General features: G+C 73.5%; 52 protein-coding genes and 3 pseudogenes (2 of these 55 running past the window's edge). 29 read left to right on the top strand and 26 right to left on the bottom strand.

All coding sequences use genetic code 11. The features are described from left to right. Positions 1-1140, bottom strand: the 5' portion of a protein-coding gene (locus F3L20_RS12975) for a protein phosphatase 2C domain-containing protein (protein WP_276615862.1). The gene continues 123 nt to the left of window position 1, outside the view; the window shows 1140 of its 1263 coding nt (coding positions 1-1140); it begins with the start codon at positions 1138-1140; its stop codon lies beyond the left edge, outside the window. Between the two features lie 433 nt (positions 1141-1573). Between F3L20_RS12975 and F3L20_RS12970 the strand changes: the two genes are divergently transcribed. Then, a complete protein-coding gene (locus F3L20_RS12970) occupies positions 1574-2056 on the top strand; it encodes a DUF456 domain-containing protein (RefSeq protein WP_150154512.1) in 483 nt (160 codons plus the stop codon). A gap of 18 nt (positions 2057-2074) precedes the next feature. On the opposite strand, the gene F3L20_RS12965 is transcribed toward F3L20_RS12970, so the two are convergent. Together F3L20_RS12965 and F3L20_RS12960 are read right to left on the bottom strand one after the other, a co-directional pair. After that, on the bottom strand, positions 2075-2572 hold the full coding sequence (locus F3L20_RS12965) for a methylated-DNA--[protein]-cysteine S-methyltransferase (protein WP_150154511.1): 498 nt from the start codon (positions 2570-2572) through the stop codon (positions 2075-2077). 2 nt (positions 2573-2574) lie between these two features. Continuing rightward, a complete protein-coding gene (locus F3L20_RS12960; RefSeq protein WP_150154510.1) occupies positions 2575-3960 on the bottom strand; it encodes a DNA-3-methyladenine glycosylase 2 family protein in 1386 nt (461 codons plus the stop codon). A 145-nt stretch (positions 3961-4105) separates the two neighbouring features. Between F3L20_RS12960 and F3L20_RS12955 the strand changes: the two genes are divergently transcribed. Both F3L20_RS12955 and F3L20_RS12950 read left to right on the top strand, forming a co-directional pair. Next, complete coding sequence (locus tag F3L20_RS12955) at positions 4106-4957, top strand: HEAT repeat domain-containing protein (RefSeq protein WP_150154509.1); 852 nt, start codon at positions 4106-4108, stop codon at positions 4955-4957. Between the two features lie 6 nt (positions 4958-4963). After that, positions 4964-5968, top strand: coding sequence for a HEAT repeat domain-containing protein (locus F3L20_RS12950; protein WP_150154508.1), 1005 nt, complete (start codon positions 4964-4966; stop codon positions 5966-5968). 115 nt (positions 5969-6083) lie between these two features. Here the strand turns inward: F3L20_RS12950 and rsgA are convergent. Both rsgA and F3L20_RS12940 read right to left on the bottom strand, forming a co-directional pair. Next, positions 6084-7181: pseudogene (gene rsgA / locus F3L20_RS12945) on the bottom strand (ribosome small subunit-dependent GTPase A). A 371-nt stretch (positions 7182-7552) separates the two neighbouring features. Beyond that, complete coding sequence (locus tag F3L20_RS12940) at positions 7553-7999, bottom strand: DUF1772 domain-containing protein (protein ID WP_150154506.1); 447 nt, start codon at positions 7997-7999, stop codon at positions 7553-7555. A gap of 90 nt (positions 8000-8089) precedes the next feature. On the opposite strand from F3L20_RS12940, the gene F3L20_RS12935 reads away from it, so the two are divergent. Further along, complete coding sequence (locus tag F3L20_RS12935) at positions 8090-8668, top strand: TetR/AcrR family transcriptional regulator (RefSeq protein WP_150154505.1); 579 nt, start codon at positions 8090-8092, stop codon at positions 8666-8668. Between the two features lie 71 nt (positions 8669-8739). Here the strand turns inward: F3L20_RS12935 and F3L20_RS12930 are convergent, their stop codons facing one another. Beyond that, positions 8740-10257: a cellulose-binding domain-containing protein gene (locus F3L20_RS12930; protein ID WP_150154504.1), complete on the bottom strand. Its 1518-nt coding sequence runs from the start codon at positions 10255-10257 to the stop codon at positions 8740-8742. A gap of 238 nt (positions 10258-10495) precedes the next feature. Continuing rightward, positions 10496-11817: pseudogene (locus F3L20_RS12925) on the bottom strand (radical SAM protein). Positions 11818-11970: 153 nt separating this feature from the next. Here F3L20_RS12925 and F3L20_RS12920 point away from each other — a divergent pair. Further along, the gene (locus tag F3L20_RS12920) at positions 11971-13224 is read left to right on the top strand and encodes an FAD-binding protein (RefSeq protein WP_150154503.1); all 1254 of its coding nucleotides are present in this window, start codon (positions 11971-11973) and stop codon (positions 13222-13224) included. Positions 13225-13237: 13 nt separating this feature from the next. Here the strand turns inward: F3L20_RS12920 and F3L20_RS12915 are convergent, their stop codons facing one another. Beyond that, entirely contained in the window at positions 13238-13750 is a 513-nt protein-coding gene (locus F3L20_RS12915) for a hypothetical protein (RefSeq protein ID WP_150154502.1), read from the bottom strand. After that, a complete protein-coding gene (locus F3L20_RS12910; RefSeq protein WP_150154501.1) occupies positions 13747-15450 on the bottom strand; it encodes a PHP domain-containing protein in 1704 nt (567 codons plus the stop codon). The genes F3L20_RS12915 and F3L20_RS12910 overlap by 4 nt, the downstream gene beginning before the upstream one ends. 254 nt (positions 15451-15704) lie before the next feature. Between F3L20_RS12910 and F3L20_RS12905 the strand changes: the two genes are divergently transcribed. After that, complete coding sequence (locus F3L20_RS12905; protein ID WP_150157316.1) at positions 15705-16283, top strand: TetR/AcrR family transcriptional regulator; 579 nt, start codon at positions 15705-15707, stop codon at positions 16281-16283. Between the two features lie 19 nt (positions 16284-16302). Here F3L20_RS12905 and F3L20_RS12900 read toward each other — a convergent pair whose 3' ends face one another. The 4 genes from F3L20_RS12900 to F3L20_RS12885 form a co-directional block, all read right to left on the bottom strand. Then, complete coding sequence (locus F3L20_RS12900; protein ID WP_150154500.1) at positions 16303-17082, bottom strand: isocitrate lyase/PEP mutase family protein; 780 nt, start codon at positions 17080-17082, stop codon at positions 16303-16305. 140 nt (positions 17083-17222) lie between these two features. Further along, positions 17223-18056 carry a class II glutamine amidotransferase gene (locus F3L20_RS12895; RefSeq protein WP_150154499.1) on the bottom strand — a complete coding sequence of 278 codons (834 nt, stop codon included), beginning with the start codon at positions 18054-18056 and terminating at the stop codon, positions 17223-17225. Positions 18057-18203: 147 nt separating this feature from the next. Beyond that, positions 18204-18626 carry a DUF7144 family membrane protein gene (locus tag F3L20_RS12890; RefSeq protein ID WP_150154498.1) on the bottom strand — a complete coding sequence of 141 codons (423 nt, stop codon included), beginning with the start codon at positions 18624-18626 and terminating at the stop codon, positions 18204-18206. A 79-nt stretch (positions 18627-18705) separates the two neighbouring features. Next, a complete protein-coding gene (locus F3L20_RS12885; RefSeq protein ID WP_150154497.1) occupies positions 18706-19140 on the bottom strand; it encodes an SHOCT domain-containing protein in 435 nt (144 codons plus the stop codon). 182 nt (positions 19141-19322) lie between these two features. On the opposite strand from F3L20_RS12885, the gene F3L20_RS12880 reads away from it, so the two are divergent. Continuing rightward, positions 19323-20729: a DUF2252 domain-containing protein gene (locus F3L20_RS12880; protein WP_150154496.1), complete on the top strand. Its 1407-nt coding sequence runs from the start codon at positions 19323-19325 to the stop codon at positions 20727-20729. Positions 20730-20870: 141 nt separating this feature from the next. Here the strand turns inward: F3L20_RS12880 and F3L20_RS12875 are convergent, their stop codons facing one another. The 3 genes from F3L20_RS12875 to F3L20_RS12865 form a co-directional block, all read right to left on the bottom strand. After that, positions 20871-21068 (bottom strand): hypothetical protein, encoded by a 198-nt coding sequence (locus F3L20_RS12875; RefSeq protein WP_145826556.1) that lies wholly within the window; start codon positions 21066-21068, stop codon positions 20871-20873. Positions 21069-21186: 118 nt separating this feature from the next. Then, positions 21187-21663 (bottom strand): hypothetical protein, encoded by a 477-nt coding sequence (locus tag F3L20_RS12870; RefSeq protein WP_150157315.1) that lies wholly within the window; start codon positions 21661-21663, stop codon positions 21187-21189. Positions 21664-21808: 145 nt separating this feature from the next. Continuing rightward, the gene (locus F3L20_RS12865; RefSeq protein ID WP_240810938.1) at positions 21809-24451 is read right to left on the bottom strand and encodes a LuxR C-terminal-related transcriptional regulator; all 2643 of its coding nucleotides are present in this window, start codon (positions 24449-24451) and stop codon (positions 21809-21811) included. Positions 24452-24619: 168 nt separating this feature from the next. On the opposite strand from F3L20_RS12865, the gene mmuM reads away from it, so the two are divergent. Both mmuM and rho read left to right on the top strand, forming a co-directional pair. Further along, positions 24620-25534 (top strand): homocysteine S-methyltransferase, encoded by a 915-nt coding sequence (mmuM, locus tag F3L20_RS12860; protein WP_150154494.1) that lies wholly within the window; start codon positions 24620-24622, stop codon positions 25532-25534. Positions 25535-25895: 361 nt separating this feature from the next. Beyond that, complete coding sequence (gene rho, locus F3L20_RS12855; RefSeq protein WP_150154493.1) at positions 25896-27050, top strand: transcription termination factor Rho; 1155 nt, start codon at positions 25896-25898, stop codon at positions 27048-27050. A gap of 40 nt (positions 27051-27090) precedes the next feature. Here the strand turns inward: rho and F3L20_RS12850 are convergent, their stop codons facing one another. The 3 genes from F3L20_RS12850 to F3L20_RS12840 form a co-directional block, all read right to left on the bottom strand. Further along, complete coding sequence (locus F3L20_RS12850; protein WP_206338891.1) at positions 27091-27618, bottom strand: hypothetical protein; 528 nt, start codon at positions 27616-27618, stop codon at positions 27091-27093. A gap of 105 nt (positions 27619-27723) precedes the next feature. After that, on the bottom strand, positions 27724-28134 hold the full coding sequence (gene arr / locus F3L20_RS12845; protein WP_150154492.1) for an NAD(+)--rifampin ADP-ribosyltransferase: 411 nt from the start codon (positions 28132-28134) through the stop codon (positions 27724-27726). 281 nt (positions 28135-28415) lie between these two features. Then, positions 28416-28949 (bottom strand): 2'-5' RNA ligase family protein, encoded by a 534-nt coding sequence (locus F3L20_RS12840; protein ID WP_150154491.1) that lies wholly within the window; start codon positions 28947-28949, stop codon positions 28416-28418. A 715-nt stretch (positions 28950-29664) separates the two neighbouring features. Here F3L20_RS12840 and F3L20_RS12830 point away from each other — a divergent pair. Beyond that, a complete protein-coding gene (locus F3L20_RS12830) occupies positions 29665-31059 on the top strand; it encodes a PP2C family protein-serine/threonine phosphatase (protein WP_240810890.1) in 1395 nt (464 codons plus the stop codon). Between the two features lie 16 nt (positions 31060-31075). On the opposite strand, the gene F3L20_RS12825 is transcribed toward F3L20_RS12830, so the two are convergent. Together F3L20_RS12825 and F3L20_RS12820 are read right to left on the bottom strand one after the other, a co-directional pair. Then, positions 31076-32626: a carboxylesterase/lipase family protein gene (locus F3L20_RS12825; RefSeq protein WP_150154489.1), complete on the bottom strand. Its 1551-nt coding sequence runs from the start codon at positions 32624-32626 to the stop codon at positions 31076-31078. Between the two features lie 373 nt (positions 32627-32999). Beyond that, positions 33000-33647: a ThuA domain-containing protein gene (locus F3L20_RS12820; RefSeq protein ID WP_150154488.1), complete on the bottom strand. Its 648-nt coding sequence runs from the start codon at positions 33645-33647 to the stop codon at positions 33000-33002. Positions 33648-33884: 237 nt separating this feature from the next. Here F3L20_RS12820 and F3L20_RS12815 point away from each other — a divergent pair, with 237 nt between their 5' ends. Continuing rightward, complete coding sequence (locus F3L20_RS12815; RefSeq protein ID WP_150154487.1) at positions 33885-34793, top strand: LysR family transcriptional regulator; 909 nt, start codon at positions 33885-33887, stop codon at positions 34791-34793. A gap of 62 nt (positions 34794-34855) precedes the next feature. On the opposite strand, the gene F3L20_RS12810 is transcribed toward F3L20_RS12815, so the two are convergent. Next, positions 34856-35623, bottom strand: a complete 768-nt coding sequence (locus F3L20_RS12810; protein WP_150154486.1) for an SDR family oxidoreductase — start codon at positions 35621-35623, stop codon at positions 34856-34858. A 201-nt stretch (positions 35624-35824) separates the two neighbouring features. Here F3L20_RS12810 and F3L20_RS12805 point away from each other — a divergent pair, with 201 nt between their 5' ends. After that, the gene (locus F3L20_RS12805) at positions 35825-36226 is read left to right on the top strand and encodes a VOC family protein (RefSeq protein WP_150154485.1); all 402 of its coding nucleotides are present in this window, start codon (positions 35825-35827) and stop codon (positions 36224-36226) included. Between the two features lie 177 nt (positions 36227-36403). Next, a complete protein-coding gene (locus tag F3L20_RS12800) occupies positions 36404-36907 on the top strand; it encodes a DUF3885 domain-containing protein (protein WP_150154484.1) in 504 nt (167 codons plus the stop codon). Positions 36908-36969: 62 nt separating this feature from the next. Here the strand turns inward: F3L20_RS12800 and F3L20_RS12795 are convergent, their stop codons facing one another. The 3 genes from F3L20_RS12795 to F3L20_RS12785 all read right to left on the bottom strand — a co-directional run bounded on the left by F3L20_RS12795 (position 36970) and on the right by F3L20_RS12785 (position 39078). After that, positions 36970-37269, bottom strand: a complete 300-nt coding sequence (locus F3L20_RS12795) for a hypothetical protein (protein ID WP_240810889.1) — start codon at positions 37267-37269, stop codon at positions 36970-36972. A 164-nt stretch (positions 37270-37433) separates the two neighbouring features. Continuing rightward, the gene (locus F3L20_RS12790; protein ID WP_150154483.1) at positions 37434-38129 is read right to left on the bottom strand and encodes a helix-turn-helix domain-containing protein; all 696 of its coding nucleotides are present in this window, start codon (positions 38127-38129) and stop codon (positions 37434-37436) included. Between the two features lie 10 nt (positions 38130-38139). Then, the gene (locus F3L20_RS12785) at positions 38140-39078 is read right to left on the bottom strand and encodes an AraC family transcriptional regulator (protein ID WP_150154482.1); all 939 of its coding nucleotides are present in this window, start codon (positions 39076-39078) and stop codon (positions 38140-38142) included. Between the two features lie 81 nt (positions 39079-39159). On the opposite strand from F3L20_RS12785, the gene F3L20_RS12780 reads away from it, so the two are divergent. Beyond that, positions 39160-39999 (top strand): NAD(P)H-binding protein, encoded by an 840-nt coding sequence (locus tag F3L20_RS12780; protein ID WP_150154481.1) that lies wholly within the window; start codon positions 39160-39162, stop codon positions 39997-39999. 60 nt (positions 40000-40059) lie between these two features. On the opposite strand, the gene F3L20_RS12775 is transcribed toward F3L20_RS12780, so the two are convergent. Then, positions 40060-41208: a YihY/virulence factor BrkB family protein gene (locus F3L20_RS12775; protein WP_150154480.1), complete on the bottom strand. Its 1149-nt coding sequence runs from the start codon at positions 41206-41208 to the stop codon at positions 40060-40062. 111 nt (positions 41209-41319) lie between these two features. Between F3L20_RS12775 and F3L20_RS12770 the strand changes: the two genes are divergently transcribed. The 15 genes and pseudogenes from F3L20_RS12770 to F3L20_RS12705 all read left to right on the top strand — a co-directional run. Next, positions 41320-42954: an acyl-CoA dehydrogenase family protein gene (locus F3L20_RS12770; protein WP_150154479.1), complete on the top strand. Its 1635-nt coding sequence runs from the start codon at positions 41320-41322 to the stop codon at positions 42952-42954. A 349-nt stretch (positions 42955-43303) separates the two neighbouring features. After that, on the top strand, positions 43304-44590 hold the full coding sequence (locus F3L20_RS12765) for a GAF domain-containing protein (RefSeq protein WP_150154478.1): 1287 nt from the start codon (positions 43304-43306) through the stop codon (positions 44588-44590). A gap of 211 nt (positions 44591-44801) precedes the next feature. Further along, complete coding sequence (locus F3L20_RS12760) at positions 44802-46076, top strand: hypothetical protein (RefSeq protein WP_150154477.1); 1275 nt, start codon at positions 44802-44804, stop codon at positions 46074-46076. A gap of 125 nt (positions 46077-46201) precedes the next feature. Then, positions 46202-46774 (top strand): GNAT family N-acetyltransferase, encoded by a 573-nt coding sequence (locus F3L20_RS12755; RefSeq protein ID WP_150154476.1) that lies wholly within the window; start codon positions 46202-46204, stop codon positions 46772-46774. A gap of 58 nt (positions 46775-46832) precedes the next feature. Next, positions 46833-46985 (top strand): putative leader peptide, encoded by a 153-nt coding sequence (locus F3L20_RS35595; RefSeq protein ID WP_400043093.1) that lies wholly within the window; start codon positions 46833-46835, stop codon positions 46983-46985. 158 nt (positions 46986-47143) lie between these two features. Further along, positions 47144-48859 carry a nitrite/sulfite reductase gene (locus F3L20_RS12750; RefSeq protein WP_024884633.1) on the top strand — a complete coding sequence of 572 codons (1716 nt, stop codon included), beginning with the start codon at positions 47144-47146 and terminating at the stop codon, positions 48857-48859. Further along, positions 48856-49035, top strand: coding sequence for a hypothetical protein (locus tag F3L20_RS12745; protein ID WP_024884634.1), 180 nt, complete (start codon positions 48856-48858; stop codon positions 49033-49035). The genes F3L20_RS12750 and F3L20_RS12745 overlap by 4 nt, the downstream gene beginning before the upstream one ends. Beyond that, entirely contained in the window at positions 49032-49742 is a 711-nt protein-coding gene (locus F3L20_RS12740) for a phosphoadenylyl-sulfate reductase (protein WP_150154475.1), read from the top strand. The genes F3L20_RS12745 and F3L20_RS12740 overlap by 4 nt, the downstream gene beginning before the upstream one ends. A 38-nt stretch (positions 49743-49780) precedes the next feature. Further along, the gene (gene cysC, locus F3L20_RS12735; RefSeq protein ID WP_150154474.1) at positions 49781-50317 is read left to right on the top strand and encodes an adenylyl-sulfate kinase; all 537 of its coding nucleotides are present in this window, start codon (positions 49781-49783) and stop codon (positions 50315-50317) included. After that, positions 50314-51254 (top strand): annotated as a pseudogene (gene cysD, locus F3L20_RS12730) (sulfate adenylyltransferase subunit CysD). Before cysC ends, cysD begins: the two are co-directional and overlap by 4 nt. A 2-nt stretch (positions 51255-51256) precedes the next feature. Further along, a complete protein-coding gene (locus F3L20_RS12725) occupies positions 51257-52588 on the top strand; it encodes a sulfate adenylyltransferase subunit 1 (protein WP_150154473.1) in 1332 nt (443 codons plus the stop codon). 116 nt (positions 52589-52704) lie between these two features. Beyond that, positions 52705-53838: an aliphatic sulfonate ABC transporter substrate-binding protein gene (locus F3L20_RS12720; RefSeq protein WP_150154472.1), complete on the top strand. Its 1134-nt coding sequence runs from the start codon at positions 52705-52707 to the stop codon at positions 53836-53838. A 5-nt stretch (positions 53839-53843) separates the two neighbouring features. Further along, entirely contained in the window at positions 53844-54632 is a 789-nt protein-coding gene (locus tag F3L20_RS12715; RefSeq protein ID WP_150154469.1) for an ABC transporter ATP-binding protein, read from the top strand. After that, positions 54619-55521: an ABC transporter permease gene (locus tag F3L20_RS12710; RefSeq protein WP_150154467.1), complete on the top strand. Its 903-nt coding sequence runs from the start codon at positions 54619-54621 to the stop codon at positions 55519-55521. The genes F3L20_RS12715 and F3L20_RS12710 overlap by 14 nt, the downstream gene beginning before the upstream one ends. Before the next feature lie 10 nt (positions 55522-55531). Beyond that, positions 55532-55639: the 5' portion of a sirohydrochlorin chelatase gene (locus F3L20_RS12705; RefSeq protein WP_167534517.1), read on the top strand. It continues 630 nt past the right edge of the window; the window shows 108 of its 738 coding nt (coding positions 1-108); its start codon is at positions 55532-55534; its stop codon lies beyond the right edge, outside the window.

Genomic DNA, 55639 nt, shown 5'->3' with positions numbered 1-55639 from the left:
GTCGCGGAGTCCCGGTTCGCCGCGCAGCGGTTCGGCGAACCCGGTGCCGCACATCAGCAGCACGTCACCCGGGCGGGCTACGGAGGTGCGGAAGCGGAAGGGTTCGCGGGGCGGTGCGGGGGCCGGCTCGTACGGGCTCGGGGGCGTGGGGATGTTGAGGTCCATGGTGAGGCGGTCGCCGTCCGGTGTCTCGTGCGGCGGCGAGCCGAAACCGAGCACCGGTTCGCCCTTGATCTCGGCGACCTCGGGTTCGATGTCCTGCCACTCGCCGTCGCGCAGCCGGAACAGTCCGCCGGGGCCGACCCCGAAGAAGACCCGGGTCCGGCACTCGGGGTCGGCGGACAGCAGCAGGCAGCGCAGGGTGGCCGCGTAGTCGTCGGGGGCGAGTCCCTGTTCGGCCGCGTCGGCGCGGAGCCTGCCGAGGCTGCGGTCGGTGAGACGGTGCAGGCCGGACTTGAGGTCGCCGCGCCGGGCGGCCCTGATGTCGTCGGCGAGACGCTCGTGGCTGCGCCCCACCGCCGCGCCGATCCAGCGGCACGCGTCGGCGGCGGCCCGGTGCGCCCCGGGGGCGGTCCGCACGCCGGTGGCCAGCGCCACCAGGACCAGGGCCCGCTCCCCCGTCCCGAACCGCGCGGTCAGCAGCGCGTCGCGGCGCGGTTCGCCCCGGTAGCGGGCGGAGTCCCCGCGTACGGAGGCGGCGCGCAGGGTGCAGGCGCCGTAGCGGGCGCCGTCCAGCACGGTGTCGGGGACGAGGGCGTCCAGTGCGTCGGGGTCGGCGGCCGGGAGGGCGGTGGGCTCCGGGTCGTAGGTGGGCGGGCGGGAGCCGACGTAGGCGCGGGAGGCGGGTGGGGGCGGGAGCGGTTCGAGGCGGGACTCCCCGGCTCCGGTTCCGCCCGGCGACTCGTCGGCGGGCGGGTCGGCGGGAGCGGGCGCGGCGGGGGTCCAGGAGCCGTAGGCGGGGGCGGCGGTGGGGGCGGAGGGGGCGGAGGGCGGCTCGTTCGGGAGTGTCGGGGCGTGACCCGGGGTGTGGGGGCGGAGGGCGGGGGCTCCCAGGGGGCGCGCGGCGGCGTGACGGTGGCGTGGGTGGTGCGGCCGGGTGCAGGGGGTCGTGGGGGCGCTCGGCGGGGTGTCCTCCGGCATGCGCGCCGGGGTCGGCCGGGGGCCGGGACCGCAGGGGTGCCGGGGACGTCCCGGGGCGGAGGAGCCGCCGGGGGACGCGTGCCGTCGGGCGGCGCGTCCGGGTGCACTGTGCCGGACGCCGACGCGAAACGGTCGTCCAGGGAATCGGGCGCCGGCGCCGGGCCCGTGTCGTCGGAGGCGTCGTCGTAGAGCTGCCCCCACCAGTCGTCCTCGGGACCAGGACCGGTGGGTCTTCCCCCCTGCTGACTCATGCCCTCAATTGTCCACCGCACGGGCCGGTTGAAAACGGGGCATCGGGAAAATCCCCACCCCGCACGGCCAACCGGCACAAGCTCCCGCGTTCGCTCATCGGACAGGTGTGCGACCGGGGACGACGGGATGCGGGCTCCGTCCTCGTTCTGCGCGGTCCCGCGCCCTCCTGCACCCTGGACAGATGGGAGCGTGGGACCTCCTGCTGGCCGGTTTGGTGCTCCTGCTCGGTCTGTGCGGAGTGCTGGTGCCAGGGGTGCCCGGGTCCTGGCTGGTGTGGGCCGCGGTCCTGTGGTGGGCGCTGAAGGACCCGCAGCCCGTCGCGTGGTGGGTGCTGGTGGGCGCGACCGTGGTGCTGTTCCTGTCCCAGGTGGTGCGCTGGGCGCTGCCGCCGCGCAAGCTGCGGGCGGGCGGCGCCGACGCCCGGGTGCTGGCCTACGCGGGCTGCGGCTCGTTCGCCGGGTTCTTCCTGCTGCCGGTGATCGGCGCGGTCCCGGGCTTCCTCGCCGGTGTCTACGTCCACGAGCGGCGCCGGCTGGGCCGCCGTGCCGAGGCGGTGGCGGCGGTGCGCACGGTGATGCGGTCGGGCGGCTGGAGCCTGCTGACGGAGCTGTTCACCTGCCAGCTGATCGCCGCCGCGTGGCTCGGCGCGGTCTTCTGGGGCTGAGCGGGGCCGACGACGGGGTCACGGGCGCGGCAGCACGCCCTCGTGGGTGAGCAGCCGTACCTTGCGCTCCAGGCCTCCCGCGTACCCGGTGAGGGAGCCGTCGGCGCCGATCACCCGGTGGCAGGGGCGCAGGATCAGCAACGGGTTCGCGCCGATCGCCCCGCCGACGGCCCGTACCGCGGCCCTGGGCGCGCCGACCCGCGCGGCGATCTCGCCGTACGACACCGTGCCGCCGTAGGGCACGTCGTCCAGGGCGGCCCACACCTTCTCCCGGAACGGGCTGCCGGCCGCGCGCAGCGGCAGGGAGAACTCCTTGAGGTCCCCGGCGAAGTACGCGGCGAGCTGCCGCTCCGCCTCCCGGAACGGCCCGGGGTCCCGCGCCCAGTCGTCCCGCGGCACGGGCGCCTTCTTCTGGCCGGGCACGGTGAGCGAGGTCAGCTCGCCGGCCGGGGAGGCGGTGAGCAGCAGCGGCCCGACCGGGCTGTCCACCCGCGTCCAGTACGTGGTCGTGGTCATGGTTACTCCAACTCCCCTGCGACGCGCAGGTGGTTCAGGGCGTACGAGCGCCAGGGGCGCCAGCTGTCGGGGGCGTCCGTGCCGGGCGGCGCCACGTCGGGGTCGCCGAGCGCACGGGTGCGGATCGCCGCGATCGTACGGGCGTCGAGGCCGGGGACGGCGGCGAGGGCGTCCCGGGCCTCCTCCCGGTCGGCGCCGGGTCCGAGCCGTACGGTGCCGTCGGCCAGGGCGGCGGTGAGCGCGCCCAGGGGGCCGTCGGGTTCGGCGCCGGCGAGGGCGGCGGCCTCCGGGAACAGGTGGGTGAGGCCGCCGCAGGGCGCGTCGAGCCGCTTGCCGTAGCGGCGGACCAGCTCGGCGGCCGTGTCCCGTCCCGCCAGCGCCCGCACCGCCACCTCGTCCGGATCGGCGGCGCCCGGCGAGCGCAGCCCGGGGCGGGCCGCGACCAGCGGGGCGAGCCGGGGGTCGGCGCCGAGGCGTTCGTCGACGGCGTACGGGTCGGCGTCCAGGTCGAACAGCCGACGCAGCCGCTGCACGGCGGTGGTCAGATCGCGGAGGTCGGTGAGGTGGACGCGGGCGTCGAGCCAGCCGCCGGGGCGGGCGCCGGTGCCGGTGTGGGTGCGCTCGTCGACGGCGGCGATGCCGGTGCCGTAGGGCAGGCGCAGGGTGCGCCGGTAGGTGCGGGCGCCCGGCGTGCCGGTCACCTCCTCGACGCCGGGGACGGCTTCCCGCTCCAGCAGGTCGAAGACGGGGCGCGCCTGGTAGGGGCCCCGGTGGGCGAGCCGCAGGGGGACGCCGGCGGTGGGGGTGCCGGGCCGGGGCCGGCCCCTGCGGGGCGCGGCGGCGCGCAGTCCGGTGGGCGTGGTGGCGTACACGGCCCGGACGGTGTCGTTGAACTGCCGCACGCTGGCGAACCCGGCGGCGAAGGCGATCTCGGTGACCGGGAGGGCGGTGGTCTGCAGCAGGACGCGGGCGGCGTGGGCCCGCTGGGCCCGGGCCAGGGCGACCGGTCCGGCGCCCAGTTCCGCGGTGAGCTGCCGCTGCACCTGGCGGGCGCTGTAGCCGAGGCGCGCGGCGAGCCCGGCGACGCCCTCACGGTCGACGACGCCGTCGGCGATCAGCCGCATCGCCCGGCCCACGGCGTCGGCCCGTACGTTCCACTCGGCGGAGCCGGGAACGGCGTCGGGGCGGCAGCGCCGGCAGGCCCGGAAGCCCGCGCCCTGCGCGGCGGCCGCCGTCGGGAAGAACCGTACGTGGGACCGTTTGGGGGTGACCGCGGGGCAGCTGGGGCGGCAGTAGATGCCGGTGGTCTCGACGGCGAAGAAGAACGCGCCGTCGAACCGGGCGTCCCGGCTGCGCACCGCCTCGTACCTGCTGTCCTCGACCTTCATAGGATCCAGTGTCCTCCGGCGGGGGCGGCGCGGCTGGCGGGAATCGGACATGGAGACCGGGGCGGGTGAGGAGGGGCGGCCTCGTGCGGCGCTTGACCCTGACACGGTGAGAAGGTCTTCACTTGCGGCCCAGGAGGTGCTCTTGATGACCATGCCGAAGGTGGAGACGACGTCGTCACGCGTGCGCGCGGGGCTGCGGCACGACAGCGCCTCGGTGCGGCTGCGGTCGGCGCTGGCGGCCGGCTCGGACCCGGACCCGGAGTTCGTGGAGACGCTGGTGGAACGGTGCGCGGTGGAACCGGTGTTCCATGTGCGCGACATGCTGACCTGGGCGCTCACCCGGCATCCGGCGGCACTGACGGTGCCCCGGGTGGTCGCCGAGCTGCGCTCGCCGTCCGCCCGGGCGCGGAGTCAGGCGCTGCACACGCTGTCCAAGATCGGGGACCGTGGCGTGTGGCCGGCGATCACCCGGCCGCTGCTGACCGACGCCGACGACGAGGTGGCTCGGACCGCCTGGCGCACCGCGGCGCTGCTGGTACCGGAGGGTGAGGCGCGGGAGCTGGCGGAGGTGCTGGTGTCGCAGCTCGGACGGGGCGGGAGGGAGACGCACCTCAGTCTCAGCCGGGCGCTGATCGCCCTCGGTGAGCCGGTCGCTCCGCTGCTGCGGGAGGCCGCGTCCGACCCGGACCCCGGAGTGCGCGGGCACGCGCTCGCCACCCAGCAGCTGTGGCGCGATCCCGACGCGGGGTTCGCGTACGCGGTGGAGGAGGCGAAACGGATGGTGTCGCTGGGCCCGGAGCGGCAGGAGGCGCTGGACGCGGACGCTCAGGAGGCTCCGGGAACGGACGGGCGGGGGACGCCGGGCGCGGGCGAGCGAGAGGCCGTGGGCGCGGACGGGCGGGGGACCCCGGGGGCAGAGGCTCCGGGCGCGGACGGGCAAGGGACGCCGGGCGCGGGTGGGCCGGAGGGCTCGGGCGCGGGTCGGCGGGAGGAGTGAGCACGGGTGTTGATCGGTGAGGTGGCGCGGCGGTCCGGGGTCAGTCCCCGGATGCTGCGGCACTACGAGTCGCTGGGCCTGGTGCGGCCGACGGGCCGCACGACGGCCGGGTACCGCGCGTACACGGAGGAGGACATCCGCCGGATCTTCCACGTGGAGAGCCTGCGGTCGTTGGGCCTGTCGCTGCGGGACGTGGGCCGCGCCCTGGACGACCCCGGCTTCACCCCGTCCGGTCTCGTCGCGGACCTGGCCCGGCGGACACGTGAGCGCATCGCGCGGGAGACGGAGCTGCTGACCCGGCTGCGGCGGATCGACGCGGCGGAGCCCGCCGACTGGCAGGACGTCCTCCAGGTGGTCGCCCTGCTGCGGAACCTGCGGTCGGGGGACGCCGGCATGCGGCAACGGGCGGCGCTGTCGTCGGTGGACGCGGCACAGGTGCCGGTGGAGGCACTGGTGGAGGCGGTGCTGAGCGAGGCGGACCCGCATGTCGCCGGGGCGCTGCGGTGGGCGCTGGCGCAGACGGGCGAGCGAGGGCCCGAGCTGCTGGCGGCCGGTCTGGAGTCGGCGGCGCCGGAGGTGCGCGGGCGGGCTGTACGGTGCCTGGCGGAGATCCCGGGCGACCGGGCGACGGCGCTGCTGCGGGACGCCCTCGGGGACGCGGACACGGCCGTACGCCGGACCGCCGCTCTGGAACTCGGGGCGCGCGGCGTGGCCGACGCGGTGCCGGAACTCCTCGGCATGGTGGTCGAGGAGGCGAACGACGTCGACGCGGCCGACGCGCTGAGCACCCTGGCGGGCGACGCGGCCGTGGCGGACCGTGTCGTCACGGCCCTGGCCGGCCGCCTGGCCGACGGCGCGCTGGACTCCTCCGCGCGCCGCCGGCTGACGCAGGCGCTCGCCGAGATCCCGGGCCGGGCGGCCTCGGAGACGCTGACGTCCCTGACCGGGGACCCGGACCGGACGGTGGCACTGACGGCGACGTACATCCTGGAGCTGCGGAGCTCGGGCTGACCGTTCCGCCGGGGCCCTCCCGGGCTTCCGGCGGAACGGCTACGACCAGTACGCAGTCGCAGCCCTGCCTACGGCCACGCCCTGCTCACGGCCGCGGCATTCCCCCACCGGCCGCTCACCGGAACCGGCCCCGCTTGGCCTCCATCGCCGCCTTGCCGATGGCACCCTTGCGCTTCCAGTCCTTGCGGATCTCCGCGCGGAGCCGGGCGTCGGTCTTGGCGACGATGTACTGGTTCTCCCGGAGCAGCTTGCGGTAGCTGTCCAGGCGGCGCTGCGGCAGCTCGCCGGTCTCGACGGCGTCGAGGACGGCGCAGCCGGGCTCACTCTCGTGGGCGCAGTCGTGGAACCGGCAGTTCTTCGCGAGGTCCTGGATCTCGGAGAACACCTGCCCGACGCCGGTGCCGGCGTCCCACAGGCCGACGCCGCGCAGGCCGGGGTGTCGATGAGGACTCCCCGCCGGCAGTGTCAGCAGGTTGCGGGTCGTGGTGGTGTGGCGGCCCTTGCCGTCGACGTCCCGGGTGGCCTGGACGTCCATGACGTCCTCGCCGAGAAGGGCGTTGGCCAGGGTGGACTTGCCCGCGCCGGACTGCCCGAGCAGGACCGAGGTCCCGCCGGCCACGACCGCGGCGAGCACGTCGAGCCCTTCCCCGTCCTGGGCGCTGACGGTGAGGACGGGCACGCCCGGCGCGCTGGTCTCCACGTCCCGCACGAGGTGGGAGCGGGTCACCGCGTCCGGCACGAAGTCGGCCTTGGTGAGCACCACGACCGGCTGCGCCCCGGACTCCCACGCCAGCGCGAGGAACCGCTCGATGCGGGCGAGGTCGAGTTCCACGGCGAGGGAGACGGCGACGACCGCGTGGTCGACGTTGGCGGCGAGGATCTGTCCCTCGGACCGCTTGGACGAGGTGGACCGCACGAACGCCGTGCGGCGCGGCAGCAGCGTGCGTACGTAGCGGGGGCGGGCGCCCTCGGGGTCGACGGCGGCCCAGTCGCCCGTGCAGACGACCTTCATCGGGTCGCGGGGGACGACGTACTCGGTGTCGGCGCGGATCACGCCGTCCGGGTGGCCATGTCGCACAGCCCCGGTCGACCCGGAGCACCCGGCCGGCACCAGCCCCTGCGCGGCGTACGGAGCGAACGCGGCCTCCCACTTCTCGTCCCAGCCGTAGGGAGCGAGCGGGTGCGACGCAGCGGAAAGAGAGGAGAGATTCAAGGGGAACCCTTCGAAGGGCGGCCCCGGCAGCGCGCGTTCACGGACGCGCGGGAAGAGGTGAGGTCAGCCGGAGGCCACGGAGGTGAACGAATCGAACGACTGAATGCGGGCAGCGCCCATCACGGAGACAGCCATCGGTCACACCTCCCACGAACCTCGTCACGAACAGCGCCCACGGGGCGCCTTGCCGACACGGCACACACTAAGCGCCCGGACGACGCCCCGCCATCGTTTTATCCGGCCCACCACCGCGCCCGCTGCGGCGGTTTGGTGTGACGGCGGCGCCGAATGATCCGTCCCCCATGGCCGGATCACGACCCGGCCCCACTCCAAGCCCCCATTCCGTGTCAGTACCCGCTGCTGCACGCGCCTCAGCCGCGGGCTACGGCCAGCAGGGTGAAGGCGGTGGTGATGACGGCCAGGCGGCCGTAGTGGTAGCGGCCCCAGCGGTTCTGCTGCTGCTTCCAGTCGGCCGGCCGGTTCTCGGGGGTCCACGTCTTGACGCGGTCGTTGATCGGGACGAGCAGCAGGACGGACATGAGCACGCTGAGGATCAGCAGCGCGCCGGCGGTCACGACCAGACCGGTGCCGTGGTCGCTCCATCCCGCGACGGCCCAGAGCGCGGCGAGGACGACCGAGCCGATGTACCAGAACGGCATCACGGCGCCGAGCATGCGCCCGCCGTGGGAGTGGGCGAGCTGGGTGCTGTCCTCGGGGAGTGCGTCGAAGATGCGGTTCATGACGAAGGCGACGGAGAACTCCACGCCGACCATCAGGCCGACGACCACGACGGTGACGACCTCGAGTGTGCTGAGCATGTGACCCTCCCAGAGATCTAGCATTGCTAGCTGATGGGTCAACGCTAGACCTTCTGCCGCTCGGTTGTCTAGCGATGCTAGGATCCAGTCATGTCGGTACAGGAACGAAAGCAGCGTGAGCGGGCGGAGCGGGAGCGCCTGATCGTCGCGACGGCACGCGAACTGGCCGAGCAGCAGGGGTGGGACGCGGTCACCACCCGCCGGCTCGCCGAGCGCATCGAGTACAGCCAGCCCGTGCTGTACAGCCACTTCCGCGGCAAGCGGGAGATCATCGGGGCCGTCGCCCTGGAGGGTGCCGCCGAGATGGCCGCGGAGCTGCGGGCCGCGGTCGTCCCGGCGGACGGACCGCGGGGCCGGGTCACCGCACTGGCCCGTGCCTACCTCGACTTCGCCGAGCGGAATCCCGCTGTCTACGACGCGTTGTTCCGGCTCGACACCGGGCTGGCGTTCGCGGTCGAGGACACACCGGAGCCGTTGAAGGACGCGTTTGCCGCGTTGCTGGAGACGTTGGCGGAGGTGGCGGGGGAAGGTGTGCACCCGGGGTTGTTCACGGAGGTGTTCTGGGCGTCCCTGCACGGGCTGGCCACTCTGACCCGGGCGGGGCGGTTGTTGCCGGGGGATGCGGAACGGCGGATCGACCTGCTGGTCGAGCGGCTCGCGGTGGTGTGAACGGGGCGTTCGGACCGGGCGCCGCTCACGTCAGCTACGGCGCCGGGGCGGATCGGCGTCGTGTCGCGCGTTCACGCCACCGCGCACGGCCGTCCGTTGAGGGTGAAGTCGGATGCCCGGACGTCCGTGCCCTGCCGGGTGGCGATGAAGCCGAAGGCGAGTCTGCCGCCCGCCGCGACCCTCGCGTTGTAGTCGGCCGCGGCAGCGGTCACCCGCGCGCCGTCCTGGTGCGCCGTGGCGTCCCACATCTGGGTGACCCGCCGGCCGTCGGGGAGCGTGAAGCCCACCCGCCAGGAGTCCAGGGCGTGCCGGGTCGTCACGGTGACGCCCGCCTGGAAGCCGTCGGGCCACTGGTTGACCACGTCGTAGCCGACGAGGCAGGCGGACCTCGGCGTGCGCCCGCCACTCCCCCCGGCGCCCGGCTCCGCGGCGGCCGAGGCGGTGCCCTGGGGCTCCGGGTCGGGTTCCGGCGTCGGGTCGGCGGTGCGGGACGGCGGCGCGCTGCTCGGCGTCCCGCGCACGGCGGAGGGTTCCGGCGAGCCCGGGTGGCGTCGCCGGAGGCGCCGTACCGACCGGGGCAGCGACGGCGCGGGCGCGGCCACGGGACCGCCGCGGTCGGTCTCGGGGACAACGGTGGCGGGCTCACCGCTCTCACCGAACGGCATCAGCGAGACCGCGAGCGCGAGCAGCGAGACCAGGACGGCGGCGGCCATGGGCCCGTGCCGGGCGACCCGGGCGCGGCCCCTTCCGTCCACGGGGTCGTCGCCGTCCAGGTCGGCCCGGTCCGGGTGGCCGGTCCCCAGCCGGGCCTCGGCGGCGCGGCGGCGGCGTTCCAGGTAGGCGAGGCCGCCCCAGCCGATGACCCCGCAGGCCAGCGCGCCGGGCAGGGTACCGCCGTGCAGGCGCAGACAGGCGGCCGCCTCGGCGCACTGCCGGCAGGTGGCGAGGTGCAGGGAGAGGTCCTCGGGGGTCTGCGCGGCGGGCGAGCGGGGGACGGCGTCGAGCAGCCGGGCGTAGCTGCGGCACTCGGCGTCCATCGGCGAGTCGAGGTGGTTGCGGTGACAGCGGTCCCGGAACAGGCGGCCGACCTGGGCGAGTTCGTCGGCCGTGGCGGCGGGGTCGAGGCCCAGCCGGCGGGCCACCAGGGGCAGCGGCAGCGCCTCCGCCTCGGCCAGCCACAGCAGTTCGGCGTCCGCCTGCTGCAGGTCGCGCAGTCCGCGCAGGGCGACGGGTCGTTCGAGGGGCGGGCCCGTGTAGCGGGCGGCCTCGTCGGAGTGCAGCCACAGCCGCAGATCGGGGTCCAGCTTGTGGCCCTGCCCCTCCCGCTCCCAGGCGGCCGCCGTGGTGCGCACCGCCGTCAGCAGCAGGGGGATCCGGGGCAGCCGGGAGGACCGGCGGCCGGTGCCCCGTACGCTTCCCGACTCGGCCGCCCGCAACTCCCGTATGCCCTGGGCGAATGCCTCGCGGGCCAGTTCCGCGGCGGCGGTGGATCCCGCCGTGCACAGGTCGGCGTAGGAGAGCACCGCGTCCCAGCATTCGGAGAACAGGGCGGCCTCGGTGGCGTCCTGGGGGCTCGGCAGGTCGGACATGAGACTCCTGCATCCACGAGCGAGGTCAACTCGCCATACCGGCGGGTGGAGTTGAAGGGAACCTCGCGGCAGTGGACGAGAGCTTTGCACGATCTCGACACAACTGACAAGCGCTGTCTTCACTTTCCGTGGCGGCGCCGCGACCCCTCGCAGGGACCATACGCAGGAAAGGCCGGAACGTCTCGATTCCGGCCTTTCCTGTCCCGTCCGGCTTGTCCGCCGACCCTGTCGCGCCTGGTCAGACCGCCTCGACGGGCTCCTGCGCGGGGAGGCTGTCCATGAAGGAGCTGACGGAGAACACCGCGCGGCCGGGTCCGGGCGGGCCGTACCCGGGGGGCGAGGCCAGGCCGAAGTCCTCCATGGTCTGGCGGTACGCCTGGAGCAGCCGGATGTGGTACTCCAGCGGCGCGCCCTGCGGGTTGGCCTTGCCGAGCGGGGTGGTCGGCTCCGGGCACCAGGTGGTGAAGCGCGGGGTGATGCCCTTCGACATGAAGAAGCGCAGGCCCTCGGTGGTGGAGGCGATGGCCTCGTCGACCGTCTTGAAGCCGAACGGCTCGGCCATCTCGACACCGGCCACGAAGTTCGGGATCACGTTGCGCGCGCCGAAGATCTCGGCGGAGTCGAGGATGCGCCGGTGCCACTCGTCACGGCCGACGTACCGCTCCTTGCCGGGCAGTACATCTTGAACAGATACTCGTCCCACACCTCGTAGTTGGGGTGGTAGATCTGCACGCCGTAGTCCTTGAAGCGCTGCACGTCGTCCTTGGGCAGCGCCTGGGCGACGACCTTGCCGATCCAGCGGCCGGGGAAGCGCTCCTCGATGGCCTTGGCGTAGTGGCCGTAGAAGTCGGCCTCGTCACGGCCGGAGACGGTCTTGGTGATCGCGCCGCCGGTGAGGGTGTAGGCGGTGGACGCCTTCGCCGTGTCGTACCGGTCGATGATCTCCAGGGCCTCCAGGACCTCCTCGACGTCCTTCACACCGGTGTAGGGCCGGCCGGCCGCCTTGTGCTGGCGCCAGTTGTGATTGATGTCGCAGTACTGGCACTCCTCCTTGGCGCCGAAGTACTGGCACACCCGGAAGACCGTCAGGTAGATGAGGTAGCCCCACTGGATGGTGGGGGCGACCTCCATCACCGACTTCCCGTTGGACAGCTTGTGCCGGTAGTACTCCGGCATCGGCGGCACGCCGACGTCGGAGATCCGCTTGCCGTCCAGGTACAGGCCGAGCATGCCGTGCTCGTCGGCGGCGACCCGGTACGGGGACGTCGGGTTCACCCGGACGGACACGACCGTGCGGCGCAGGTCGTAGGGGCCGCCGGTGAGGATGATCTCCTCCGGCGGGCGGCGCAGCGCGGCCTCGCCCAGCTCCGGCAGGGTGCCGTGGTCGAAGGAGAAGATGAAGTACGACTTCGGCTTGACCTCGCCGCTCTCGTTGTCGCTGAGCGCGGACGGGTCGAAGGCCACACCGCCGCGCAGCAGGTCTTCCTTGAAGACGGCCTCGCGCGGAACGTGCGGGAACCGCTCCATCAGATCCTCGACCAGCGCGGTACGGCTGCCCATCGCGTGTTCTCCTCCCGGTGCCGACGTACGACTCCTCACGGTATGCCCCCGCTCGGACGTCCGGGGCGCCGGGTCCCCCCACATGGAGCGTGCCACACCCGGGATAGGTTCCGGCGGGGGCCCCTTCCGGGGCCGGACCGGGAAGGACGAGGGATGACCGAGAGCGTGACCAACTGGGCGGGCAACATCACCTACGCCGCCAAGGAGCTGCACCGGCCGCGCACCGTCGAGGCGCTGCGTGCCCTGGTCGCGGAGTCCTCCCGGGTGCGGGTGCTGGGCAGCGGGCACTCCTTCAACGACATCGCCGAGCCGGGTGCGGACGGCGTCCTGCTGTCCCTCGCCGCGCTGCCCCCGGTGATCGAGGTGGACACCGAGGAGCGCACGGTCCGGGTCGGCGGCGGGGTGCGGTACGCCGAGCTGGCCCGGGAGGTGCACCGGCACGGGCTGGCGCTGGCGAACATGGCGTCCCTGCCGCACATCTCCGTCGCCGGGTCGGTCGCCACCGGCACGCACGGCTCGGGCGTCGGCAACGGCCCGCTCTCGTCGTCCGTGCGGGCGGTGGAGCTGGTGACGGCGGACGGCTCGACGGTGACGCCGGCGCGCGGCGACGAGCGCTTCGGCGGCGCGGTCACCTCGCTGGGCGCGCTCGGCGTGGTCACCGCGCTCACCCTGGACCTGGAGCCGGCGTACGAGGTGGAGCAGCGGGTGTTCACCGAGCTGCCGCTGGAGGTGCTGGACTCGGGCACGTTCGACGCGGTGATGGCGGCGGCGTACAGCGTGAGCCTGTTCACCGACTGGCGGGAGCCCGGCTTCCGGCAGGTGTGGGTGAAGCACCGCACCGACCGGCCGCGGACGGACTTCCCGTGGGCGGCGCCGGCGGCGGAGAAGATGCACCCGGTGCCGGGGATGCCCGGGGTCAACTGCACGGAGCAGTTCGGGGTGCCGGGCCCCTGGCACGACCGGCTGCCGCACTTCCGGGCCGAGTTCACCCCGAGCAGCGGGGCGGAGCTGCAGTCGGAGTACCTGTTGCCGCGGGAGACCGCCGTGGACGTGCTGCGTGCCCTGGACGGCATACGGGAGACGGTCGCGCCGGTGCTGCAGACGTGCGAGGTGCGCACCGTGGCCGCCGAGGAGCAGTGGATCGGCCCCGCGTACGGCAGGGACACGGTGGCCGTCCACTTCACCTGGATCGAGGACACCCCCACGGTGCTGCCCGTGGTGCGGCGGGTGGAGGAGGTCCTCGCGCCGTTCGCGCCCCGGCCTCACTGGGGCAAGGTGTTCACCACGCCGCCGGCCGAGCTGCACGACCGCTACCCCCGGCTGCCCGACTTCCGCGCCCTGGTCCGCGAGCTGGACCCGGAGGGCACGTTCGGCAACGCCTTCGTGCGGGGTGTGCTGGGCGGCTGAGCGCCGTCGGACCTCAGTGGTCCGCGCAGCAGGGCGTGGGGTCCGGTGCCTCGAAGGGGACCAGGGTGTCGCCCAGGGCGGGGGTGGCGGCGAGCACGAGGCCGTCCCCCTGCCACTGCGGCCGTACGTGGTCGCGGGTCACCAGGCGGGCGTCCGGGTCCGGCGGCAGCGGTGATCCCAGCACCGTCACCCGGTCGATCGCGGAGCACGCCAGGAGCTCCGCCACCGAGAGGGTGCCGTGAGCCGGGACGCCCCGGGAAGAGCACCGCGCGTCCCGAGCCGTCCGGCAGTCCGGCGTGACGGCGCCGTGTCCCGCCCCCGCGAGCCGCTCCCGGACGGTGTCCAGGAGCGGCCGCGAGGACAGGGACAGCGACACCACGACCCGTGGACGTTCGCCCCGCACCAGATGGGTGCAGCCCACGGTGTCCCCGGGCAGGGCGAGCCGGTCCGCCAGCGCGTGCAGCAGGTGGTCCGCCGCCCGCAGGTCCCGGGCGCCCGCGTCCACGGTCAGCGCGTACGCCGTCATGACGGCAGCACCCACACCGGGTTGGAGTAGAACCACAGGTCGCGCCAGGGGTCGGCGTCACCGACGACGTCCAGCGCGGGCCCGGCCGGGTCGGTCTTCGCCCCCATGATTCCCACGGCGGACCGGTTGCCGTCGGTGCCGCGCAGCCGCAGGTACACGGGCCGGTCGACCCGCCCGAGGTCGAACGTCAGGCGCACGCTCCCGGCGGACTTCCCGATCTCGTACCACCGGACGACGGCCGCCGTGGGGGCGGTGAACGTGTCCCGGTCGGCGACCGGGCCGGTGACGTCACCCTGGATGACGTCGACGCGGGCCAGTTCGGGGGTGAACCCGGCCCAGTTGGGGCCGCCGGCGAGTGCCACGTCGGCGGTCAGCGTGACCCGGGTGCCCTTGCGGACGTGCAGGGCGCCGCCGAGCGTGGCCCAGCGACCGCCGCCCGAGACGCGGACGTCGAGGCCGCCGACGAGCTGCCCGTGGTCGACCCAGACGCGTCCGGCGCGGATGCCGTCCATGACGGCGGCGTAGGAGAAGCCGTCGGCGCCGACGTGGGTGCGGCTGTACTGGCCGGGCCAGAAGTCGCCCTGCCGGGTGTCGATCTTCCCGGCGTAGACGGGGGCGCCGTGGCGGCCGTCGGTGGCGAAGTCGCCGGCGCCGCGGGCGGTGGTGTCGGCGTACACCTGGTGGGAGTCGGAGTTGGCGGTGATCCACCAGGGGCGGCCCTCGGCGAGGAGGCTGTCCCACAGGCCGCCGACGGTGGCGGTCATCCAGTCGAAGCCGCCCCAGGTGCGGTAGCTCTCCAGCGGGTAGCCGGGGAAGGAGTTCGGGCCGGGGCTGCCGTCGTAGATGCCGCGGGCGCCGCCCGGGCCGAGCGGGGCCGGCAGTCCGGCGGCCTGGTGGCCGGGCGCGCCCTCGAAACCGACGGCGATCTGCCGGCCGGTGCCGGTGGCGTCGCGCCAGGCGCGGATCTCGTGCGGGGAGTCGATGCCCTTGCGCGCGGGGTGGTTGGCGAGCATCAGCGCGTCCTCGACCTTGCGGCGCCGGACCTGCTCGGCGAGGAACCGCAGGCCGGCGACGGCGAGGGCCTCGTTGGCGGGGGTGGAGTCGCCCGCGCCCCGCACGCTGCCGTCGTAGTCGTTCTCGAACTGCTTGAGGACGTCGACCTCGTGGCGGCCGGGGTGGACGAAGACGGTGCCGTGCTCGGCGGCCGGGATGTTCCACTCCAGGCCCTGGAAGACGAGGGTGTCCCGGTGCGCGGCCCGGGCCCGCTTGATGTCCGGGTTGACCTTCTCGACGCCGATCCTGGCGTGCGTGGTGCTGCCGTGGTCGGTGATCACCAGCCAGTCCATGCCGTGCCGGGCGCCCTGGCGGACCTGGTCGACGACGCGGTACTTGCCGTCGCTGCTGTACTGGGTGTGGATGTGGTGGTCGCCCGCGAGCCACAGGAAGCCCTTCTTCAGGCCTCTGGGACCGCTGCTCCCTCCCTGTGCTGCCGCGGCGGCGCTGCCGGAGAGCACCGTGCCGGCCGCGAGCCCCGCGCCCAGCAGGCCCGCCCGGCGCAGCAGCGTCCGGCGGGAGCGCTGCTCGGGGTCCAGTGCCTCGTCGGGCACGGAGGTGTCGAAGGCGGCGGGCAGGGGTGCCGTCGCGCCGTGGTCGTGGTCGTGATGGTGGTGGTGCGGTCCGTGTGCGTGCCCGTGACCCATACAGGTGCCTCCTCGTCGTACGGCGCAACCACGCCGCCTCGGAGGATCCGGGCGGCGCGTGAACCACGGTCGACCACGGAGTGACCGTCACGCGCCCGCGACACGACGACTGCGGGCCGTCGGGGGCCGGTCGCGCCCCGAAGGGGCGCGGGGAACCGCACGAGCGGCCCCGACGCACCCACAGGTGGGCCACCTCCCGCTCACGTCGGCTACATTCACCTCTTCCGAAACCGCCCCGTCTCCCGGAGGCCCGCATCCCCCGCGCCGGACTCACCGCCGACCGCCTCGTCGCGGCGGCCGCCGACCTCGCCGACGAGGCCGGCTACGAGAACGTCACCTTGTCCGCGCTGGCCCGTCGGTTCAACGTGAAGGACGCGAGCCTGTACGCACACGTCCGCGGACTGCGGGACCTGCGCACCCGGATGGCGCTGCTGGCGGGCGGCGAGATGATCGACGCCATCGCGGCGGCGGTGGACGGCCGCACCGGCAAGGAGGCGCTGGCCGCGTTCGCCGGCGCCTACCGCGGCTACGCCCTGGCCCACCCCGGCCGGTACGCCGCCACCCAGATCCGGCTGGACGAGGCCCAGGTCACCGACTCCCCCGCCCTGCGCCGCACCGCCGAGGTGACCTACGGCCTGCTGCGCGCCTACGGCCTGGAGGAGCCCGATCTCACCGACGCCGTACGCCTGTTGCGCAGCTCCTTCCACGGCTACTGCGCCCTGGAGTCCTCCGGCGCGTTCGGCGCTCCGCGCGACCTGGAGGCGTCGTGGGACCGGATGATCGACGCCCTGCACGTGACGTTGCGGAACTGGCCCCGCAGGCAACAGGACTGACGCACGGCGGGGCGCGTCGTCACCCGGCGAGCCCCTGCACCTCCTGGTACGTCGGCACCGTGCCCTCCCCCGCCGGCCGCCCGTCCCGCACCGCGAGCACCGCGTCCAGTGCCGCGCCGAGGGCCCGCCGGTACAGCAGCGAACCGAGGCTGACGCGCCGCACGCCGAGGCCGGCGAGGCGGGCGAGGGTCGGACCCCCGGGCGTGTACAGGACGTTGAGCGGGCAGCCGTCCAGGGCGCGCACCAGACCGGCCACGGCGTCGGGGTCGGTGAGACCGGGCACGAACACACCGTCCGCACCCGCGTCCCGGTAGGCCAGGACCCGGTCGAGGGTGCCCTCGCCGTCACCCAGCCAGTAGGTGTCCGTCCGGGCGTTGACGAAGAGACCGGGTGCGGCGGCGCGTACGGCTTCGATCTTCGCCACGTGCCGGCCGACGGGCCCGAGCCCGTCCTCGAGGTTGATCCCGACCGCGCCGCGGGCCTGCAACTCCGCCGCGAAGCCGCCCACTTCTCCGGGATCGTCGCTGAAACCGTCCTCCGCGTCGACGGACAGCGGGCAGGGCAGCCCGCCGAGGGTGCCGGTGAGGCGCAGGGTCTCCTCACGGGTGGCCCGAGTCCCGTCGGGCAGTCCGGCCGACGCGGCGACTCCCAGGCTCGTGGTGCCGACGGCGGGGAAGCCGTGGGCGTGCAGGAGGAGCGCGGAGGCGTGGTCCCAGGCGTTGGGCAGCAGCAGGGGGCGGTCGGCGTGGTGCAGCGCGGCGAAGGCGTCCGCGGGGCGGACGGCGTTGTCGTCGGTCATGCGTCCACGCTAGGTGCGGGACGCTTCGGTGCCCGCCGAACCGTCCCGGTCCCCGGGGGCACCTGGGGCGACCCGGTTCCGGTCGGAGCGCCCCAGGTGCTCACCATCCGGGTTCCCTCGATCGCGGACCGTCACTCCCCTTACACGGGGGCGAACACGTGCATCTCGTCGTCGTCGCCTTCCGGCTGCACCACGCCGTACGAGCCCTCCGGGACCTCGTTCCACGCGCCCTGCAGGTCACCGAGGGGTTCGGAGACGATGAGACGGGCGTCGTCGGCGATGTCGCGCAGGAACTCCACGTCCGGGTGGAGGGCCTTCAGCGTCTCGACCCGGGTGCTGTAGAACAACGAACGCGACTGCTTCTGACTGGAGTAGCGGAACGCCCACAGCCGCACCCCGTCGGTCACCGCGACCGTCATCTGCAGGGGGTACGTCACGCCGTGCGCGTGGCCGGTGCGTTCCACGAGGCCCGCCATACGGGCGACGGCTTCCTTCGGGTCGTCCTCCAGGCCGAAGGTGAGCGCCAGGTAGAACATCATCTCGGAGTCCGTGGACCCCTCGACGGAGGGGAACAGGTCCGGGCGGACGGCGAGGGCGAGGTCACGCCGCAGCAGGGGGAATCCGTCGATCGCCCCGTTGTGCATCCACATCCAGCGGCCGTGGCGGAAGGGGTGGCAGTTGGTCTGCTGCACCGCCGTACCGGTGGAGGCACGGATGTGGGCGAAGAACAGCGGTGAGGAGACGTGTCCGGCGATCTCCCGCAGGTTGCGGTCGCTCCAGGCAGGTCCGATGTCCCTGACCACGGCGGGGCTGTCCTTGTCCGGTGTGTACCAGCCCACTCCGAAGCCGTCGCCGTTGGTGGTCTCGACGCCCATCCTGGCGTGCAGACTCTGGTCGATCAGGGAGTGGACCGGTCGGTAGAGAAGATTCTCGAGCAGGATGGGTGAGCCCGAATAGGCGAGCCATCGGCACATGTGCGGCGCCTTCCCGGTCGGGTCCGAACCGTGCGTGCCGTCCGGCCGGCACGGGCCTGTTCACCCGCGGCGGCCGGCACGGCGTACGTCCCCCCGGGTACCCGGCCCGCCGCGCGGGACGCGTCCCGCGCGGCGGGCCGTCCGGCGTCAGGTACGGGAGCGGGGGGACACGCACAGCGCCCAGATGACGAACCCGGAGAAGGCGATCATCACGACGGACCAGACCGGGTAGTACGGCAGGGACAGGAAGTTGGCGATCACGACGAGCCCGGCGATCACCACGCCCGAGATGCGGGCCCACAGCGCTCCCCTGCCCAGTCCGAGGCCGACGAGCACCGCGATCGCGCCGAGCACGAGGTGGGTCCAGCCCCAGGCCGTCAGGTCGAACTTGAAGACGTAGTTCTGCGTCGTCACGAAGACGTCGTCCTCGGCGATGCCCATGATGCCGCGGAAGATGTCCAGCACCCCCACGAGCATCAGGGTGACGGCGGCGAAGACGGTCAGACCGCCCGCCCACTCCCGCTTCGCCGACGGCGCGTGCCCGCCGTGTGTCGGATGTGTCGCTGTCATTGCGGTGCCTCGGTTCCTTGCCCTGTCCGCGTCGCCGCGGACGCTTCCCCCCTCGGTGCCGACGGGAAGGGCCTCCCGGTCACGAGCGCGGCCCGTGACCGCTCAGAACCAGTTCCTTGGCCCTGCGGAACTCGTCGTCCGAGATGTCCCCGCGCGCCTTGATCTCGGAGAGCCGGGCCAGTTCGTCCACGCTGCCGGTCCCTCCGGCCCCCTTCGCCGTCTCGCGGATGTAGCTGTCGAGCGCCTCCTGCTGCGCGCGTGCCTGCGCCATCTCCCGGCGCCCCATGTTCCTGCCGCGCGCGATCACGTAGACGAAGACACCCAGGAAGGGCAGGACGATGGTGAACACCAGCCAGCCCGTCTTGGCCCAGCCGCTGAGGGAGTCGTCGCGGACGATGTCGACGACGACCCGGAAGAGCAGGATGAACCACATGATCCACAGGAAGAACACCACCATCGTCAGCAGCGCGCCGAGCAGCGGGTAGTCGTACGCGAGATACGTCATGCCGGTCATCTCCTCGTCCGGGTCGCGGGCCGGTCGTGCCCGTCCCTGGGCCCGCGATCGCGTGCCGAGGTCAGCATGTGCCGCGCAGCGCCCCGGCCGCCTCACCCGGGGCGGGTGATCCGCCCCGGGCACGGGCGCGGTGGGATGGACGGCGAGGAGCCGTGGTCCGTGCTCGCAGGCGGGAGACAGCGATGGCCCTACCGAACGCGTTCAGTGCCTCCGTCCCCCCGGCCGAGCGGGCCTCCCGCGGCAGGCGGGCACGCGGCCGCGTGCCCCGCTCCGCCCACGCCTCGTTCACCCCGGCCCCCGGCCGGCCGAACCCCGTGGACGTGCTGGAGCGGCAGTCCGCGACCCGGCTCCCCGAGCTGGTGCCGGTGCGCTACGGCCGGATGCTCGAATCACCCTTCCGGTTCTACCGGGGCGCCGCCGCGATCATGGCGGCGGACCTCGGGCAGTTCCCCGACACCGGGCTGACCGTGCAGTTGTGCGGCGACGCCCACCTGCTCAACTTCCGGCTGCTGGCCTCCCCCGAACGGCACCTCGTCTTCGACATCAACGACTTCGACGAGACCCACACGGGTCCGTTCGAGTGGGACGTCAAGCGGCTCGCGGCCAGCTTCGCCATCTCCGGGCGTGCCAACGGCTTCACGGTCGCCGAACAGAGCGGCGCGGTGCGCGCCTGTGTCGCGGCGTACCGGCGTCGCATGCGGGAGTTCGCCGGGATGCGCACGCTGGACATCTGGTACGCGCAGGACGACACCGACCGGATGCGGGAGCTGATGTCCTCGTCGATGGACGCGGAGGTCCGGCGCCGTACCGCCGAGGCGACCGAGCGTGCCCGCACCCGCACCCATCTGCAGGCCTACGCGAAGCTCACCCGTCCCACGGCGGAGGGGCGGCGCATCATGGCCGACCCGCCGCTGCTCACGCCCCTCGGTGAGCTGCTGGACGGGGCGTCCGCGGAGGAGAGGGGCCTGCGCGCGGTCCTGGACGGCTACGCGCGGTCGCTGGCGTCGGACCGCCGGCACCTGCTGAGCCGCTACCGCCTGGTCGACGTGGCCCGCAAGGTGGTGGGCGTCGGCAGCGTCGGCACGCGCTGCTGGATCGTGCTGCTGCTCGGCCGGGACGACGACGATCCGCTGCTGTTGCAGGCCAAGGAGGCGCAGGAGTCGGTACTCGCCCCGTTCACCGACGGCGAGGAGCCGGACAACCAGGGCCGCCGGGTGGTGGAGGGGCAGCGGCTGATCCAGACGACGAGCGACATCCTGCTGGGCTGGACGCACGCCGCCGGCCTCGACGGCAGGCCCCGCGACTTCTACGTACGGCAGCTGCGCGACTGGAAGGGCATCGCCCGCCCGGACACCATGGATCCGGGGATGCTGGCCCTCTTCGCGCAGTTGTGCGGGGCCAGTCTGGCGCGGGCCCACGCGCGGTCCGGCGACCCCGTCGCCATCACCGCCTACCTGGGCCGGGCCGACCGCTTCGACCGGGCGCTCGCCGCGTTCGCGCAGGACTACGCCGACCGCAACGAGCGGGACTTCGCGGCGCTGGGCGAGGCCGTACGGACCGGGCGGGTGCGGGCGGAGGGGTGCCCCTGACGCGCGGGGGCCCCTGACGCGGTGGTCACGGTGACCCGGTGACTCGGACGACGCGGTGAGGCGCGTACGGCTGCGCGGTGAGGCGGGTACGGCTGCGCGGGACGCCCGTGCGTCCGCCGGAACTCCGGGGGCGGGGGCGGCTCACTCCGGTACCTGGCGCAGTTCCAGGATCCGCAGGCCCAGGGACTGGCAGCGGGCCAGCAGCCCGTACAGGTGCGCCTCGTCGACGACGGGCCCGAACAGCAGGGTCTGGCCGGACACCGTGACGTGGTCGAGCTCCGGGAACACCTCGATCAGCGGTTGAGAGAGATGCCCGTCGACGCGGATTTCATAGCGCATGAGCCGCTCCCCGGTGGCGTCTGGACGAGGCGGACCACGCCCACACCCTCCGATCGTCCGGCCCCGGGCGCGGGCGCGGCTCACCCCGTACAGGTGAGAGCGTGCGGCCGGGGAGCGGTCAGTGTTTCAGCCACAGCTTGCTCAGCAGGATGACCAGCCCCAGGACGAGGTTCACCAGGGCCGACAGAACCAGCAACCGCCGGGTCGCGCCCGCCTGCCGGGCCGCCGCCACCGACCAGCCCACCTGTCCCGCCACGGCGACGGCCAGCGCGAACCACTGCCCGCCCTGCACACCGAGCCCCAGCACGGGACTGACCCCCACGGCGGTCGCCGGCGGCAGGGCGGCCTTGACGATGGTCCACTCCTCCCGGCACACCCGCAGGACGACAGCACGGTCCGGTGGGCGCTGCGCCAGCCGCGCCCCGAACAGGTGCGCGTGCACATGCGCGATCCAGAACACCCCGCCGGTGAGCAACAAGAGCAGCATCAGCTCGATCCGCGGGAAGTCGCCGAGCGTGCCGGCGCCCACGATCACGGACGCGGCGAGCATCGAGCCGTACACACCGCCGGTGTAGTCGGCGTGCGTCCGGCGCACCGCGGGGTTCGCGACGGTCGCCCCCGCGCCCCGGCCGGTGGGCGGGCCGGAGTCCGCGTCGCCGGGTCGGTCGGGTGCGGGCCGGTCGGGTGCGCGCCGGCCCGGTGCGGGCCGGTCCCGTCGGCCGGTCACGTCGGCCGCCGGGTCACAGCAGGTCCAGTTCGCGGGCGCGGCGTACCGCCTCGTTGCGGCGGCCGACGGAGAGTTTGCGGTAGGCGCTCTTGAGGTGGGTCTTCACCGTGTTCACGGAGACGTACAGGTCGGCGGCGATCTCCTCCGTGGACATCGCCAGCGCCAGCCGCCGCAGCACGTCACGCTCGCGTCCGCTCAGTTCCCCGACGAGCGGGGGCGGCGGGGCCGGGTTCCGGTGCGGACCGGTGCCCCTGGACCGGCCCGCACGGGGGGCGGGCCGCCCGGCCGTCAGATAGGGACGCAGCCACGGCCCGGCCTCCGTGAAGGGACGCCGCAGTCGCTCCGGCCGCGCCTCCGCCACCGCCCGCTCGACGTGTCTGCGTGCGGCGGCGCCGTCCCCCGCCGCGTCGGCGGCCCGCGCCCGCACCAGCGCGGCCCGCACGGTCACCGCGGGACCGGCGCGTCCCTCGGGTGCCGCCTGGTCGAGCAGCCCTAGGGCCGCCGCGGGCCGCCCGGCGGCGAGCTGCACCCACGCGGCGCCCACCACGCAGGCCACCTGGTCGCGGGGCACCTCGGACAGCAGCGCGGCGGCGGCCTGTGCCCGTCCCTCGGCGAGCCGCGCGGCCGCCGCGACGACCGCCGTCTCCCCCCGCACCCACGGCGACTCGGTGTCGGCCCGCACACCCGTCCGCACCGCCTTCCACGCGGAGCCGGGCTCGCCGCGCGCCAGGTGCAGCCGGGCTGCCGTGAGGGCGCGGCCGGCCTCCAGGACGGGGTCCCGCAGCGCGGGGTGCGACTCGGCCGCCGTGTCGAGCAGCGCCTGCGCCTGCCCCAGTTCCTCCCGCTCCACGGCCACGGCGGCCAGGACGAGCCGTTCGACGCCGGAGCCGCCGGGGCGCGCCAGCCCGAACCGTTCTGTCTCCGCGAGGGCCTCATGCGCCGTGCGTTCGGCCCTGCGCAGCCATCCGTTCAGGCAGTCGATGAGGCCGAGCCGGCCCAGGGCGTCCTCGCGCGGCAGGGCGGTGGCGGCTCCCGGGGCCAGGTCCGCGGCTCTCGCCAGCGCGGACCTCGCACCGGTGAAGTCCCCGGCCCACAGCCGGGTGGACCCCACGTGGTCCAGCAGCAGCGCGAACAGCTCGGGGTGCCGGTCGAGCAGTTCGACGGGGACGACGTCCCGCAGCGCCTCGGCCGCCCGCACGGCGTCCTCGGCGGCGTCCGGAGCCCCGGCCAGCCGGGCGGCGAGGGCCTCCAGGAAGGCGCAGCTCAGCCGGGCCGCAGCCGGGTCGACCGGGTCCGTCGAGCCGTCGTGGTCGCGCAGGTGGCGGCGCGCCCGGCGCAGGTGGGTGAGGCCCCCGCCGAGTTCGCCCCGGGACAGCCGGCCGGCCGCCCGCACCAGCTCGGGGGCGGGTCCGGTGCCCTGCCGCCCCATCCGCGCGAACAGTCCGGCGAGGGTGTCGGAGCGGGGGCCGGTGAAGAACTGGCCGAGGGCGAGGTCGTCGACCAGGGCGCCGGCGGTGAACTCCCAGTCGTCGGCGGCGGCTCCGTGCCCGAGTGCCGCCGGCAGGGCACCGGCCCTGCGCAGGGAGACTGCGGCCCGCCGGTGCAGCTCGGGTTCCAGGCCCGGGCGGCGCATCCGCAGATGGGCGCGGAGGATCTCCCCGAACAGCGGGTGCAGCCGGTACACCCCGTGTCCCAGGTGCTGGACGAAGGCGTTGCAGCGGTGCAGCCGGGCCAGGACGGCCTCGGCGTCCGCGCGGCCCGTGACGGCGTTCGCCAGCCCCGGCCCGAAGCGGTCGAGGACGCTGACCCGCAGCAGCAGTTCCTGCGTTCCGTCGTCCTGCCGTTTGAGCACCTCCGCCAGCAGGAAGTCGGCGATCGCGCTCCGGTCTGCCTCGAACTCCTTGAGGTAGATTTCGGGGTCCGGGGCCTCGCCCGCCGCCAGGGCGCACAGCCGCAGTCCGGCGGCCCACCCCCGGGTGCGCCGTACGACGCCACGCACGGCGGCCGGGGGCAGGTCGAGGCCGTGCGCCTCCAGCAGCAGGGCCGCCTCCTCGGGCGTGAAGGCGAGTTCCGCGTCCCGGATCTCGGTCAGCTCGCCCGCCGTCCGGTGGCGGTGCAGGGGCAGCAGCGGTTCGGTGCGGGTGACGAGCACCAGGCGCAGCCCCGGCCCGGAGTGCCGCAACAGGAAGTCCAGCTGCTCGGCGACCTCCGGGGCGGTGACCCGGTCGAACTCGTCCAGCACCACAACCACCGGCCGGTCCCGCCCGCTCAGCGCGGCGGCGAGCCGGGCCGGCAGGGCGGCGCCCACCCGGTGGGCGTCCGCCGGGAACCCGACGTCCTCCGGCAGCGGCACCCCCGACGTGCGCAGGGCCTGGAGCAGGTACGCCCAGAACATCCCGGGGTCCTGGCCGTCGGCGTCGGTGGTGAGCCAGGCGACGGGCAACTCGTCGAGCTCCGCCGCCCAGTCCGCGACCAGCAGCGTCTTCCCCGCGCCGGCGGAGCCGTTGACCATGGTCAACGGGGTGCGCAGGGCCTGGTCGAGATGGCCGGCCAGCCGCGCCCTGCGCAGGAACGTCACGGGACGGGCGGGGACGGCGAACCGGGTCCGCAGGAAGGGGTCGCCATGCGGATCGTGCACGTCGTGCGGGTCGTGCATGTCGTGCGGCTCGTGGGAGCCGCCGATGCCTTCCACGGCCGGGGGGCCGTCACCCTGATGTGCGGTCGTCATGGCATCACCGCCCTCGTCGGGCCGCGCTCCCTCTCAGCATCCCAGCAGCGGGCCCGCGCGGCGCGCCGTGGCCGGTGCCTCGGCTAGCGTCGGCGTATGAGCACCACGGCATCCCTCGCCTCCGCCCTGGCGGACGGCACGGTCGTCCTGGACGGCGGCATGTCCAACCAGCTCGCGGCGGCCGGCCACGACCTCTCCGACGAGCTGTGGTCGGCGCGGCTCCTCGCGGAGGACCCGGAGGCGGTCACGGCGGCGCACCTCGGGTACTTCGAGGCGGGCGCGGACGTGGCGATCACGGCGAGCTACCAGGCGACGTTCGAGGGCTTCGCGCGGCGCGGGATCGGCCGTGAGTGCGCCTCGGAGCTGCTGGCGCTGAGCGTGGAGTGCGCGCGTACCGCGGCCTCGCGCGCCCGGGGCCCGCGCCGCCCGCTGTGGGTGGCGGCCTCCGTCGGCCCGTACGGGGCGATGCTCGCGGACGGCTCCGAGTACCGGGGCCGCTACGGGCTGACGGTCGCGGAGCTGGAGCGCTTCCACCGCCCCAGGGCGGAGGTCCTGGCGTCCGCCGCCCCGGACGTCCTCGCGCTGGAGACGATCCCCGACACCGACGAGGCCGAGGCGCTGCTGCGCGCGGTGCGCGGGCTCGGTGTGCCGGTCTGGCTTTCGTACTCGGCGGCCGGCGGCCGGACGCGGGCGGGTCAGCCGCTGGAGGACGCGTTCGCCCTGGCCGCGCGGGCCGACGAGGTGATCGCGGTCGGCGTCAACTGCTGCACTCCCGAGGACGCGGACCACGCGGTCGCCGTGGCCTCCCGCGTGTCGGGGAAGCCGGTCGTGGTGTACCCCAACAGCGGCGAACAGTGGGACGCCCGGGCCCGGGCGTGGACCGGCGAGTCCACCTTCGCGCCCTCCCGCGTGACGGGCTGGCGGGAGTCGGGGGCCCGGCTGATCGGCGGGTGCTGCCGGGTGGGTCCGGAGACGATCACGTCGATCGCGGACGCGCTCCGGGTGTCGTAGGACCCTCACAGCGCCACGGCCGCACCATCGCACGGCGGCCTGGGCCCGTCCGGCGCCGGCGAGCCCTCCCTCGCGCTCCGCGCAGCGTGGTACGGTGCCATGAGTGCCATGCAGCGCCGCCTTCCGGCGCCGGGCCGATCCTCATCGCCGAAACCCTCTTCGCTTCGGCTTCTTTCCTTCCGCCGTCACGTCGGCCCTCGCACCGCCCACGGACGGCTTCCCCGCACCGTTCCGCGTCGGGTTCGCCCCGCGATGCGACCGCAGTGCGGTTCCCGCCGCAGGGAGGCGCGCGCACGCCCTCCCCGAAGACCGCGGCTCCCGCCCTTCTCCTCGTGTTGCTGTTCCCGAAAGGACCGACCACATGACCACCGCTCTCGACCGCCCCGCCCCTCAGACCTCCGCGCGTCAGCAGTCCCAGACCGTCACCGTCACCGGCGTCCTGGACGTCGACGCCACCGGCAAGGGGCACCTGCGCGGCCCCGGTCTCACGGCCGGCTCGTCCGACCCCGTCGTCTCCGCCGCCCTGGTCCGCCGGCACGGCCTGCGCAAGGGCGACCTGGTGGAGGGCGTCCTCGGCGACCGGCGCTCGCTCAGCGAGGTGGCCCGGGTCGACGGCCGTACGCCCCGCTCGCTCGCGGCACGGCCGCACTTCCGGGACCTGACGCCCCTTCACCCCCACCGCCGACTGCGCCTCGAACACCGCGCGTCCGGGCTCGCGGGCCGCGTCATCGACCTGCTCGCACCGGTGGGCAAGGGGCAGCGCGGACTGCTCGTGGCACCGCCCAAGACCGGCAAGACCGTCCTCATCCAGCAGCTCGCGGCGGCCGTCGCGGGCAACCACCCCGAGTGCCGGCTGATGGTGGTCCTGCTCGACGAACGCCCCGAGGAGGTCACCGACATGCGCCGCTCGGTACGCGGCGAGGTGTACGCGTCCACGTTCGACCGCCCCGCCAAGCAGCACATCGCGCTCGCCGAGCTGGTCGTGGAGCGCGCCAAGCGGCTGGCGGAGGCCGGTGAGGACGTCGTCGTGCTGCTGGACTCGCTGACGCGGCTGTGCCGGGCGTACAACAACGCGGCAGGGCCCGGCGGCCGCACCCTCAGCGGCGGCGTGGACGCAGGTGCGCTGATCGGTCCGAAGCGGTTCTTCGGCGCCGCCCGGCAGACGGAGGAAGGCGGTTCGCTGACGATCCTCGCCTCCGCGCTGGTGGAGACCGGGTCGCGTGCCGACGACTTCTACTTCGAGGAGCTCAAGGGCACCGGCAACATGGAACTGCGGCTGAGCCGCGAGTCCGCGTCACGCCGGCTGTTCCCGGCCGTCGACATCACCATGTCGGGAACGCGTCGGGAGGAACTGCTCCTCACTCCGCAGGAGTTGTCCGCCACGCAGGGTCTGCGGCGGGCCCTGCAGTCCCGGGACGGTTCGGCCGACCTGGAGACCCTGCTGGGCCGCATGCGCGAGACGCCGGACAACGCGGCCTTCCTCCGCCAGGTCCGCCCGACCCTGCCGGCCGGTTGACGCCACGGCGGCCGGATGGCACCACGGCGGCCGGCCGGACTCACAGTTGGTCGCCGGCGACGGCCGGTGCCGGCGGATGCTGCCCGCCGCCGTCCTTGAGGTCTTCTTCGCAGGTCCGTCCGACGTAGGACTGGTCGTTGGGGATCACCAGCACGTCGGCAACCTGCTCGGGGTGGTCGACCGCCAGCCAGATGTCGGCCGTGCGGTCACCGTTCGGCCCGAAAGCCTCTTCCCAGTGGACCGTCCGACACCCCACCGCCACGCGCTCCTTGTCGACCGCGCACAGGTCCACCGCGATGCGGCTGGTGGTCTCGGCGCCGTCGAAGCGGAGGCGGAAGTGGACGTGGTCGCCTTCGTCGGGCACCTGAGGGTGAGGTCCGAGGCGCCAGTCGACGACTTCGGCGGTGACCCCCATCGGCCGCCCGGACGTGTCCTCGACCTCCACGTTGACCCCGGCCTCACCGCGCTCGGCGGTGGTGTCCTCGCAGTTCCAGACGAGGGAGCAGCCGGACAGGGCGAACACCGTGAGAGCCGACGCCGCTCCGACGGCTGTCCGTGCGACGACCACGCGGTTGACCTCCGGTCAGGCAGCTGATGTTCCTTCGACGTGATTGTCGGTCATCCGTCCGTGCGGCGCCGGCCGCGCCGACGCAGGGACGACAGCGGGCGGCCCTCAGTTGATGATTTCGGCGCGGTCGTCCGAACGAATGGCGGCCAGTCGGTCCCGCCACATCTGGAGAGCCTCGGGGGTCAGTCGCGTCCAGTCCGTGACCTCACCGATGATCCGGAGTGGTTCCCTGCTGCGATAGGAGCGGGTGGGATTGCCGGGGAATTTCTTGTCGGTGACGTTGGGGTCGTTCTCGAACTCCCCGGTCGGTTCGACGACATACACGTGCGGGGTTCCGTCGCCGGCGGCGATTTCGGCGGCGAGTCCCGCACCGTCGCGCAACGCGGTGAAGTAGATGTGGTTCATCACGATCTCGGGCCGGTAATTGGAACGGAAACCGGCGGTGAGAAGATCACCGATCTGCAGCTCGGCCTTCGTGCCGTGGTAGAACGGCCCCTCGTCCCACACCTCATCCATCCGGCACAGGCTAGCAAGCCGGGGAACCGCGGGACCTGGCAACTGTGAGCACCTGCCTGGAGTCGGACCCGCTGTGGTAGGCGGAGGCTGCTCGCCAGTCGTCCACGGCCGACAAGCACGCCACATCGCTGATGGGCGGTCAAGTAGCAGACTGGGTCAGGAACGCTTCGTTGCTGTGGGCCCGCCGTTACCGACGGCGAAAGCACTGCGGCCAGGCAAAGGTCCTCTCGACCACCATCGGCAGGCGGCAGGCACTTCAAGCCCGGCCCCGCGAGGCGTTGTCAGGTGCGGGCGGTCAGGAATTCCAAGGTGCCGGTCTCGGTGTCGAAGCTTCGCAGGGTGGTGAGGTGGACCGACAGGGGAAAAGGCGGGAGGAGTTCGGGGACGCGGCGGCCCGCGAAGGCGCCGGTGCGGCGGGTGCGGCCGAGGGTGATGTGCGGGCTCCAGCGGCCGGGCTCGTGGAAGGGGCTGAGGGTCTCGGGCGGGCTGTCCGAGACCACCGCCTCCCACACCCTGCGGTGCAGGTCGGCCAGCGCGGAGTCGAGCTCCAGCGACCAGGCCAGCACCGAGGTGGGCCGCTCGAAGCGGATCAGCCCGTCGAACCGCACCGGCAACGGCAACGCGGCGGCCACCTCGGCCAGTTCCCAGCGGATCGGTGCCGTCAGCTCCGGACAGGACGCCAGGGTGAGGTGCGGGCTGTTGGTCGGTGAGCGGTGGCGCGCCTGACTCGGCAGCCCGGCGTCCGCGAGCCGCCGCCAGGCCTCCCGGACCGCCGCGTCCGCCGCCTCGTCCAACAACAGTTCCACCGTGCGCACCGCAGCAGCCTACGTGTGCTTTTCTGCCCTCTCCGGTCAGGCAGGGCCCGGGGCCCGAGGCCCACGCATGTGCCGCCCCCGGAGGAGCGGTTGAACGTCGGTCATGGCGCAGAACAGGTGCGATCGCCGTCGTCGTCCTCTTCGGCGCCGCGCTGCTCCCCCTCACGTCGTGTTCGTCCGCATCCGAAGCGTCGGGCAGCGCCAAAGCATCCGCCTCGGCGACCCGTGCCACTCCCCCGCCGACGGTCCCGTTCACTCCCTCGCCCGCCGGGCCGTATGCCGACGGAACCTGTGAGGTCGAGGTCGGGGTGGGGAACGTGGTGACGGTGCTGGAGGCGTACGGGCCGGGGCCGATCGAGGTCACGGGGGTCGCGGTGGCGGTGGCGTACGGCTGAACTGCGGCGAAGGGCCCGCGGCGGCCCTCAACGACGCCATGAGCCTCACGGTCGTAGGCGTCCGCGGCGACACCGCCGTCCTCCGTATCGCACCCGCAGGCTGACACCCGCGGAGCGGTACGCGCGGCCGGCACCCGTGTCAGGGCGGCATGCCGATGGCGTACCAAAGCGAGAGATGCCCTCTTTGTCCGTGTCATGCTGGGGTTTTGTTCGATCACGGTCGTGTCGGGAGGCCGGGTGTACCCCTCGCATGGATGGCTGGACGGGCGGAGCCGCCGTGCCCGGCGGGCGACGGCCTCCGGGGCACCGGAGTGTGCCCGTTGAGCGAGCAGCAGGAGCCCGGGCCGCAGGACGGCCGGGCGGACTCGCAGCAGCCCCAGGTCCCGGACCTCCGACCGCACCTGGACGCCGAGCTGGAACGGATCGGCACCCAACTGCGGGCACTCGCAGACGCCAAGGACCGCCTCCAGGGGCTGCTGGACGCCGTCCTGTCCATCAGCGGCGAGCTGGACCTCTCCTCGGTGCTTCGGCGGATCGTCACCACCGCGATGGACCTGGTCGGCGCCCGCTACGGCGCCCTCGGGGTGCTCCACGAGTCCGGTGAGTACCTGAAGGAGTTCATCACGGCGGGGCTCGACGAGGCCGAGCGCGCCGCCCTCTCGGGGATTCCCTTCCCGCACGGCCGGGGCGTGCTCGGGCTGCTGATCCACAACCCGGAGCCGCTGCGCGTCGAAAGCATCCCGTCCCACCCCTCCTCGGCGGGCTTCCCGCCCGGCCATCCGCCGATGCGGACCCTGCTGGGGGTGGCCATCAGCGTCCGCGGCGAGATCTACGGCGACCTCTACCTCTCCGAGCGGAGCGACGGCCGCCCCTTCGCCCCGGAGGACGAGGACATCGTCGTGGCCCTCGCCGGCGCCGCCGGCATCGCCATCGAGAACGCCCGCCTGTTCGGGCAGGTCCGGGACAGCGCCGAGCGGTTCCAGCGTCTGCTGCTGCCCGCGCTGCCCGGCCTGAGCCCGTTCGAGGCCGCCACCGTGTACCGGCCCGCCAACCGGCCCAACCAGCTCGGCGGGGACTGGTACGACGCCGTCGTGCTGCCGGACGACGCGGTCGGGGTCATGATCGGTGACGTCGCCGGTCACGACCTGTACGCGGCCGCCGCCATGGCGCGCATCAACAGCATGCTCCGAGCCCTCCTCTACGACCTCCGCAACCCTCCCAGCCAGGTCCTCGGGCAGCTGGACCGCACGTTGCTGACCACCACCGACATCCCGGTCACCACCGTCTGCCTGGCCCGTATCGAGCCGCAGGAGACCGGCTGGGTGCTGCGCTGGAGCACCGCCGGGCACTTCCCGCCGCTGCTGATCGGACCGGACCTGGAGACCGAGTACCTGGAGGCCGAGCCGGGGCTGCCGCTCGGCGTGAGCACGGGCATGGAGCGGCCGGACCACACGCACCCGCTGCCCGCGGGCTCCATCCTGCTGTTCTTCACCGACGGACTCGTCGAGCACCACGCGCGCTCCATCGACGAGGGCCTGACGGCGCTCGCCGACCTCGCCGCCACCCACGCCGAACGGCCGCTGAACGAGTTCGTGCAGGTCCTGGCCGACCATCATCCGAGCGACGGCCAGGACGACATGGCACTGCTCGCCCTGCGCATCCCCGCCAGCACCCGCTGCCCACCACCGGCCGCACCGGACGACGAGGAGCGCTGAGCCCTCCGAGGCGCGCTCAGGTCCGCCGCAGGGCGCCGCCGCGGCGGAGGCGGCGGACGACCGAACGGAGTTCGGGGGACTGTGGGGTGTGCGCGGACCGCTCCGCGGCGGGCGTGGTCCACAGGGCCAGCTCGCGGTCACGGGGGCCGTGGACGGTGCGCGGCGCGCCGTCGCCGAACACCCGCACCGGGTGGTCCGGTCCCCACCGCTCCCAGCCCGGGGTGCCGTCGGTGACGAACCGTACCCACGCCCCGTGCATGGCGTCGGCCAGGTCCTGCGGTGCCCCCTCGCCCGCGAGCTTGCGGGCGTCGGGGCTGTCGCCGCTGTCGAAGACGAAGCCCAGCTCCAGGGCGTGGCAGGCTCCCATGCCGGGGCGGTTGGACGGCCAGGCGAACTCGAAGACGTACGACGGTTCCGTACGGCCGTCGGACAGGCGGTGCAGGGGGTTGCGGAGCAGGTGGTCGGTGACCATCTGGCCGACGGTCTCGGTGGTGCCGGCGTCGGGGTGCAGGGCGCGGTAACCGCGCGGGACCTCGCTGCCGCAGCGACAGCGGGCCATCGCGCCGGCCAGGGCGACGGCGCCGAGGCGGTCGACGCGTTCCGTAAGGCCGCCGGGGACGAGCCACAGGCGGTACTCGTCGCGGGTCCAGCCGGTCAGCAGGGTGACGCCGGGGGCCGCGCCGTCGGTGAGGGCCTCCAGGGGGTCGCGCGGCACCAGGTCGCCGTCGACGACGATGCCGAAGGCGGGCCCGCCGAGCACCGGACCGCCGAGGCGGCCGACCTCGGCCTGCGCGCGGAGCAGCTGCTCGCGGTCGACGCCGGCGAAGGCCTCGGCGGTGGCGGGCACCTTGAGGCGGCCGGCCATCCGGCGGACCATGCGCCGCACCTTGTCCCGGTCCGTGGACTCCGGCGGTCCGCTCTGCAGGACGGCCTGCCGCACCAGCCCCTGGGCCTGCGGGGCGGCGACGAGCGCGCCGGCGCTGATGGCCCCGGCGGACTGGCCGGCCAGGGTGATCCGGCCGGGGTCCCCGCCGAAGGCGGCTATCGACTCGTGCACCCATTGGAGCGCGGCGAGCTGGTCGCGCAGGCCGGCGTTGGCGGGGGCGTCCGGGAAGCGGCCGTATCCCTCCACACCGAGACGGTAGTTGAGGGACACGAAGACCACGCCGTCGCGGGCGAAGGTGCTGCCGTCGTAGACCGGGACGGCGGAGGAGCCTCTGGTCAGGGCGCCGCCGTGCAGCCAGACGAGGACCGGGAGCCGGGCGTCCGGGGACGGGTCGGGGGTCCAGACGTTCAGGTTGAGGCAGTCGTCGCCCGCGATGTCGGGGTCGGACAGGTACTCGGCGAAGGCCGGGGAGTACGGGGGTTTCGGGGCCGTCGGGCCGAAGGCGCCGGCGTCGCGCACGCCGTCCCAGGGTTCCGGCGGGACGGGCGGGCGGAAGCGGCGCGGCCCGAAGGGGGGTGCCGCGTAGGGGATGCCGCGGAACACGGCGACACCCTGCTCCCGTCGGCCGCGCACGGCGCCGTACGCCGTTGTGGCCACCGGGTTCTCGCGGTCTGCCGTCATGTGCCCACCAGCCCTTCATGCGCGCGTGCTCCTGCGCACGCGCACCGTGCCACCCGGCCGGACCCCGGCGCCGAACCCCCGACACCGGACCCACCGGTAGCAACAAGAGCACCACACCACTCAGCGGTATTCCTGCCCGCGCACGGGGGCGGACCCCCGCCACTGGGAAGGGTTCTTGCCGGACCGACCCCTCGGATCTCCAGGAGGAAGCGCTTTCCGTCCGGTGGAGAGGTGCGTGGGCCCGATGAGCCGAACGGGGCGTGCGCGCGGCGGCCGGACGGGCCCGGGCGGTGGTGGCCGGCGAGGCAGGCATGTCACGCAGGCCCGGCACTCGCCTCGGGCACCCGCCGCGCCACGGAGGCGTTGCGGGAGGTCAGCGGGCCGCGGCCCAGCTGATCCCGCCGCGCAGGTGGGCGCGGAAGTCCGGGTCGTCGTAGATCTCGGAGGTGTGGCCAAGCGAGGTGTAGAAGACCCGGCCCGCACCCTGCTCACGGCACCAGGCCAGGGGGTGATCGGCGCCCATGGTGCCGCCGTCGTACGAGGACTCGTCCGCGGAGACCAGGACCCGTACGGCGGGCCGCGGGTTGGTGCGGAAGTCGTACCACTCGTCGGTGAGCTCCCAGACGGCCGGCAGATGCCGGGTGGCCGGGTGGCCGTGGTCCTCGACGACCGCGCGGCCGGGCTGGAGCGGGGGGTGGCGGTCGAAGCGGGCGCCCAGGAGTTCGCCGTAGTACGGCCAGTCGTACTCGGTGCAGGCCGCCGCGTGCACACCGACGAACCCGCCGCCCGCCTCGACATGGGCGGCGAGCCGCTCGCGGCCGGCCGGGGTGAGCACGTCACCGCTGGTGGAGAGGAAGACGACCGCCGCGTAACGGTCGAGCGGCTCCTCGAACACCGCCGGGTCCTCGTGGGCGTGGACGTCGAAGCCGCCGAGGGCGCGCAGGGCGGCGACCCCGGCCGGGATGGAGTCGTGCCGGTAGTCGGTGGTGCGGGTGTAGACCAGCAGCGCGGGGTCGGACATGCGCGGGAGCCTACGCGCGCGTGCGCCGGGCGCCGTCACGGGGGCGGCCGAGGCGGACGCCCCCGTGACGGGGGGCGGCTGCGGCGGGCGCCGTCACGGGGGCGGCTGCGCCTGGTGCCGTTACACGGGCGGCTGAGGCGGGGCGCGGTCCCGGAACCCGTCGCCGCCGCGTGCCGGCGCCTACGATGACGGCAGCGGCGGTCAGCCGCCGGAGCGGGGAAGGGGACGACGGAGCCGATGAGCCTGCGCCAGTACGAGTACGCCCTGGCCGTCGCCGAGGAAGGCTCGGTGACCGCCGCCGCCGAACGGCTGCACGTGGCCCAGCCGTCGGTCTCCCAGCAGATCCGCGGCCTGGAACGGGAGCTCGGCGTGAAGCTGTTCGCCCGCACGCCGACCGGGCTGGTGCCCACCACGGTCGGCCGGGCGTTCCTGCGGGAGGCCGAAATCGCCGTGAGCGCGTCCCGGCGGGCGCGGGCGACGGCCCGGGCCGGTGCCGAGGACCTGGTCGGCGAGCTGGTGGTCGCCGTGCAGATGGGCTTCGGCACGCGGCAGTTGCCCCGGGCGCTGGGCGAACTGCGGCGCCGGTTCCCCCGGTTGGAGATCACCGTGTTCGAGGAGCCGAGCGCGACGGAGCTGGACCGGCTGTGCCGGCGGGGCGCGCTGGACTTCGCGCTGATGGCGGCGTGCGACCGCACCCCCTCCGACGCCCATCACCTCGGCGACGAGGAGCTCGTCGTGGTGCTGGGCGAGGGTCACCCGCGACTCGGCTCCGAGCGGGTGGAGTTGCGTGACCTGGAGAGCGAGCCGTGGGTGCGGTTCGACCGGGACAGCACCCTCGACGCCGTCCTGCTGGAGGTGCTGCGGGACGACGGCCTGGCGCCGGCCACCGCCGCCCGGGTGTCCCAGGCGGCGACGGCGGTGCGCTGGGCGGCGCAGGGGCTGGGCGTGACCCTCCTTCCGGCGTCGGCGGTGCCTCCCGAGCACGAGCACCTCGCCCGACCGGTGTCCCCGGCCCTTTCCCGGCCGGTCATCGCCGTGGTCCGGCAGGACGGCGGCCCCGCCGAGACCGCCCTCCTCGACCTGCTCCGCCACGAGAACTGGCCCGGCTCCGTACGGGAACGTCTCACCCTTTCCCGGGTTTCCTGACCCACCCTCCGCCGTCTCGCACCGTATTCACGCACTTCACGAATGCACGGAATTCACGGAACTCACCGGGGGAATTCGCCGCCGTCCACGACGAGATTGGTGCCGGTCACCCAGCTCGCGCGGTCGGAGACGAGGTACAGCACCGCGTACGCGATGTCGTCGGGCAGGCCCTCCCGGCCGAGCGGCGGGGTCGACGTGGCGCCGGTGGTGTCGCTCAGGGCCGCCCACTGCCGGCGTGTCTCCTCGCCGCCGGGGGTGGCCGTCCGGCCCGGCGTCACGGTGTTGACCCGGACCCCGGCGGGGGCCAGTTCCGTGGCCAGTCCCCGGCTGTAGTTCTCCAGGGCCGCCTTGGCCGCCGTGTAGTGCAGGAACAGCGGGCCCGGGACGGGTACGACGGCCGACGACACGTGGACGATCGCCCCTGCCCGCCGGTCGCGCATGCCCGGTGCGAGCAGGGCGTCCAGCCGGACCGCCGAGAGGTAGTTGAGGTCCAGGGCGTCCTGCCACTCCTCGTCCGGGATGGCCAGCGCACTGCGGTGCGGGCCGGCGCCGCCCGCGTTGTGGACGACGATGTCCACACCGCCCAGGGTGTCCGCCACGGCCTCGGCGAGCGCCTCCGCGCCCGCCCGGGTCCGCACGTCGGCCGCCACGAATCGGGCCCCCTCGGGGACGGTCCCCGACGCGGACCGGGCGGTGGTCAGCACCTCGGCCCCCGCGTCGAGGAGCTGCCGCACGACGGCCGCTCCGATCCCCTTCGTACCGCCGGTGACCAGGGCCCGCTTTCCGGTGAGTTCCCCGGTGGCGGAATTCTCGTTGTGCGCTGTGGACATTGCACGGTCCTTTCACTGCATCATCCATGCGATTCCCTCGATGGAAACGGGGATTCGCGATGAGAAAACCGTACGTTCGCGTCGAATCACGAAGCAAAGACGAAATGTGAGCGGAGGACATAGGCATCGCCTATGGCATCGAGGGCGCCCGTGTCCGATTCGTTCAAGACGCCCGGCGCCGGCCTCCCTACGGTGGGCGGCATGAGTGCACGATTCGATGCCATCGGAATGGTCGTCTCGGACATGGCCGCCTCCGTCGCCTTCTACCGGCGCCTCGGGCTGGTGTTCCCCGACGGGGCCGAGACGCAGGGACACGTGGAAGCGGAACTGCGGGGCGGACTGCGGCTGTTGCTGGACAGCGAGGAGGTGGTCCGGTCCTTCCACCCGCGGTGGCGGGCACCGTCGGGCGAGGGCCGGACCTCCCTGGCCGTACGGTGCGACAGTCCCGCCGAGGTCGACGCGCTGTTCGCCGGGATGGTGGAGTCCGGCGCCCGCGCCGAGTTGAAGCCGTGGGACGCGGAGTGGGGACAGCGATACGCCGTCGTCCTCGACCCGGACGGCAACGGCGTGGACCTGTTCGCCCCACTGAGCACGGGCGAGTAGCACTCCCGTCTCACTTCGCCATCGCCCCTGAGAAGTCGTTTCTCCTGGCGGGTGGTGCCGGGCATCATGGTCGCCCGGCAGGGCCTACGAGCGAGAGGACGTGTGCGGTACGTGGCTGGAGGCGTCCGGACAGTTTTGACCGAGCTGTGGCAGCGGCACTGGCCCGACTGTCCTCCGGTGGGGTACAAGCTCCGTGACCCGTACCGGGATGTCTGGGTACGCTTCCACAGCCTGCCGGAATCGAAGCGGTACCCGGAGGACGAGGGCGAGTACGACATCGTGCTGGGGCGGTACAACACGGTCCTTGACGAGTTGTTCGCCGGTGAAGACGTGTACGTGATCACACCGGTCCGGACGGCCGAAGCCAAGGTGCCCCCGTTCCAGCCCGAGGCCGGCTACTGGCAGAGCCTGCTGGTGAACGACGATCCTGATCCGGAGTTCCGCACCTACTGCCATCTCTTCGCCGCCCGCCGTCCCTGGCAACATGGCTGCCTTGACGGGCCGCTCCGGGACATCGCTGACGACAGGGTGGCGGGAGTCCTCATCACCGACACCCAGGTGCGCCGCATCCACCACCCCTACGACGGCGGCGCCGACGTCTTCCTCGCTACGCCCGGGGAACGGGATCGGATGCGCCAGCGGCATGCCGACTGGCTCTCAAGCCATCCGTTGGGGCTCTGACGGGTCGGGATCAGCAACCCCCCAAGGTTGCCGGTGGCGATAACCACGTCGAATCGGCTGGCTCAGTACCTCAAGCTGGCCTTGTCCCCGTCGATGCGCAGGAAGAAGCGGTTGATCGTTTCGCCTCCGGCTACGGGCACGAGAGTGAGTCCGAGGTCGAGGATCGGCTTGAGTGCCGCGGTCGTCCGGCTGCCATCGGGATCCGGCCCTTGTACCGCGGCCCAGGCCTCGAACAGTGGCCGGACCGGTTCCCAGCCTGGGCCGGGGCCGAAGTCGCAGAGGTAGACCGGCATGTCGATGCCGTGGACCGTCAGGAGCCCCACGAATTCGTCGCCGCGCATGAGGCGCCATGCACCGCTCACTGTGCCCTCCCCTGCCGAGCGTGCCCGCACAGTACCGCGCGTCTGCGGAGTCGCGGTCCCTCATGACCGGCTCACCTGGCGCACCCGGCGCCCTGTGCGGGTCAGCCGGGCGGGCGGAGGGCGTTATTAGAAATCAGGAGGCGGGCCGAGGCCACCGGAGGCCGTCAGGCGTGCGGGGCGGGCGGCACCAGCTCGCGCAGCGGTACCCCTGTCAAGCTGCGTACCTCGCGGGACAGATGAGGCTGGTCGGCGTAGCCGGCGCGGGCCGCCGTCTCCGCGAAGGGGACGCCTGCCCGGGCCAGGGCCAGTGCGCGGCGCAGGCGGAGGATGCGGGCCAGGGTCTTGGGGCCGTACCCGAAGGCCGTGAGCGACCTGCGGTGCAACTGGCGAGCACCGAGGCCGAGTTCGTCGGCCGCGGCGGCGACCGGGCGGCCCGCGGCGAGCGCGGTGACGAGACGGCCCAGCACAGGGTCGGGCGGCGCGGCCTCGGCGGCCAGGCGCAGGGCGACCTCCTCCAGCCCCTGTGCCGGGTGGTCCGCCGCGTGCACGCGGGCGCTCGCGCGCCGTACGTCCGCCGTGGGCCACAGGTCGGCCAGGTCCACCCGGCTGTCGCGCAGTTCGTGGGCGGGCACGCCCAGCAGGGGGGGCGCGGTGCCGGGGCGGAAGCGGACGCCCGCCCAGGCGCTCGGCTCGCCGACCGGGTGCGCGCGGGTGTCGGGGCCGGCGACCAGCAGACGTCCGTCGTGCCACAGCAGGTCCATGCAGCCGTCGGGCAGCACCCGGCCGGAACCTCCGTCACCGGACGGGTTGCTGGTCCACACCACCGCTCCCGGCAGCCGGGACGCCCGCTCCCTGTACATGCCGTCCAGGCTACGCGGCGGCCCGGCCGCGCCATTCCTGCGGACTGACACCGAAGGCCCGCTTGAAGGCCGTCGACAGGGCGAAGGCGCTGCCGTAGCCGACGTGACGGGCGATCGCGCCGATGGTGTCGTCGGTGTCGCGCAGCCGGTCGGCGGCCAGCGCGAGGCGCCAGCCGGTGAGGTACGTCATCGGGGGTTCGCCGACGAGGCGGGTGAAGCGGCGGGCCAGCGCGGCGCGGGAGACGCCCGCCTCGGCGGCGAGGCCGGCCACCGTCCACGGGCGGGCCGGGTCGTCCTGCACCCTCCGCAGCACGGGGCCGACGACCGGGTCGGACAGGGCCTCGTACCAGGCGGGCGGCTCCGCCTCGGGGCGGGCGAACCAGGCCCGGAGCGCGGCGATGACCAGCAGGTCGAGCAGCCGGTCGAGGACGACCTCCTGGCCGGGTGCCTCGCGCGTGACCTCGTGCATGAGGAACGGGGTGAACGGGCACTCCCACACGTCCGCGCCGAGGGACAGCAGCGGCGGCAGCGCCTCCAGCAGCCGGCCGCCGATCTCGCCGCGCATCTGGTAGGTGCCGATCAGCAGCACCGTCTCCCCGTCCGGACGGTCGCCCCAGGTGCGCACCCCGAGGTCCATCACGCCGTTGAGGGGCCGCCCGTCGGGGTAGTGGCATGCGCCGCCGGGCAGGATCAACGCCTGCGGTGCCGTGTCCGGGTGGTCGGCGCAGGTGTACGGGTCGGGGCCGCGGGCGACGGCGAGGTCCCCGGCACGCAGGCGCACCCGCTCCCCCTGGTCCGGCAGCAGCCACGCCTCGCCGCGCACCAGCAGCATCACCGTCAGCGGGGCCCGGTCCTCCACCCGTACCGCCCAGGGCGGGTCGAAGCACGCCCGGATCATGAACGCCCCGCGGGCGCGGGGACCCTCCAGCAGACCGGTGAGCGCGTCCATGCCGTCAGCGTAGACGCGGGCGTATGGGGACGCGCCGTTCGGCCATGGTTCCGCGCACGGCACGGCAGTTGAATCGGCGGCATGGACGAGAAGACGGACACGAAGGACATGACCCTGGTCGTCACCGGCGCCTCGGGGCGTACCGGGAGGCGGGTGGCGCGGGCCGCGGAGGCGGCCGGAACGACGGTGCGGCCGGCGTCACGGGCGACCGGCTTCGACTGGGAGGACCGCTCGACGTGGGCGGACACCCTGCGCGGGGCGGACGCGGCCTATCTGGTCCACCCGGCCGACGTCGGCGCGCCCGGCACCGCCGAGGCGGTGGGCGCCCTGGCTGACGTCGCCGTGCGTCTGGGCGTGCGGCGGCTGGTGCTGCTGTCGGCGCGCGGCGAGGACCAGGCGCTCGCGACCGAGGAGGCGCTGCGGGCGTCCGGCGCGGACTGGACGGTCGTCCGGGCCGCCTGGTTCGCGCAGAACTTCAGCGAGGGGCCGCTGGCGCAGGAGCTGCGGCGCGGGGAGCTGGTGTTCCCGGCCGGTGAGGTGGCGGAGCCGTTCGTCGACGTGCGGGACATAGCGGAGGTGGTGGTGGCCGCGCTGGCGGACGGGAACCGGTACGCGGGACGGACGCTGAGCGTGACCGGTCCGCGGCTGCTCACCTGGGCGGAGGCGGTGGCGGAGATCGCGGCGGCCACGGGCCGGCCGCTGACGTTCCGGGCGGTGCCGGCGGACGCCTACCGGGAGGCGCTGGAGGGTTTCGGGCTGCCGGGCGAGGAGGCCGCGTTCCTCACGGACGTCTTCGCGACGCTGCTCGACGGGCGCAACGCGCGCGTGGAGGACGGGGTGCGGCAGGTGCTGGGCCGGGAGCCGCGGGACTTCGCCGGTTTCGTACGGGAGGAGGCGGCGGCCGGGACCTGGACGGCGTGAACCCAGGACCCCGGCTCCCGGCCCTTCGCCCCCGGCCCCGGCCCCCGGCCCCCGGCGGGCTCAGTCCCCGCGCTTGTCGTCGTGGCCCGGGCCGTTCCCGCCACGCGGGTGGGAGGGCTTGGTGTGGGCCCGCAGGCGGGCCGTGACGTCCTCCGGGGGCAGGAAGCGCGACCAGCGCTCGGGGAACTCGGAGGGCATGTCGGGGTCCGCCTCCCCCGACGCGCTCGTGCGGGCGACGTACTCGGCGACCTGTGCCTGCCGCTGCCGCTCGTTGGCCTCGCGGGCCGCGGCGGTGGCGGCGGCCGGCCAGACCCGGTCGATGGCCGCGTTGACGGCCGCGCCGACCAGCACGGCGAAGGCGGACACACCGATCCACAGCAGGACGGCCACGGGGGCCGCGAGGGAGCCGTAGATGGTGGGGCCCTCGACGGTGCTGGTCAGGTAGATGCGCAGCAGGAAGCTTCCGAGCACCCACATGGCGAGGGCGACCAGCGCGCCGGGCACGTCCTCGATCCACGGGGAGCGCACCGGCACGGAGACGTGGTACAGCGTGGTCAGGAAGGCCACGGACAGCAGGATCACGACCGGCCAGTAGAGGATCTGGACGACCGTCGTCGACCACGGCACCACGTCCACGACCGCGTCCGGTCCCGCGACCATCAGCGGCAGCGCCACCGAGCCGATCAGCAGGGCCACGATGAACAGCAGGAAGGCCAGCAGCCGGGTCTTGACGATGCCCCGCACACCGTCGAGGCCGTACATGACGGTGATGGTCTCGATGAAGACGTTCACCGCGCGGGAGCCCGACCAGACGGCGATCAGGAAGCCGAGGGAGATCACGTCCGGGCGGCCGCCCTTGGTCACGTCCCGCAGGATCGGCTCCGCGACCTCCTTCACGCCCCGGTCGGACAGCACCGTGCGGGAGGCGTCGAGGAGGTTGCGCTGCACGCTCTGGATGGTGTCGGCGCCGGTCCACGCGTCGACGTAGCCGAGCAGGCCGATCAGGCTGAGCAGCAGCGGGGGCACGGACAGCAGCGTGAAGAACGCCGCCTCTGCCGCCAGGCCCAGGATGCGGTACTCCATGCACGAATTGACGGTGTCCTTGAGCAGCAGCCAGGCCGTCCTGCGTTTGGAGACGTTCCGGTACAGGGCGCGGGCCCGGTGGAGGCGACCGGAGGGCGCGTCTGGGGATTCACTTGCTGGCTGCACGAACCAAAGGTATCCGCCGGGCCCGGGCCCACTCACCCACAGGCCCCGTCCTCCTCACCCTCAGGCCCCGTCCGCGCGTGAGGCGGGGCGGACCCGGGGTAGGTTCGCCCCATGGCAGGCATCACGCACTCCGTGACCAACCAGGCTCCGCCGCTCGTCCAGTACGACGTGTTCGGCTCCGACCGGGCGCTGGTGGAGGCGGTCGAGCGGCACCTGGCGCCCGAGGTGCGCGACGACGGGCTGGCGGAGCTCTCGGCCCTGGGGCACACGGCGGGGTCCGCGCAGGTGCAGGAGTGGGGGGTGCAGGCCAACGAGAACCCGCCGCGGCTGCGCACCCACGACCGCTACGGCCGGCGGATCGACGAGGTCGAGTTCCACCCGGCCTGGCACCGGCTGCTCGGCAAGGGCGTCTCGGCGGGGCTGACGGCGGCGTGGGGGCGGCCCGGCGGGCATGTGCGGCGGGCGGCGGCCTTCCTGATGTGGACGCAGGTCGAGGCGGGCAACGGCTGCCCGCTGTCGATGACCCACGCGTCGGTGCCCGCGCTGCGCACCGACCCGGCGCTCGCCGCCGAGTGGGAGCCCCGGCTGACGTCGGTGATCTACGACCGTGCCCTGCGGCCGCCCGGGCAGAAGCCCGGCGCGCTGTTCGGGATGGGGATGACCGAGAAGCAGGGCGGCAGCGACGTACGGGCGAACACGACGGCCGCGCGGCCGCTGGCCGAGGACGGCACCTACGCGCTGACCGGCCACAAGTGGTTCTGCTCGGCACCGATGTCGGACGCCTTCCTGGTGCTGGCGCAGGCGCCCGGCGGGCTGACCTGCTTCCTGGTGCCCCGGGTGCTGGAGGACGGCAGCCGCAACGTGTTCCTGCTCCAGAGGCTCAAGGACAAGCTGGGCAACCGCTCCAACGCCTCCGCCGAGGTCGAGTTCGACGGCACGTGGGCGCGCCGGGTCGGCGAGGAGGGGCAGGGGGTGCGCACCATCATCGGGATGGTGGCGGCGACCCGGCTGGACTGTGCGCTCGGCTCCGCGGGGCTGATGCGGCAGGCCGTGGCGCAGGCGGTGCACCACTGCGCGTACCGCGAGGCGTTCGGCGGGAAGCTCGCCGACAAGCCGCTGATGCGCAACGTGCTGGCCGATCTGGCGCTGGAGTCGGAGGCGGCGACCACGCTGGCGCTGCGGCTGGCGGCGGCGTACGACGACGGCGGCGAGCAGGAGCGGGCGCTGCTGCGGATCGCGGTGCCGGCGGCGAAGTACTGGGTGACCAAGCGGTGCGCGCCGGTCGCGGTGGAGGCGGCCGAGTGTCTCGGCGGCAACGGCTACGTCGAGGAGTCGGGGATGCCCCGGCTGGTGCGGGAGTCGCCGCTGAACTCGATCTGGGAGGGCGCGGGCAACGTGCAGGCGCTCGACGTGCTGCGGGCGCTGCGCCGGGAGCCGGCGGCGCTGGACGCGTATCTGCGGGAGGTCGGGAAGGCGCGCGGGGCGGACCACCGGCTGGACGCGGCGATCAAGGACCTGCTGACCGACCTGGCGGACCTGGAGGGCGTCGAGGGGCGGGCGCGGCGGCTGACGGAGCGGCTGGCGCTGGTGCTGCAGGGCTCGCTGCTGGTGCGGCACGCGCCGCCGGAGGTGGCGGACGCGTTCTGCGCGGGACGGCTGGGCGGCGACGCGGGATCCGCGTTCGGGACCCTGCCGTACACCCTGAACCTGGCATCGGTGGTGGAGCGGGCCCGCCCGCTGTCCTGAGGCCCTTGACCCGAGCGCCCAAGGGGCGCGGGGAACTGCGCGACCAGCCACCACGCGCGCGCACCCGCCGACGCGCATCGAACCGCACCCCGTGCCGCGCACCGCCCGGCTGCCGCGGGCATGACGCGGGGGTGGTGCTGCGCCGACACGGCACCACCCCCGCCGCAACGGACTCCCGAAGAGCCGTGCACGCCGCTCGGGGCGGCGTCGCTAAAGTTTCAATCAGTGACCGGTCGTGCCACCAGAGTTGCAGGGGGTTGCAACTTGCTGTTTCCGTGCCGGTACTGAGCGTCGACATCCGGGGCAGGCGGCAGTATGTGGTCCCACAGGTTTTCTTCCGGGAGGTGCAGTGGCGCTCTCGCCGACGGACGTGAGGCATCTGACCGCCGTCGACACCCGGCGCGCGGCGCGGGTGCTCAGCGAGGTCCGTTCCGCCGCGCTGTCCGGGCGGCCCGCGCCTCTCGCTCCCCGTCCGGTGATCGGACAGTCCTGGGAGCGGGTGCGGCGCAGCGGGGTGGACCCGGACCGCGGACTGCGCAGCGGGCTGCTGCCCATGGACGAGGTGCGCAGGCGGCGGGAGTCGTCGGCGTTGCGGCACGTGCTGCCGGTGCTGCGGGAGGGACTGCTGTCGGTCGCGGACGTCGCCCACCACATCATGGTGGTGGCGGACGACGACGGCCGGGTGCTGTGGCGGGAGGGCAGCGCGCCGGTGCTGCGCAAGGCGGACGTGCTGGGCTTCGAAATCGGCGCGGACTGGCGTGAGGACGTCGTCGGCACCAACGGGGTGGGCACGCCGGCGGTGACCGGGCGCCCCGTGCAGGTCTTCGCCTCCGAGCACTTCGTGCGGTCGCACGCCACCTGGACGTGCGCGGGCGCGCCGATCACCGATCCGCGCGACGGGCGGCTGATCGGCGTGGTGGACGTGAGCGGGCCGCTGGAGACGATGCACCCGGCGACGCTGGCCTGGGTGGACTCGGTGGCGAAGCTGGCCGAGGCGCGGCTGCGGGAGATGCACGTACGGTCGCTGGAGCGGCTGCGCGCGGTGGCGGCGCCGGTGCTGGCCCGGACCGACGGCCGGGCGCTGGTGGTGGACCGGCACGGGTGGACGGCGGCGGTGACCGGAATGCCGTACACCGAGCGGCTGGCGCTGCCCAAGTCGCTGTCGGCGGGCCTGCGCCGGCTGCCGGCGCTGGGCCGGTGCTCGCTCGAACCGCTCGCCGGGGGCTGGCTGGTGCGGGCGGCGGACGAGCCGGCGCCCCGGGCCGCGAGCCGGATCGTGCTGGACCTGGGCGAGCCGCGCCGCCGCTCGGTGCGGGTGTCCGACGGCGCGGGCTCGTGGACCCGGGAACTGAGCCCGCGGCACGCCGAGTTGCTGTACCTGCTGGCGGTGCACCGCGCGGGCCGCAGCGCGGCCGACCTGGCCCGGGACGTCTTCGGCGACCCGGCCCGTACGGTGACGGTGCGCGCGGAGATGTCGCGCGTCCGGCGCTACCTGGGGTCGCTGCTGGAGCACCGCCCCTACCGGTTCACGGAGTCCGCCGAGGTGAAGGTGGTCCTCCCGGACGACTCCGGCGACCTCTTCGCCCGTACGGCGACGGCCGGCACCGCGTCTGCGCCGGTGCGTGGTTCGGGCTGAACCCGGGCCGGTCTTCTGGCCGGAAACAGGTGCGTCGAGGACGTACAGGTGTACGCGGACCGGTGCCCTGCGGGCGGCCGGGACGTGAAATTGCACGGTCTTCATGTCGCCCGGCGGCCGGCTGCCGTAGCATCCCGGTACGGGCCGTCCCATCTGCTCCACGGTCAACCCGCGGATCACCGGACGCAGTTGGCTCGCTCGGGAGGACGCTATGAAGCATCGCGGCAGACACCGCCGACGCCGCAGGGGCAGAGCGCTGCGGGGTGCGCTGGCCGGGACCGCCCTCGCGCTCACCGCCGCGGCCACCATGATCAGCACCTCGCAGGCCACCGACGCCGACGATCCCGGCGCGCTGAAGCCGCTGACGACGGCCGCCGACACCGCCCCGCTCAGGCTGACCGAACACGCCGTCCCGGGTGCCGAACTGAAGCGCCTGGCCGCTTCGATGGGCAGGCCCGTAGGTGTGGGCGCCGTGCTCGCCGACCCGGACGGCGCGCTGCGTGACGCCGAGGACTGCGCGGACGACGACCGGCGGGCGCTGCCCGTCGAGCCGGCCGCGACCCGGGCGTACTGCTGGCCGGACCGGGACACCGACGGCTGGCGGGCCGGCGCGGTCACCGGCTCCGGGGACGCGGACGAGGACGGCCGCTGGGGCGCGCACCGCGTGGTGCTGTCCGGTTGGACCCGCAGCACGGGGACGCCCGCCGAGCAGGGCCTGGCGCGGGTCGCCTTCGTGGCCGCCGACGACGACCGCGCGCCGCGCTACACCTGGGCGCTGCTCACCGTCCCGGTGGACGGCGGACGGGACTACCGCGGCCTGGGCTCCGACGTGTCCGGCATGGTCTGGTACCAGGACAAGCTGCTCGTCACCGCGGGCCGGGGCGAGGGCAGCGCGCTGTACGTGTACGACCTGGACCGGATGCAGCGGGCCACGGTGGACGGCACCTCCGTCGGGCGGGTGCCCGGCGGCTGGTCGGCGGCGGGCGCCCGGTACGTGCTCCCGGCGGTCGCGTCCTACGGCACCGCCGGCGCCGGCGCGCCGCGTCCCGGCGGCATCGCCCTGGACCGCAGCACCGTGCCGGACAGCCTGGTGGTGCACGAGGCGACGCCCCCGGACGACGAGGGGCCGACCCTGCTGTGGCGGTACGCGTTCGGCACCCGGCCGGAGCGGGCCGGGCTGCTGGAGGCGGAGCCGGTCGCGGTGTACGAGACCGAACTGACCCATGTGACCGGCGTCCTGGCTCACCGGTCGGACTGGTACGTGAGCCGCGCCACCGGGGCGCCGGACGAGCGCTCCACGCTGTGGCGGCAGGACCTCGAGGGCGCGCGTCCGGTGCGCTGCGGCGCGGACGAGACGTACCGCTGCTGGAGCGGTCCCTCGACGTCCCTGTCGTACTGGCAGGCGACCGGTGATGTGTGGTCGCAGTCGGGGCGGATGCTGTTCGCGCTGCCCCTGGCGTCGGTCGACCGGTCGCTGGAGCGGTAGCGGCAGCGGGAAGAGGTCCTGGGAGCGACAGCGGTACGGCGTCCTGGGAGCGTCAGCGGGCCGGGGTGTCCGGGCCCTGGTCAGGCGTTCGACACGGGCGTGTGCCGGATGGTTGTCTTTCGGTCATGACGACCATCTCCGTGACCACCTGGTCCCTGGAGCAGACCGCGCCCACCGATCTCCGTCCGGCCGCCGTGCCGGAGGGGGACGTACGGGTGGTCCGCTCCGAGGTGCCCTCCCCCGAGTTCAGCCGGTTCCTCTACGCCTCGGTGGGCGGGGACATCCGCTGGACCGACCGGCTTGCCTGGCCGTACGCGCGGTGGCGGGAGCACCTGGACCGGCCGGGTGTGGAGACGTGGGTTGCCTACGACCGCGGCACGCCGGCCGGGTACGTGGAGCTGGAGGCGCAGCAGGAGGGGGTCGTCGAGATCCTCTACTTCGGGCTGCTGCCGGCCTTCCGGGGCCGCCGCATCGGCGGGCACCTGCTGTCGTACGGCGTGGCGCGCGGCTGGGACCTGGCGGACCGGTGGCCGGGGCTGAAGCCGACCACCCGGGTGTGGCTGCACACGTGCAGCAAGGACGGCGAGCATGCCATGGACAACTATCGGCGGCGGGGCTTCCGGCTGTTCGACACCAAGGTCGAGGAGGAGCCGGAGGTGACCACGCCGGGTCCCTGGCCGGGCGCGTACTCCGCCTGACGGGCTTCGGCAAGACCGCTCGCCGCGCTTGTGACCAAGGACACCCTTGTCTCGCTCCATGAGACATGGGTGTCCGCATTTCGGAAGACGGTGGACTGCCTCCAGATCGCCGTGCCAGGCTTCCGTCATGCCTGGAACTGGAATCGCCTTGGTGAGTCGGCGGCACGTCGACCTCGGCCGCATGTCCAGCGCCATCTGTCCGGCGCGCTGAGAGCACCCAGCAGCGCCCGACACCTCTCTCCCCGCATCATCTGCGCAAGGACGCGCACTTATATGCCCGCGCGCCCACAGGCGCAGGTCAGAGCCGCTCAAGGCACGGCGCCGCGCGCCGAGAGACCATCCACCGCTGTCCCGAAGGACGTATCAACCATGGCCGCCACCCCGCAGAAGCCTGCCGCCGCGCAGAAGCCTGGCGCCGCGAACCCCCGCCGCAAGGTGAGCCGTCACCGCGGCGAGGGGCAGTGGGCCGTGGGGCACCTCACCCCCCTCAACGGCAACGAGCAGTTCAAGAAGGACGACGACGGTCTCAATGTGCGGACACGCATTGAGACGATCTACTCCAAGCGGGGCTTCGACTCGATCGACCCCAACGACCTGCGCGGCCGGATGCGGTGGTGGGGGCTGTACACCCAGCGCAAGCCGGGGATCGACGGCGGCAAGACCGCGATCCTGGAGCCGGAGGAGCTGGACGACAAGTACTTCATGCTGCGGGTACGCATCGACGGCGGCGCCCTGACCACCCGCCAACTGCGGGTGGTCGGTGAGATTTCGCAGGAGTTCGCGCGCGGCACGGCCGACCTGACCGACCGGCAGAACGTCCAGTACCACTGGATCCGCATCGAGGACGTGCCCGCGATCTGGGAGCGGCTGGAGGGCGTCGGCCTGTCCACCGTCACCGCCTGCGGCGACACGCCCCGCGTGATGATCGGCTCCCCCGTCGCCGGCATCGCCGAGGACGAGATCATCGACGGCACCCCCGCGCTGGAGGAGATGAAGCGCCGCGTCCTGGGCAACAAGGCGTACTCGAACCTGCCGCGCAAGTTCAAGACGGCCATCTCCGGTTCGCCGGTGCTCGACGTGGTCCACGAGATCAACGACGTGGCGTTCGTCGGCGTCCGCCACCCCGAGCACGGGCCGGGCTTCGACCTGTGGGTCGGCGGCGGCCTGTCCACCAACCCCAAGCTGGGTGTGCGGCTGGGCGCCTGGGTGCCGATCGAGGACGTGCCGGACGTCTACGAGGGCGTCCTGTCCATCTTCCGCGACTACGGCTACCGCCGGCTGCGCAACCGCGCCCGGCTGAAGTTCCTGGTCGCCGACTGGGGCGCGGAGAAGTTCCGGCAGGTGCTGGAGGACGAGTACCTGAAGCGCGAGCTGACCGACGGGCCCGCGCCCGAGCAGCCCTCGCAGCTGTGGCGCGACCACATCGGCGTGCACCGCCAGAAGGACGGCCGCTTCTACGTCGGCTTCGCGCCGCGCGTCGGCCGTGTCGACGGCACCACCCTCACCAAGATCGCGGACGTCGCGGAGGCGCACGGCTCGGGCCGGGTGCGGACCACCGTCGAACAGAAGATGATCATTCTCGACGTCGAGGAGTCCCAGGTCGACTCCCTGGTGGAGTCCCTGGAGGCGCTGGACCTCAGCGCCCGCCCCTCGCCGTTCCGGCGCGGCACCATGGCCTGCACCGGCATCGAGTTCTGCAAGCTCGCCATCGTCGAGACCAAGGCGCGCGGCGCCTCGCTGATCGACGAACTGGAGCGCCGCATGCCGGACTTCGAGGAACCGATCACCATCAACCTCAACGGCTGCCCGAACGCCTGCGCCCGTATCCAGGTGGCGGACATCGGTCTCAAAGGGCAGCTGGTACTGAACGACGAGGGCGAGCAGGTCGAGGGCTACCAGGTGCACCTCGGCGGCGCCCTGGGTCTGGAGGCCGGCTTCGGCCGCAAGGTGCGCGGCCTGAAGGTCACCGCGGACGAGCTGCCCGACTACGTGGAGCGGGTGCTGGGGCGTTTCCAGGCGGAGCGCGCGGACGGCGAGCGGTTCGCCGCCTGGGTCACCCGGGCCTCCGAGGAGGCCCTGTCATGAGCGAGCGCGCGGCGCCGTTCCACTGCCCCTACTGCGGCGACGAGGACCTGCGCCCCAACGAGGAAGGGCACGGCGCCTGGGAGTGCGCGGCGTGCAACCGGGCCTTCCGGCTGAAGTTCCTCGGGCTGCTGTCCCGGGGGCTCGACCGATCCGACACGGGAGGGGAGCCGACATGACGGCGCTTCAGGAGGAGCGCGGCACCGCCGGTCTGAAGGAGCTCGCCGAGCAGGCGGGCCGGGACCTGGAGGACGCCTCCGCACCGGAGATCCTCCGGTGGGCGGCGAGGACGTTCGGCAAACGCTTCTGCGTGACCTCGTCCATGGAGGACGCGGTGGTCGCCCACCTCGCCTCCCGGGCGATGCCCGGGGTGGACGTGGTGTTCCTCGACACCGGCTACCACTTCCCCGAGACCATCGGCACCCGGGACGCCGTGGAGGTCGTGATGGACGTCAACGTCATCACCCTCACCCCGCGGCAGACGGTCGCCGAGCAGGACGCCGAGTACGGCCCGAAGCTCCACGACCGCGACCCGGACCTGTGCTGCAGGCTGCGCAAGGTGCGGCCGCTGGAGGAGGGCCTGAAGGACTACCTGGCCTGGGCGACCGGCCTGCGCCGCGACGAGTCCCCGACCCGGGCGAACACCCCGGTGGTCGGCTGGGACGAGAAGCGGCAGAAGGTGAAGATCTCCCCCATCGCCCGGTGGACCCAGGACGACGTGGACGCCTACGTCGCCGAGCACGGCGTCCTCACCAACCCGCTGCTGACGGACGGCTACGCCTCCGTGGGGTGCGCCCCCTGCACCCGCCGCGTGCTGGAGGGCGAGGACGCCCGCGCCGGCCGCTGGGCAGGCCGCGCCAAGACCGAGTGCGGACTGCACGGCTGACCCCCATGACCGCGCCTTCGACGAACCAGGAGAATCACGTGACCACCGGAGCCACCGTCTGGCTCACGGGTCTGCCGAGTGCGGGCAAGACCACCATCGCGCACGAACTCGCCGCGCGGCTGCGCGAACAGGGCCGGCCGGCCGAGGTGCTCGACGGCGACGAGATCCGCGAGTTCCTCTCGGCGGGCCTCGGCTTCAGCCGCGAGGACCGGCACACCAACGTGCAGCGGATCGGCTTCGTCGCCGAACTGCTCGCGCGCAACGGCGTCATCGCGCTCGTCCCGGTGATCGCCCCGTACGCCGACAGCCGCGAGGCCGTCCGGACCCGCCACGAGGCGAACGGCACGCCGTACGTGGAGGTGCACGTGGCGACGCCGGTGGAGGTGTGCGCCGTGCGGGACGTGAAGGGCCTGTACGCCAGGCAGGCGGCGGGTGAGCTGACCGGGCTCACCGGTGTCGACGACCCGTACGAGGAGCCCGAGAAGCCCGATCTGCGCATCGAGTCGCAGCACCAGACCGTGCAGGAGTCCGCGGCGGCGGTTCACGCCGTGCTCAGCGAAAGGGGACTGGCATGACGACCGTCGCCACCGTCGAGGAGGGTACGGACAGCCCGTACGCCCTTTCCCACCTGGACGCCCTCGAGTCGGAGGCCGTGCACATCGTCCGTGAGGTGGCGGGTGAGTTCGAGAAGCCGGTGATCCTGTTCTCCGGCGGCAAGGACTCCATCGTCATGCTGCACCTGGCGTTGAAGGCGTTCGCGCCCGCGCCGGTGCCGTTCGCGCTGCTGCACGTGGACACCGGGCACAACTTCCCCGAGGTCCTCGACCACCGCGACCGCACGGTCGCCGAGCACGGGCTGCGGCTGCATGTGGCCTCGGTGCAGGACTACATCGACCGTGGTGTGCTCAAGGAGCGCCCGGACGGCACCCGTAACCCGCTGCAGACGCTGCCGCTGACGGAGAAGATCCGTGAGGAGGGCTTCGACGCGGTGCTCGACGCGGCGGGGGGCGGCGGGACGAGGAGAAGGCCCGCGCCAAGGAGCGGGTGTTCTCGCTGCGTGACGAGTTCTCCCAGTGGGATCCGCGCCGCCAGCGTCCCGAGCTGTGGAACCTGTACAACGGCCGGCACGCACCCGGTGAGCATGTGCGGGTGTTCCCGCTGTCGAACTGGACCGAGCTGGACGTGTGGCAGTACATCGCCCGCGAGGACATCGACCTGCCCGGTATCTACTACGCGCACGAGCGTGAGGTGTTCAAGCGCGGCGGGATGTGGCTGACCGCGGGTGAGTGGGGCGGCCCGAAGGACGGCGAGACGGCTGTCAGGCGCCTGGTGCGTTACCGCACCGTCGGCGACATGTCCTGCACCGGCGCGGTCGACTCCGACGCCGACACCATCGAGAAGGTGATCACGGAGATCGCCGCGTCCCGGCTCACCGAACGCGGTGCCACCCGCGCCGACGACAAGATGTCCGAGGCCGCGATGGAAGACCGCAAGCGCGAAGGGTACTTCTAAGCATGAGCACCGTCACGACCGAGGAACTCTCGGCCACCACCCTGCTGCGGTTCGCCACCGCCGGCTCCGTCGACGACGGCAAGTCCACCCTGGTGGGCCGGCTGCTGCACGACTCCAAGTCCGTGCTCACCGACCAGCTGGAGGCCGTCGAGCGCGTCTCCGCCAGCCGTGGCCAGGACGCCCCCGACCTCGCGCTGCTGACCGACGGTCTTCGGGCGGAGCGGGAGCAGGGCATCACGATCGACGTGGCCTACCGGTACTTCGCCACGCCCAGGCGGCGGTTCATCCTGGCCGACACCCCCGGGCATGTGCAGTACACGCGGAACATGGTCACCGGTGCCTCGACGGCCGAGCTGACGGTGATCCTGGTCGACGCGCGCAACGGTGTGGTCGAGCAGACCCGCCGCCACGCCGCGATCGCCGCGCTGCTGCGCGTCCCGCACGTCGTGCTCGCGGTGAACAAGATGGACCTGGCCGGCTACCAGGAGCCCGTCTTCGCAGCGATCGCCGAGGAGTTCACCGCCTACGCCACCGAGCTGGGCGTCCCGGAGGTCACCGCGATACCGATCTCGGCGCTGGCCGGGGACAACGTGGTCGAACCGTCCGCGCACATGGACTGGTACGGCGGCCCCACCGTCCTGGAACACCTGGAGACGGTGCCGGTCAGTCACGACCTGACCCGCTGCCACGCCCGGCTGCCCGTGCAGTACGTGATCCGCCCGCAGAGCCCCGAACACCCCGACTACCGCGGCTACGCCGGGCAGATCGCCGCCGGCACCTTCCGCGTCGGCGACGGGATCACCGTCCTGCCCTCGGGCCGGACGACCACCGTCACCGGCATCGACCTGCTCGGCAAGCCCGTCGACGTCGCCTGGACACCACAGTCGGTGACCCTGCTCCTCGCCGACGACATCGACATCTCCCGCGGCGACCTGATCGTCCCCGCCAGGGACGCCCCCGACACCACCCAGGACCTCGAAGCGACCGTGTGTCACGTCGCGGACGAGCCGCTCACGGTGGGCCACCGGGTCCTGATCAAGCACGGCACCCGCACGGTGAAGGCGATCGTGAAGGACATCCCCTCCCGGCTCACCCTGGACGACCTGTCCCTGCACCCCCACCCGGGCCGGCTGAACGCCAACGACATCGGCCGGGTCACCATCCGCACCGCCGAACCGCTGCCCGCCGACACCTACGCCGACTCCCGCCGCACCGGATCGTTCATCCTGATCGACCCCCACGACGGCACCACGCTCACCGCGGGCATGGTCGGCGAGTCCTTCGCCACCCCCGACCCCGTCAAGGACGGGGACGACGACGGATGGGACTTCTGACCACCCGCTGACCTCGGCCCTTCTTCGTCCCGCCCTCGCCGACCCCGACCCGCCGACGGCCCCGCCACGCTCCACCCGGGCGTGACCGCAGGGCCGCCACCGAGAGGAACGTCCCCTTGCCTGCCACGACCGCCCTGCGCCGCGCCCTCGCGGTGACGGCCGCGCTGCCGTTGCTGGCCCTGGCCGCCTGCGGTTACGGGTCGCAGGCGAAGGACGACGACACGGTACGGGTGGCCGCGGGAGCGAAGAAGACCGACGGTCTCGACTCGGTGCGGATCGGCTACTTCGGCAACCTCACCCACGCCACCGCGCTGGTCGGCGCCCGCAAAGGGTTCTTCCAGAAGGAACTCGGGGGAACCGAGGCGACATACGCGGTGTTCAACGCGGGCCCCTCCGAGATCGAGGCGCTGAACTCCGGTTCCCTGGACATCGGTTTCATCGGCCCCTCCCCCGCGATCAACGGTTACACCAAGTCCGGCGGCAAGAACCTGCGGATCGTGGGCGGTTCGGCGTCCGGCGGGGTGAAGCTGGTGGTGAACCCGGACAAGGTGACGTCGCTGAAGGACGTCGAGGGCAAGCGGATCGCGACCCCGCAGCTCGGCAACACCCAGGACGTCGCCTTCCTCAACTGGGCGGCCCGGCAGGGCTGGACGGTCGACCCGCAGAGCGGCAAGGGCGACGTCACCGTCGTCCGCAGCGACAACAAGGTCACCCCCGACGCCTTCAGGTCCGGCTCCGTCGACGGGGCCTGGGTGCCGGAGCCGACCGCCTCCCGGCTGGTCGCCCAGGGCGGCAAGGTCCTGCTGGACGAGACCTCGCTGTGGCCGGACGAGAAGTTCGTGATCACGAACATCGTCGTCCGCCAGGAGTTCCTGGAGAAGCACCCGAAGGCCGTGGAGGCGGTGCTGAGGGCGTCGGTCGAGAGCAACTGGTGGATCAACGCGCATCCGGACGAGGCGAAGGCCGCCGCCAACGAGCAGCTGGCCGCCGACACCGGCACGCAGTTGCCCGCCGACGTCCTCGACCCGGCCTGGGAGTCGATCACGTTCCTCGACGACCCGCTGGCCGCGACCCTCAGGACGCAGGCGGGTCACGCCGTGGAGGCGGGCCTGCTGGAACAGCCGGACCTGAAGGGGATCTACGACCTCTCCGTGCTCGGCAAGGTCCTGGAGGCGGCCGGCCGGCCACCCGTCGACGACGCCGGACTCGGCACCGCCCAGCCCCGGATCACGCACGCACCCAGGAGGTGACGACCATGGCCACGACCCTCGCCAAGGCCGCCGACGACACGCAGTCGGTGACGCACGCGGCCCGTGTCGAGCACGTCTCGAAGTCGTTCGCGGGTCCCGCCGGGCAGCAGCTCGTGCTGGACGACATCACCCTCGACGTCGCCCCCGGCGAGTTCGTCACCCTCCTCGGCGCCTCCGGCTGCGGCAAGTCCACCCTCCTCAACCTCACCGCCGGCCTCGACAAACCCACCACGGGCACCATCACCACCGACGGCCGCCCCGCCCTGATGTTCCAGGAACACGCCCTCTTCCCCTGGCTCACCGCCGGCAAGAACATCGAACTCGCCCTCAAACTCCGCGGCACCCCCAAGAACGAACGCCGCGACCGCGCCGAACAACTGCTGCAACTGGTCCGGCTGAAGGGCGCCCACGGCAAGCGCGTGCACGAACTGTCCGGCGGCATGCGCCAGCGCGTCGCCCTCGCCCGCGCCCTCGCCCAGGAAAGCCGGCTGCTGCTGATGGACGAACCCTTCGCCGCGCTCGACGCCATCACCCGCGACGTCCTGCACGACGAACTCACCCGCATCTGGCGCGAGACCGGCCTGTCCGTCCTGTTCGTCACCCACAACGTCCGCGAGGCCGTCCGCCTCGCCCAGCGCGTCGTACTGCTGTCCTCCCGCCCCGGACGCATCGCCCACCAGTGGACCGTGGACATCCCCCACCCCCGCCGCATCGAGGACACCGCCGTCGCGGAACTGTCCGTCGAGATCACCGAACAACTCCGTGGGGAGATCCGCCGCCATGGCCAGCACTGACACCACCCCCGCCACGGCCGGGGACGGCGCCGGCGACCTGGCCGGACTCGAAGCCGGGCTGGACGCGCTGGAGACCGTGCAGACCAGCCGCAAGCCGTTCCGTGAGACGTTCACCCAGAAGATCCTCCCCCCGGTCGTCGCCGTGACGCTCGTGCTGGCCGTGTGGCAGTCGCTGGTCACCTTCGAGGTCGTCGACGACCCCACCAAGCTCCCCGCACCCGCCGACGTCTGGCACGTCCTGGAAAAGGCCTGGCTGCAGGGCGAACTCCTCGGCTACATCTGGACCTCCGTCTCCCGCGGCCTGCTCGGCTTCTGCCTCGCCCTGCTCATCGCCACCCCCCTCGGCCTCCTCCTCGCCCGCGTCACACTCATCCGCGCCGCGATCGGCCCGATCCTGTCCGGACTGCAGTCCCTGCCCTCCGTCGCCTGGGTCCCGCCCGCCGTCATCTGGCTCGGCCTGAACAACCAGATGATGTACGCCGTCATCCTCCTCGGCGCCGTCCCCTCCATCGCCAACGGACTCCTCTCCGGCGTCGACCAAATCCCGCCCCTCTACCAGCGCGCCGGACGCACCCTCGGCGCCACCGGCATCAAAGGCACCTGGCACATCACCCTGCCCGCCGCCCTCCCCGGCTACGTCGCCGGCCTCAAACAAGGCTGGGCCTTCTCCTGGCGCTCCCTCATGGCCGCCGAGATCATCGCCTCCTTCCCCGACCTCGGCGTCGGCCTCGGACAACTCCTCGAAAACGGCCGCAACGCCAGCGACATGGCCATGGTCTTCGAAGCCATCCTCCTCATCCTCACCGTCGGCATCGCCATCGACCTGCTCATCTTCAGCCCCCTCGAACGCCGCGTCCTGCGCACCCGCGGACTGCTGGTGAAGAGCTGAGGTGCCCGCCATGCGTCGTCCCGTCCTTCTCGTCGTCGCCCACGGCAGCCGCGATCCGCGGCATGCCGCGACCGTGCACGAACTGGTGCGCCGTGTGCGCGCGCTGCGGCCCGGGCTG

The sequence above is a fragment of the Streptomyces tendae genome, from assembly GCF_008632955.1.
GTDB lineage: Bacteria > Actinomycetota > Actinomycetes > Streptomycetales > Streptomycetaceae > Streptomyces.
The sequence above is the reverse complement of the archived record's forward strand: the minus strand, read 5'-3'. Positions and strand labels throughout refer to the sequence as shown.

Bases quoted from the DNA above. Each gene is read 5' to 3' on its own strand.
- F3L20_RS12750 (WP_024884633.1), top strand. From the start codon at position 47,144: ATGGCCGCCACCCCGCAGAAGCCTGCCGCCGCGCAGAAGCCTGGCGCC.
- F3L20_RS12805 (WP_150154485.1), top strand. From the start codon at position 35,825: ATGAGTGCACGATTCGATGCCATCGGAATGGTCGTCTCGGACATGGCC.
- F3L20_RS12745 (WP_024884634.1), top strand. From the start codon at position 48,856: ATGAGCGAGCGCGCGGCGCCGTTCCACTGCCCCTACTGCGGCGACGAG.
- F3L20_RS12715 (WP_150154469.1), top strand. From the start codon at position 53,844: ATGGCCACGACCCTCGCCAAGGCCGCCGACGACACGCAGTCGGTGACG.
- F3L20_RS12940 (WP_150154506.1), bottom strand. From the start codon at position 7,999: ATGCTCAGCACACTCGAGGTCGTCACCGTCGTGGTCGTCGGCCTGATG.
- F3L20_RS12955 (WP_150154509.1), top strand. From the start codon at position 4,106: ATGACCATGCCGAAGGTGGAGACGACGTCGTCACGCGTGCGCGCGGGG.
- F3L20_RS12760 (WP_150154477.1), top strand. From the start codon at position 44,802: ATGAAGCATCGCGGCAGACACCGCCGACGCCGCAGGGGCAGAGCGCTG.
- F3L20_RS12900 (WP_150154500.1), bottom strand. From the start codon at position 17,082: ATGACCGACGACAACGCCGTCCGCCCCGCGGACGCCTTCGCCGCGCTG.
- F3L20_RS12785 (WP_150154482.1), bottom strand. From the start codon at position 39,078: ATGGACGCGCTCACCGGTCTGCTGGAGGGTCCCCGCGCCCGCGGGGCG.
- F3L20_RS12890 (WP_150154498.1), bottom strand. From the start codon at position 18,626: ATGACAGCGACACATCCGACACACGGCGGGCACGCGCCGTCGGCGAAG.
- arr (WP_150154492.1), bottom strand. From the start codon at position 28,134: ATGGATGAGGTGTGGGACGAGGGGCCGTTCTACCACGGCACGAAGGCC.
- F3L20_RS12970 (WP_150154512.1), top strand. From the start codon at position 1,574: ATGGGAGCGTGGGACCTCCTGCTGGCCGGTTTGGTGCTCCTGCTCGGT.
- F3L20_RS12820 (WP_150154488.1), bottom strand. From the start codon at position 33,647: ATGTCCGACCCCGCGCTGCTGGTCTACACCCGCACCACCGACTACCGG.
- rho (WP_150154493.1), top strand. From the start codon at position 25,896: ATGACCACCGCTCTCGACCGCCCCGCCCCTCAGACCTCCGCGCGTCAG.
- F3L20_RS12930 (WP_150154504.1), bottom strand. From the start codon at position 10,257: ATGTCCGACCTGCCGAGCCCCCAGGACGCCACCGAGGCCGCCCTGTTC.
- F3L20_RS12915 (WP_150154502.1), bottom strand. From the start codon at position 13,750: ATGACGGCGTACGCGCTGACCGTGGACGCGGGCGCCCGGGACCTGCGG.
- F3L20_RS12815 (WP_150154487.1), top strand. From the start codon at position 33,885: ATGAGCCTGCGCCAGTACGAGTACGCCCTGGCCGTCGCCGAGGAAGGC.
- mmuM (WP_150154494.1), top strand. From the start codon at position 24,620: ATGAGCACCACGGCATCCCTCGCCTCCGCCCTGGCGGACGGCACGGTC.
- F3L20_RS12825 (WP_150154489.1), bottom strand. From the start codon at position 32,626: ATGACGGCAGACCGCGAGAACCCGGTGGCCACAACGGCGTACGGCGCC.
- F3L20_RS12725 (WP_150154473.1), top strand. From the start codon at position 51,257: ATGAGCACCGTCACGACCGAGGAACTCTCGGCCACCACCCTGCTGCGG.
- F3L20_RS12755 (WP_150154476.1), top strand. From the start codon at position 46,202: ATGACGACCATCTCCGTGACCACCTGGTCCCTGGAGCAGACCGCGCCC.
- F3L20_RS12770 (WP_150154479.1), top strand. From the start codon at position 41,320: ATGGCAGGCATCACGCACTCCGTGACCAACCAGGCTCCGCCGCTCGTC.
- F3L20_RS12920 (WP_150154503.1), top strand. From the start codon at position 11,971: ATGACCGAGAGCGTGACCAACTGGGCGGGCAACATCACCTACGCCGCC.
- F3L20_RS12810 (WP_150154486.1), bottom strand. From the start codon at position 35,623: ATGTCCACAGCGCACAACGAGAATTCCGCCACCGGGGAACTCACCGGA.
- F3L20_RS12790 (WP_150154483.1), bottom strand. From the start codon at position 38,129: ATGTACAGGGAGCGGGCGTCCCGGCTGCCGGGAGCGGTGGTGTGGACC.
- F3L20_RS12885 (WP_150154497.1), bottom strand. From the start codon at position 19,140: ATGACCGGCATGACGTATCTCGCGTACGACTACCCGCTGCTCGGCGCG.
- F3L20_RS12935 (WP_150154505.1), top strand. From the start codon at position 8,090: ATGTCGGTACAGGAACGAAAGCAGCGTGAGCGGGCGGAGCGGGAGCGC.
- F3L20_RS12880 (WP_150154496.1), top strand. From the start codon at position 19,323: ATGGCCCTACCGAACGCGTTCAGTGCCTCCGTCCCCCCGGCCGAGCGG.
- F3L20_RS12780 (WP_150154481.1), top strand. From the start codon at position 39,160: ATGGACGAGAAGACGGACACGAAGGACATGACCCTGGTCGTCACCGGC.
- F3L20_RS12740 (WP_150154475.1), top strand. From the start codon at position 49,032: ATGACGGCGCTTCAGGAGGAGCGCGGCACCGCCGGTCTGAAGGAGCTC.
- F3L20_RS12710 (WP_150154467.1), top strand. From the start codon at position 54,619: ATGGCCAGCACTGACACCACCCCCGCCACGGCCGGGGACGGCGCCGGC.
- F3L20_RS35595 (WP_400043093.1), top strand. From the start codon at position 46,833: ATGAGACATGGGTGTCCGCATTTCGGAAGACGGTGGACTGCCTCCAGA.
- F3L20_RS12895 (WP_150154499.1), bottom strand. From the start codon at position 18,056: ATGTGCCGATGGCTCGCCTATTCGGGCTCACCCATCCTGCTCGAGAAT.
- F3L20_RS12865 (WP_240810938.1), bottom strand. From the start codon at position 24,451: ATGCACGACCCGCACGACGTGCACGATCCGCATGGCGACCCCTTCCTG.
- F3L20_RS12965 (WP_150154511.1), bottom strand. From the start codon at position 2,572: ATGACCACGACCACGTACTGGACGCGGGTGGACAGCCCGGTCGGGCCG.
- F3L20_RS12910 (WP_150154501.1), bottom strand. From the start codon at position 15,450: ATGGGTCACGGGCACGCACACGGACCGCACCACCACCATCACGACCAC.
- F3L20_RS12875 (WP_145826556.1), bottom strand. From the start codon at position 21,068: ATGCGCTATGAAATCCGCGTCGACGGGCATCTCTCTCAACCGCTGATC.
- F3L20_RS12960 (WP_150154510.1), bottom strand. From the start codon at position 3,960: ATGAAGGTCGAGGACAGCAGGTACGAGGCGGTGCGCAGCCGGGACGCC.